Origin of the sequence: Rhizobium sp. HT1-10 (assembly GCF_049472505.1) — a bacterium.
Classification (GTDB): Bacteria; Pseudomonadota; Alphaproteobacteria; order Rhizobiales; family Rhizobiaceae; genus Rhizobium.
In genome coordinates, this window is sequence record NZ_JBCEBQ010000011.1 from 1 (window position 1) to 55550 (window position 55550).

The window sequence follows — 55550 nt, forward strand, 5'->3', positions numbered from 1 at the left end:
GGGGCAGCTGCACCCGTTCCCATTCCGAACACGGCCGTGAAATGCCCCTGCGCCTATGGTACTCCGTCTTAAGACGCGGGAGAGTCGGTCGCTGCCAGGTCTGCTAAACACAACATAATCTCATTCACACATCATAACCGACACGCAGTCGGTACCAAAAGCCGCTCACGCGGCTTTCTTGCTTTTAATGATTTGCCAATTGGCAAACACACGACCGGCAAAAGGCCAGTCATTGGCGCGGGGTGGAGCAGCCCGGTAGCTCGTCAGGCTCATAACCTGAAGGCCGCAGGTTCAAATCCTGCCCCCGCAACCAAATCAATCACACAATCCCGTAGCCAACGCTGCGGGATTTTTGCGTTTATGGGCGGTGGCTGGCCTCTGCGAAGCCGTGCGGTGATGTTGCCAGCTCACCCTTCCTCACCATTGACGAAACTTCTCTTCATTGCGTGGAGAATGATGGCGGCAGAAGCCGCGCCGGGGTCGATATGACCGAGCGATCGCTCGCCAAGCCGCGCCGAGCGACCGCGGGCGGCGATCATGGATGCTGTGGCCTGCGCGCCTGCATCCGCCGCCTCGACAATCTTGCGCCACATCTGATCGGCAGACAGGCCGCAGGCTTCGGCGTTGATGGCCGCTTCCATCGCCGGGATCCAGGCGTCGAGGAAGATGCCCAGCTGACCCGGAGACAACTGACGCGATCATGGTTGGGCCCTATTTGCCACTCGGTGGTCGCGCCGCTGAGCCCTGGCGGCTTACGGCCCGGGATAGAGCGCGGCGGTGCGACCGGTGGCATAGTAGCCGACGAGGCCGATCCATTCGCGGAGCGCTATGCCGAGCAACTCGGTGTTGAGCGAGGGCTGGGTGAGGTCGAGACCGAGCGTCTCATGGCCGCCGGAGCGGTAGTCGACCGGCCATGGCGTGACCGGGATGTCGAGCTTGCGGAAGATGCCCATTGCGCGAGGCATGTGAAAGCCTGAGGTGATCAGCAGGCAATCGCCGAGGCCGTTGTCGGCGAGAATAGGCTTGGTGTTGACGGCGTTCTCGTAGGTCGTCCGGGATGTGCGGTCTTCGAACAGGCGTTTCTTGTCGATGCCGAAACTCAGGAACATCCGTTCGGCGATCAAGGCGTCGCCTTCGAGATTGCCGGCGATTGTGCCGTCGCCACCTGAAATGACGATCCGCGACTGGGGGTATTTGTTAGCCAGGCGCAGAGCCTCGACGAAGCGGTCGCCGGCGGCGTTGAGATCGTAGCCGCCTCGACCGGTGGTCACCTCTGTGGCGAAGCCGCCGCCAAGGACGATCATGCATGTGAGCGCGGTGGGATCTGCGGCCGGCCGTGGAAACCGGTCCTCAAGCTGCTCTATCAGGACCGACCCCAGCGATGTGTAGAGGGAGACAAACAGAATGGCGACGGAGATGCCCGCGGAGACCAGCCCAAGCCGGCGTCTGCGCAACGTCGCTGCGATCAATCCGATCAGCCCGAAAAGGAAGGCCAGCGACAGGGGCTGGAAGAAGATCCAGATGAGTTTTGAAAGTACGAACATGCGGTGGCTCCGGCGGTAATGGGGTCTTGCTGGCGCCGTTCCTGCAAAACCGCGCCAGATGGTACCGATACGCCCTGGAGGGGCGGGCTTTTACCGCGAGGGCTGGGACAGCAGTGCCTGGCGGGCCACGCGCTGGCGGTAGCGGTGTTGCAGGGCCGGCGGGATGAGGAGGGTGAGGAAGGCAGCGGTCAGCGCCAGGACGGCGACGAAAAGCAGCGCCTTGGCGGCAAAGTGGTGCACCAGCAGCGCGCCGACGATGGCGCCGAGCAGCATGCCGACCCAGGGGACGATCTGCATCGTCCAGGCGAAATCGCGGTCGCCGACGATGAGCCGACCGATCCCGCGCCCGAAGCGCGACAGTGCCCCGGTCACGTAGGTCAGCCCGATCGGCAGGCCCTCGATATGCTCGACCGTCGCGTTGACCATGCCCATGGCGAGTGCCACCAGATAGAATTGCACGGTGACGGTGTCTGGCGCGGAGAAGGTCGAGGCAATCGACAAAAGGACGCTGACCCAACCGAGCACGACGAAGGCCGGCCGGCTGGCGGCATGGGCGAGCACGACGCCCAGCGCATTGCCGCAGACGAAAATCAGGATCGCCGCCAGCAGCACCAGGGCGTGATTGTGGTCGCCATTGCCAATGGCGATCGCAGCGCGTGTCGTGTTGCCGGTCATGAACGAGACGAAATCGCCGCTGAGCACGAGGCCAACCGCATCGGTCATGCCGGCAATGAAGGAAATCAGACCGACAAGGGCAAGCCCCGTCGTTTTCCGGCGTATCTTGATTAGGCGGCGGCGATGGTATGTCATGAGGTTTTCTACGGCTGCAGGTCGTCGCATGCTATGCTGGCGACCGGTGCGACGCCAGAAAAAACTGCGGCGCCCGGCGGCGCTTTACCAGCCGGCCCTGTGGGCATCTCCTCCCACAGCGGTCTTCGGCCGCGCCGTCAGTCCTCGACGCGGACGTCGATGCGTTCGCCGACATTGCCGTGGCCATAGATGTCGACGCGGATGTGGGCGTCGCCAGAGAGGATTCGCTCGGCGGCCTCGCCCTCGATCGATCCTTGCGCCAGCATCGCCTCCATGCGCTGCCGGTTGGCGGCGCTGGCGAAGAAGGAATCGCTTTCGTCACCGGCGTCCATCAGGTGGAAACGATGATAGTTGGCACGGTCCTGGCGGATGATCTGCCATGCCTCCGTCAGCGTTTCGCCGTTCGAATTCATGATGTCGACCTGGCTGATATAGGCTCTGTAGCTTTCGATCAGACGACCGCTGTCGCTGGAAATGGAGGACTGGGCCATGGCGGGCAGCGCCAATGCGGTGGCGATCAGCAGCGATGTTGCGAACGACTTCATGAATTTCTCCCTCTGTGGGAGCATGTCTATTGCATCGGTATGCGGAAATCTACTCGGCCTGCGCGGGAAATCTGTCTCTTCCCGTATCCGCAGCAGTACATAAAAAATTCGTATAAAATTTATATTGCTGTAGAAATACGAATATAGCCTCACCGCAAGCTTTGTTTAAGAACGCGGTGGGGGATAGCAATGCTTATAGTCAGGCAGATGGTTCCGAATTATCGATATTTCGGGCTTTTCTTCCTGCTCATTGCTACTTTTTGTTGCTCCTATCTCGCAATGCTCCAGTTGACGGGTAATTTCCATGCCGTCATCCCTGGCCAACTCTACCGCTCGGCCCAGCCCTCCCGCGCACAGTTGGAGGACTACGTTCGGCAATACGGGATAAAGACCATCGTCAATCTGCGCGGCCGCAACGAAGCCCGGTGGTATGCGGAAGAAACGGCCGTTGCGGAGCGTCTTGGCGTTCAGCATATCGATTTCGGCATGTCGGCGACGAAAATCCTGTCCGTGGACAAGGCTATGGACCTGATCGACATCATGAAATCCGCGCCGCGGCCGATCCTGGTGCATTGCATGTCGGGCGCCGACAGAACCGGGTTGTTCTCGCTGATCTATAGCCGGGAGGTTGCCGGTCTGCCTGAGGAGGAAGCCCAGTGGCAGCTGTCCTTCCTGTTCGGTCATATCGGCGTCCCCTACATCTCCGGCGCCTTCGCGATGGAGCGCAGCTGGTGGGATATCGAGCACCATCTTGCCAACAGGGCGCGGGGATGATTTTGTGGCGCCGGGCGGGGGCGCCGTCTGGTTGTAACATTGCGTTGCTAGGAGGAGCCGCAGCCAGGTTCTCGCAGCGGTTTCTCTCAATGTCTTCTCAGCTTATTTCGCCGGCGGGTGACCGCACAGACGCAAGCGCCTTCGCGGAGGACCGCTCCCAGTGGGAAAGCGGTGCGGGGGAAGCGCAGCGGGTCATCCGAAGGTTACGATCGGTCCTGCCGCAAAGGCTTTCGCTGCGGCTGGCTGTTGCGGTCATGGTGGCGTTGACGCTCTGGCGAATCATCACCCTCTCGTTCGACACCACCGATCTTTTCGTCGACGAAGCGCAATACTGGCTTTGGTCGCGCCATCTCGCCTTCGGCTACTACTCCAAGCCGCCGATGATCGCCTGGATCATTCGCGCGATGGCGGAGGTGACCGGTTCGAACGGCATTTTCGCGCTCCGCGTCTGCGGGCCGCTGTTTCACCTGGGCACCGGGCTTGTGCTGACACAGGTCTCGAAACGTCTGTTCGACCGCTCGGTCGCGGCCTGGACAGGCCTTACCTATGTCACCCTTCCCGGCGTCGCACTCTCGTCGGTGTTCTTCTCGACGGACGTTATCCTGCTGTTCTTCCTCTCCGTTGCGCTTTGGGCCTATCTTGTGCTGACCGAGAAGCCATCCGTCCCCGTGGCCATTGTTTTCGGTCTTTCAGTCGGGGCAGCTTTCTTGTCGAAATATGCCATCCTGTTTCTGTTGCCGGGCGCGGTGGTTTGTCTCGTCTGCCTGCCCAAGGCGCGGCTGTCCTGGCGTGACCTTTGCATCGCCATTGCCGTGGCGGCGGTGGCCAGCCTGCCCAATCTGTGGTGGAACCTCAACAACCAGATGATTACCGTGACGCACACGGAGACCATTGCCCACTGGAGCGACTTGAAGCTGCGCCTATTGGGCGGGCTGGAATTCTTCGGCGCCCAGTTCGGCGTCGTCGGCCCGATCGTCTTCGCGGCATTGCTGGTGGCGCTCTATCAGGCCGTGAAGGAGGGTAGCGACTGGCGGACGCAGCTGCTGCTCCTACTGTCGATCCCGGTCATCGGACTGATCTGCCTGCAGGCGACGGTTGCCAAGGCCTATGCGAATTGGGCGGTTGCGGCCTATGTGGCTGGCATGCCACTGGCGGTTCACACGCTGCGGAACGCCTGGCCGCAGGGGCTGCGATGGTCGCTGCTGCTGAATGGGACGGTCTCCGTGCTGGTGGCTTTGTCGCCGGTGTTTGCCCATGAAATCAGCGCGGCCGCCGGGCCGACGGTGATGGACCGCTACATCGGCCGCAGCGAATTGAGCAGGGACGCGGCAAGACTGGCGCAGGGGCTGTCGCTCAAGGATATCGTCAGTAACGACCGGGATATCCTCGCGGACATGTTCTTCACGCTGCGGGGCGAGGGGTTCGGTCTCTATTCGCGTGTCGGCACGGGAGCACCCAAGAGCTACTACGACCAGATGTTCGCGGTGCCGAAAGGCTTGAACGAACCGGTGCTGTTCGTCTCCCTCCGTCCCTTCTCCTGCCCCTCCGGACAGGTATTGCCGGTTGCGACCTGGCGACCCCAGGCGGGGGCCTATCGCGGCAAGACGATCTACGCCTACAAGGCCGACCTGTCCTGCCTTAAGGCGGCGTGAAGACCCCACGCTTGCCAGCAGGGTTGCAGCCTCCCGGGTTGTGGGACATGCCGACCCAGCCACTCGCGGGATCCGATTTCGTTGTGGTATATGTCCAATTTACCCAACGACTTCATTGTAACTTAAGACAAGTTGGTGATTCTGCTTCCCTAGGATGCATGACGCTCCCATTCCAAAAAATGCTTTGTTTGGTGTGAGTTCCAGGGGGTTGCATGTCGTCTATCAAGACGAATCTGTCTGCGATGGCGGCGCTGAAGATGCTGGCCAGCGTCAACAGCAAGCTGACCACAACCCAGCAGCATGTTTCCTCCGGTCTGAAGGTCGCCAAGGCCTCCGACAACGCCACCTATTGGTCGATTGCCACCACGATGCGCTCCGACAAGGGCGCGACATCCGCCGTCTACGATGCGCTCGGGCTGGGGGCGGCGACCGTCGACACGGCTTATGCCGGCATGACCTCGGTGATCGACACGCTGTCCGCCTTCAAGGCCAAGCTGATCGCCGCCAAGGAAGGCAGCGTCGACAGATGGAAAATCCAGGGCGAGCTCGACCAGCTGAAGCAGCAGGTGACGAATATCGCTTCGAGCGCCAGCTTCAACGGCGTCAACATGCTGAGCTACGGGCAGTCGGAAAATCTGAAGACCACCGATGCCGTCACCACGGCGGTGCCATCGGCCTTCGTGCGCTCGGCGAATGGTTCGGTGTCCGTCGAAGACAGCGCCATCGACATGACGAAGACCATTCTCTTCAACACGGGCGGCGGCGGCCTGTTGCAGACCGACAACGATGCGCTCGGCCTCGGCAATCTCGGTGGCTTTACCGGCTCCACTACCTCCGGCCAGGCGGGCCATCAGGACCATGCCTTCACGGGCGCGCAAACCTTCGGCGCCAGCGATTCGATCTCCTTCGACCTGACACTCGATGCCGACAGCCAGTCGTCCGGCAGGTCCTATTCCATCACCATTGATCGCAGCGTCGTCATTTCGGCGCTTGGTGCTGCGTCGAACGGCAGGATCAGCACCAGCCAGAATATGGCCGACGTTCTCAATAGGGCCTTTCAGGCGGCGGGAGCGCCGGCCACGGCCTCTGGTGGCGGTGGCGGCTTTGCGATCGCGACGCAGCAGGGGACGGGGCTCACCGGCTCCAGCGTGGCGACGAGCAACGTGGTATCCACAGTCGGAAGCTCCGCCCTGGGACTGGCGGACGCCCCGACGGCCTCCGTCGCCAATGTCTATGCGGACACATCCTACACCTTCGGCAGTCGTTTCGCGGTGCCGGAGGGCCAATCGTTTTCCTTCGATTTTGCCGTCGGCGGCAGCGCGCAGGCAACCGTGACCGTCGATCGCGGCACGGTCGATGCGGCGCTCGGTGCGGGTGCCAATGGCATCATCGCCTCGGCCGACGACATGGCCAGCGTGCTGAATGCCGCCGGGCAGCGGGTGGGTCTGCAAGCCACGGCGAGCGGCGGTGCAGTGACGCTCACGGCCGACAACAACCGCTATCCCAAGGCGGGCGTCGGCATGAGCCTGTCGGCAGCGACCAAGAACACCGGCGGCGCGGTCGATTTCAATTTCGCCGATATCGATATTACCGCCGCGGGTACCGATATCGACTACTATATCAGCGGGCTCGACCTGATGCAGAGCCGGGTGACCGCCGCCGCCGCGACGCTCGGTTCGCTGCAGTCGCGCATTGGCATGCAGTCGAACTTCGCCAGTTCCCTGATGGACACCATCGACAGGGGTGTCGGCCGCCTGGTCGATGCGGATATGGAAAGCGAATCGTCGAAGCTGGCGGCCCAGCAGACCCAGCAGCAACTGGCCGTGCAATCGCTGTCGATCGCCAATCAGGCGCCGCAAAGGCTGCTGTCGCTGTTCCGCTGACGACGAAGGCGCGCACCCCCGGCCAAGCCGGTTCAAGACAATGTGATATGCTTGGTGACCGTCCGGTCGACTTTTTTCGCCGTCACCTGCCTGCCCGTCAGCTTTGGCTCATTTTCGCGTGGCATTTGCAAATCTCGCCTCTGCCCCACATAGGCGAACAGCGAGAGCCTTATCTCGCTAGAGGCTGACGACACCCCCCGGCTTCGTCAGCCTCCTCCTTCTCCTAGGTTGCTTAGGAGTATGAAGGGCGCTGCATTCGCTGTTAAGTCAGGCGTTAGGGGAGGTTCGTGATGGTACTTACCAAGATGATAGGTAAGCCTGCTCATAGATAGTGCTCAAAACGGAATATCATCGTTTAGTTCAGTCGGGGAACGGTTGTTATTAGTGGCGGATTGGTGAGTTATAGCTTTTGGCCCCGGTGGGCCTTGAAGTCTGAAAACCTCAGCAACCTCATGTTCCTTATCAACGCCTATAAGGTGCGTTATCGTGGCAATTGCGTTTGGTGCATCGGCGAGAAATGAAGTGCCACCTACAAGGCTTGCTCCTAGCGTCGCAAGAACAGCCATTGAAAAACCAAAGCGAAGTCGATCCTTATGAAGCTCCGTACGGAAATCCTCGATTTTGGCTATTAGATTTTTCTTTTTTTCATCGGAAAGTTGACTATCGGCGATAGCATCCCGAAGCTTGTCAGTTCGTGCTCGATGAGGCCCTTCGTCTTGTTGGCTAGCCGTACAGACAATTCGTCAGCCTGGGGGGAGTGTCTGAGCCTTAGCTTTGCCGTAACCCCGCTAACACGTCGCATGAATTCAGCAAGGTCTTGATCTATGCTGTCATAATTATCGATGTAGTTCACGCCTTCCACCCCGAGCTCCTCGGCTGTTGCGCTCACTATAGTCATATATTGCGTGCGGATGAGCGCATTGTAGCTTTGAGATGTCTCGTTGCTGACTATTGCTGTCATATTCCTCCGACACACTTGCTCAATCGCCAGAAAGCGTTTCGTCGCTTCGGGTGGAAGATGATAATAATCTTCGTCGGAGATAAGCTCATATTCCATAGATCAGTTCCACCCCAGCCGGTCTTTGAGCTGACTAAGCTATAGCCTCTTGCGGAGGTAAACAATGCGGCAATCAAGACTCCAACGTACCATATGTCAGACACTTTTCGATCAAGACGACGTGGGGAGGCAGCCCGCGTGCAGAACATAAAGTCCCCAAAGTGTACTCCATATGGATACTGGGGGTACCCGAAGACGGATGTGCAGGCGCTAAGCGCTTGCGCACGTGGAAGATACCGATTTATAAGCAAGATTTGGTGGAGCTAAGCGGGATCGAACCGCTGACCTCTTGCATGCCATGCAAGCGCTCTCCCAGCTGAGCTATAGCCCCATCGAAATGGTCCGGATTGTCCGGCCTGGGTCCCCGTCGAACGCTTCGTTCGTCGGGGTGGCGGCTTATTACGTCTGGTAATTTCAGATAGCAAGCCGAAAAATCAGAGCCCGCGCAATTTTCTTTGCGCGGGCCGAAAAGCGCAGGTCAGACTTCGTCGTCATCGCCGGTGACGCCGATGATGTCGCTCATATCGTCGTCATCGTCGTCTTCATCAGGCGCCAGGAAGGTGTCGTCGTCATCGTCGTCGCCGTCGATTTCGACTTCGTCGTCGCCGATATCCGGGATGTCGTCGCCGGATGCCGCTTCATCGGCTTCTTCCAGCGATACCAGTTCGACTTCGGTGTTTTCTGCGTCGACTTCCGCGACCTCTTCCTCTTCCGGAACTTCCTTCACGGCAGCTGCGGTTTCTTCGAAGAAGGACAGCGGCCAGGACTTGCCGCTATAGGGAGAAACCACGGGATCGCGGTTCAGGTCGTAGAATTTCTTGCCGGTGTCCGGGTCGGTACGCTTCGTTCCAAGTTCCGCTTTCGCCACTGTCATAGCCTCGTGAATGGCCGAAGAAATATCGGCAGTGCCGTGCAAGCCGGCGTTTCATAGGGAATTATTAAGCCGGTCCCCATAGTCGGTATGGCCGTTTCTGTCAAAGCCTAACTTCGCCAGGGGCCTCTCGGCGATGCCCGGAATGCCGGGAAAGGCGTGCAATTCGCGCCGATGGAACGACTGATATCGGTCAGAAAACCGCCTTCGACGACTGGTCGGAAGCGGCCAAGTCGTGATAAATCGCGCCACGCCTGCCGCACATGCCCTGCCGGTCGGGCATGTTCCTCGTCGAAGGTTGCCATGTACCAGCCGCCGCATTTCCGGGAAGACCGCATCGATTTCCAGCATGGGCTGATCCGCGCCCATCCGCTCGGGCTGCTGATCTCCTCGGGCGCCGACGGTCCGGTCGCCAATGCCATACCCTTCCATCTCGATCCGTCGTTGGGCGAGAGGGGCCGGCTTCAGGCGCATGTGGCACGTGCGAATGGCCAGTGGCGGGAGATCCGCGACGGCGCGCCGGTGCTGGTCGTCTTCCAAGGGCCGCACGCCTATGTGACCCCCTCCTGGTATCGGACCAAGCAGGAGACCGGCAAGGTCGTGCCGACCTGGAATTATGCCATCGTGCAGGTGCGCGGCCCGGCACGCATTATCGAGGACGCCGCCTGGATCCGCGCGCAGATCGAGGCGCTGACCCGCGGCCAGGAAGATCGGCGCGCAGAGCCCTGGGCCGTCGGTGACGCGCCAGAAGCCTTCGTCGCGTCGCAGATCAAGGGCATCGTCGGTATCGAAATCGACATTGCCGCGATCGACGGCAAGTGGAAAGTCAGCCAGAACCGCTCCGAAGCCGATCGCAACGGTGTGGTGGAAGGGCTTTTGGCCGGACCAGACGTCACCAGCGACGCGGCGGCCATGGCGGCCCTGGTGCGCGAGCACGACGCGCCGTGAGCAACAGAGAGCAGGAGAACGGCATGATCATCGCCATCGACGGGCCGGCCGCTGCCGGCAAGGGCACGCTGTCGCGCAGGATTGCCGAGACCTACGGCTTTTCTCATCTCGACACCGGCCTCGCCTACCGCGCCACCGCCAAGGCGCTGCTCGATGCCGGCCTGCCGCTTGACGACGAGGCAGTTGCGGAAGGCGTGGCGGCAAAGCTTGATCTTGGCGGGCTCGACCGCGCCGTGTTGTCGCGCCACGAGATCGGCGAAGCGGCCTCGAAGGTTGCCGTCATGCCGTCGGTGCGCCGCGCGCTGGTGGAGGCGCAGCGGCAGTTTTCGCGGATGCTGCCGGGCACCGTGCTCGACGGCCGCGACATCGGCACCGTCGTCTGCCCCGACGCGCCGGTTAAATTCTACGTGACCGCTTCGCCCGAAATCCGCGCCCGGCGCCGCTACGACGAGATCACCGGAAACGGTGGGGCGGCCGATTACCAGGCGATTTTCGACGACGTAAAGCGGCGCGACGAGCGGGACATGGGGAGGGCCGACAGCCCTTTGCGCCCGGCTGCAGACGCGCACTTGCTTGATACCTCGGAAATGAGTATAGAGGCGGCGTTTCAAGCGGCTAAAATCATCATCGATGCCGCCCTGAACCGAAATGCCTAAATAAAGTCGGCGTCGCGTGCCCAGCACGAGGCGCTGTTGCATCAAGCAAAGCCTGAATTCTTGTCCCCGCGCCGGATTGTCCTCTCAGAGAGGGCGGATGAGAACCAGGTTCATCAAAACAACCCACCGGCGCCTAGTGTCCGAGACCATCCGAGACACGCCAGGAGATTTTATGTCTGTAGCCATGCACGAGGATTTCGCCTCTCTGCTCGAAGAGTCTTTTGCCAAGAACGATCTGGCCGAAGGCTACGTTACCAAGGGTATCGTCACCGCCATCGAAAAGGATGTTGCGGTTGTCGACGTCGGCCTGAAGGTCGAAGGTCGCATCGCCCTCAAGGAATTCGGCGCCCGCTCCAAGGGTAGCGAACTCAAGGTCGGCGACGAAGTCGAAGTTTACGTTGAACGCATCGAAAATGCGCTGGGCGAAGCCGTTCTGTCGCGCGAGAAGGCTCGCCGCGAAGAGAGCTGGGTCAAGCTCGAAGCCAAGTTCGAAGCCGGAGAGCGCGTCGAAGGCGTGATCTTCAACCAGGTCAAGGGCGGCTTCACGGTCGATCTCGACGGTGCCATCGCCTTCCTGCCGCGTTCGCAGGTCGACATCCGTCCGATCCGCGACGTCACGCCGCTGATGCACAACCCGCAGCCCTTCGAAATCCTCAAGATGGACAAGCGTCGCGGCAACATCGTTGTCTCGCGTCGTACCGTTCTTGAAGAATCCCGCGCTGAACAGCGTTCGGAAATCGTCCAGAACCTCGAAGAAGGCCAGGTTGTCGACGGCGTCGTCAAGAACATCACCGATTACGGTGCGTTCGTCGACCTCGGCGGTATCGATGGTCTGCTGCACGTGACCGACATGGCATGGCGCCGCGTCAACCATCCGTCGGAAATCCTGTCCATCGGCCAGCAGGTCAAGGTTCAGATCATCCGCATCAACCAGGAAACCCACCGTATCTCGCTCGGCATGAAGCAGCTCGAGTCTGATCCTTGGGATGGCATCCAGGCCAAGTATCCTGAAGGCAAGAAGATCTCCGGTACCGTCACGAACATCACCGACTACGGTGCATTCGTTGAACTGGAACCCGGCATCGAAGGCCTGATCCACATCTCGGAAATGTCCTGGACCAAGAAGAACGTACACCCCGGCAAGATCCTGTCGACGACGCAGGAAGTCGAAGTGGTCGTTCTCGAAGTCGACCCGACCAAGCGTCGTATCTCGCTTGGCCTCAAGCAGACCCTCGAAAACCCATGGCAGGCGTTTGCCCATAGCCATCCGGCCGGCACTGAAGTCGAAGGCGAAGTCAAGAACAAGACCGAATTCGGCCTGTTCATCGGCCTCGAAGGCGACGTCGACGGCATGGTGCACCTCTCCGACCTCGACTGGAACCGTCCAGGCGAACAGGTCATCGAGGAGTACAACAAGGGTGACATGGTCAAGGCCGTGGTTCTCGACGTCGACATCGAGAAGGAGCGTATCTCGCTCGGCATCAAGCAGCTCGGCAAGGACGCAGTCGGCGACGCAGCCACCTCGGGCGAACTCCGCAAGAATGCGGTTGTCTCGTGCGAAGTGACCGCAGTCAACGAAGGCGGCATTGAAGTGAAGCTCGTCGAGCATGAAGACGTTTCGTCGTTCATCCGTCGCGCCGACCTGTCGCGCGATCGTGACGAGCAGCGTCCTGAGCGTTTCTCGGTCGGTCAGATCCTCGACGCCCGCGTCACCAACTTCTCCAAGAAGGACCGCAAGATCATGCTGTCCATCAAGGCGCTCGAAATCGCTGAAGAGAAGGAAGCCGTCGCACAGTTCGGCTCGTCCGACTCTGGCGCGTCGCTCGGCGACATTCTCGGCGCGGCTCTGAAGAACCGCGGCGAATAATCTTCGCAAGCCCCATGAATTGAGAAACCCGCCGGAGCGATCCGGCGGGTTTTTTCGTAGTCGCGGCCCTGGCCGGTTCAGGCGCCCATGCGCCTGTAGAGATCGTAGCCTTGGCTTGCAGGCGGTTCGGCCGGTGCAGGACGTGGCAAAACGGCAAGCTCGGAGCGGTTGAACCGCGTTGCCGTTGCTCCTTGCTGTGCCTCATCGGCATGCGCCTCCAGTATGTCGAGCGCTTCCTCGGCAGGTGTTTCCGGCTCATCTTCGGGCTCGGCATCCTGCTTGGCCTGATGGCCCTGTTCGTCCTGTTGATCGTCATCCACCGCATCGACGCGGTCGATGCGTCCAGCGTCCTTCCTTTTCACCGCATCTATGGCCGGCGCGTAGGGCGCGGTGACGAAGCCGACGGCAACGCCCGGCGGAAGGACTGACGGGAGGACCGGCGCCTGGCGTTCGAGGGATGGGGCTTGCTCCGGCCGGTCTTCCGCCGCCTGGCCGGCAGCCGCCGCCAAAATCGGCGTCTCGGGCCGGTTCGCAATGGGCTGAGCCGCGGGCGCGTTGGGAACGGCGGTGGCTGACGTTGCTGTCCTTGCAAGGTCCGGCGCCGGCAAGCTGCTGAGCTCGGTACCGTCGATCATGTCGGCAATCAGCGCCTGGGCGATGGCCTTGTCGGCCAGAGGCGCGGCTTCGTCCAGCGTCTGCAGAAGCTGGGTGCCGGTTGCCTGGACAAGGCGGTCGAAGACCACCTTCAGTCCCTCCTTGATATCGGCCTGGATCTGCTGGTTTGCACGAGGCGCTGTCGCCGGGTCGGTTGAAGCCTCAATCTGAGCCGGGGTGGCTTCGGGGGGCGCTGGCTGCGGTGTCGGGCCGGCGGCACTCTGCATCCGTGCGGTTGCCGGCTGCGGGGTCGGCGGATAAGTGGCCGCATCGGGCCGGGCTTGCCCTGCTGCCGGAGGTTCGGGGGCATCGACCGGTTCCGGCGCGCGACCGCTCTGCGGAACGGGATCTGTGGGCTGCGTGCGGAGAGCAGACTGGGGCGGCAGCGTTACGGGCGGTGCCGCCAGCATGGCCGCCTGGGCGGGGGCTGATCGCACCGGCGCGGCAGGGGTCTTGGTGCCTGTTTCGGCGTTGCCGTCGTTCTGCCCATAGGAGGCAACGACCGTTCTCGTCGCCAGATCTTTTTCCTTGTAGCGCACCACCTCTAGATAGGCGACGAGTTGCGCGGCTTGGGGGCCAGCGGGATCGTGCAGGGCGGCTGCCACCAATGCCAGCGGCGCAGTCTGCCCGCGCGCCGCCAGACTTTGCTGCAGGGCGGACATCTCCTTTGGCGATAATCCGCTTACGGTGTCGGCGAGCCGCAACGCGTAAGCGGCATTGGTTTCCCCCGCGTCGCGCGGCAAGGCCAGCGATCGGCTCACCGCATCGATGACGGCAAAAAGGCTGTTGATCATTCTTTCCCGCGCATTGATCAGCAGCATGTTGAGCTTGCCTTCGACGCTGGAGTTGACGGCGAGCGACAGGGCGAGAGCGCCGTCGGGTGCGGTCGTTTGGCTTGCCAGCGCTTCCGTCGCTGCAAGAACCTCGCGAGGCGTGACGGCGGAACTGGACGCGGCAATGACTGAAACCGGAGGCAACATGGCATGCTCCTATCGGACAGGCTAAAAAAGACACAGGGCGAATACAGGGCTGGCGCACACAGCCAGCGCATTCCAAAGCCGTAGAGCGGCCGTATGGCGCATCATCGCGCTGGTCGAATGCAGAGAGTCACGGATAAAAATATGCCGACGATCATTAACAAGCCGTTAAGGAAGCGATCGTCATCGCAATCCAACCCGCTTGTCGGCCAGAAAATTTGGGTTTTCTCAGCTATGGGCGAAGATATCGGTCTCGTCCCAGCCAAGCAGGTCGAGCTTTGCACGGGTGGGCAGGAAGGTGAAGCAGGCTTCGGCGTGATCGATTCGCCCGTCACGCACCAGACGCTGGGTGAGCTTGTCGCGCAGCGCATGCAGATAGAGGACGTCGGAGGCGGCATATTCCAGCTGCGCCTGCGAAAGCTTGTCTGCCGCCCAATCGGTCTGCTGCTGGGCCTTTGATACGTCGACCTCCAGCATTTCCTTCAGATTGTCCTTCAAGCCGTGACGGTCGGTATAGGTCCGGCACAGGCGGGAGGCGATCTTGGTGCAGAAGATGGAAACGGTTGTGACGCCGAAGGTGTGAAACAGCACGGCGATGTCGAAGCGGCCATAGTGGAAGATTTTCTGGCGCGCGGGATCGGCCAGCATGGCAACCAGGTTTGGCGCCTGCGTCTGGCCGGCGGCAATACGGATCACATCGGCACTGCCGTCACCCGGCGACAGCTGTACCACACAGAGGCGGTCGCGGCGGGGGACGAGGCCGAGTGTTTCCGTATCGATGGCAATCGCGCCGGTGTAGCGCGCAGCGTCGGCTGCGGGAATGTCACCCTCATGATAACGGATGGTCGCGGCCATGGGAAATCTCCAGTCTCGTCTTCGATGTGCTAGCGGTGAACCGCTATAGCGCAGCGACGCCGCCGACGATACCTTTTAGGTGGTAGCCGGCAGCTGGCACGTGGAGATCGACGCACCATCCAGGGTTAGGTCCGATCCTGATGGCGGCCCATGTGGACGCAAGCATCAGGATCGGTATGGCACTCAATAGCTGCCGCGCGACAGGCAGACGGCCGGGATCGTCTTGGCGATGATCATCATGTCGCTGCGCAGCGACCAGTTCTTGACATAGTGCGTGTCGAGGCCAACGCGTTCTGCATAAGACACGTCGTTGCGACCGCTGACCTGCCAAAGCCCCGTCAGGCCGGGACGGGCCTTGAGGTAGTAGGAAGCCGCGCCTTCATAGAGCATCAGCTCATCTTCCACGACCGGACGAGGGCCAACGATGCTCATCTCACCGCGGATGATGTTGATGAGCTGGGGAAGCTCATCCAGGCTCAGCTTGCGGAGAACCGTGCCGACAGACGTGACACGCGGATCGTCCTGCAGCTTGCGGGTCGCCAGCCACTCCTCGCGCGCCGCCGGGTTCGAATCGAGGTGCTTGCGCAGCACCTGATCGCCATCGACAACCATGGTGCGGAATTTCAGGCAGCGAAAGGTGCGACCGTTGTGGCCGATGCGAGAATGGCCGTAGAGGGCCGGTCCCTTGTTCGTGAATTTCACCAATGCAACCAGCATGAGAAACACAGGGCTGAGAAAAAGCAAAGCGAGAGAGGCCAGGGCGATATCGAATCCCCGCTTCATAGCGCCACCGGTCGGAGGAAACGTGCCGGATTTCGCGGCGTTGAAAAAAGCCGAATTGGCCGATCGCGTCGCATACTTCATAGATTGCTCCACTTTTGTTGGCGATTGGTCGGATGCGTCTGGGGAGGTAGATAGGGCTCCATGAGGGGGAGTATATCGACGAGAATGGTTTTTTTAAGCCAAATTTTTATAACAGGCACGACCTGCGAAAAATCCGCCGCGAGTCAGCGAAGCACAAATATTTTTCAAATCGATTTAGGAATTTTTATACGTCATAAGTTTGCTTAATTTTGTGCTAAAAGCAGCGATATAATAAAAATATACGTAATGCATCGGACAATGCGGTGAGATTTACATCAAATAGACTTTGTAAATTCCGAATGATACAACGAAATACGCCATGCCCGCTACCGACAGCGTTAAAATTTAACGATTTTTGCTGCGCTGCACCGTACTTATTGCGTCGCACTCTTGCTGTAGCGAGGTCGTCACTTGGTAACAATATTTGATCGATGGTTGTGGCGTGAGGCAGTCGCAATCCGTGCCATTTCCTCCGGACGGGGAGGCGAATGGTTTACGACGGGTTAGCTTCGCGATCAATAACAAGGCGCCGTTGTAGAGACTTAATTAATATTGACGCAACTTTTCGTCGTGCTCTTCCAAGCTATGCGATGGGATTAAACAAAAAATTTATCGTTCCCGAGCATCTTCATGGCGAACAGAACGGCCGTATCATTGAATTCTACGGCTTGATCAAATAGAGTCGAATGCCGGCGGAAAGATAACGTTACTGTATTCGATTGGCTCGGAAACGAAACTTATTTCAAGGTGACAATCATGAGTGCGCCACGCGTGTTCGCTGGCATGTTCGTAACGATCATTGTTTTTGCGATCGTTACGTACTGGATGACGGGATCGCTCGTCGTAACCCTTCTCGAATCGATCGCAGCGTTGATACTGCTGCAATTGGGGTATTTTCTATGCGTCGGCTTTCTCGTGTGGAAGCAGGCGAAGCGTAGCGTGTCGATCATGGTCGGCGAACCCGCTGCCAGCGGCGAGGACAAGCACGCTCACATGGCAGGCGCGCCCTTCAACCAGCCGGGTTCGCTGGGCAATTGAAATGGTTCACGTCGATAGGACGTGAACGGTGCCGTTATGAAAACGGGCGGCTGACAAGCTTCCGGAATGATAGGCCCCGGTGTCAAGATTCAGACGCTTGCCCTGCGCCTCTGGCGTCTTCACCTGCGTATGGCCATGGACGATAAGCTTCGGCAACGGCGCGCGACTTTTCAGAAAGCGGTTCCGGATGAAAACCAAATCCTGGTCGCTCTGCTCGGCGATCGAGGCATGCGGGTTGATGCCGGCGTGAACGAAGAGCACGTTCGGAGTGTCCAGCAGGATCGGCATATCCCTTAGAAAGGCGATGTGCTCGGCGGGAAGCGAGCCTCGAATGAATTCATCTAGCCTGCGGGCTGACGGATATTGCCGGACCAGGTGGCTGTAATCCAAGCCGTAGGAAAGCATGGTCGGCTCGGCGCCCATGGCCAGCCATTGCGTCAGCGTGATCTCTCCGTCGACGTAGTCCAGCATCGCTGTCTCGTGATTGCCTGTCAGGCAGATTCTCTCGAAGCCGGCCGGGGCGGGCGCCATCAGGTGGCTGATCACCCTTGCGGAATCCGGACCCCTGTCGACATAGTCGCCGAGCGTGATCAGCAACTTCGGTCCGGAAAATTGGTCTGCGTCGGCAGCGATCGCCGTCTCGAGCGCGACGAGCAGGTCGTAGCGGCCATGGATGTCCCCGATCGCATAGGTGGGAATGCCACCGATATCGCGGTATTCCCGCCGCCGCCTTTCGTCGTATTCCCTGCCTGCCATAAGTGCCTTCATTCTTCGGCGGTGCCGCGCCAGCCTGTTCCTGTCTTGCAGCAGCATTCGCGCATCATCCCGAGAGACGCAATGCCTTGCGGCATAACGTCACCAGGGCATGGCGAGATGCCAAGCGCATGAGGAGAACGCTAGCCGATCCCCGGGGCTTTAGATATAGCTCCTACCTTGATCGGCCAGCATCCGCGCTACATTACGCGGAACCGCCAGTGTGCCGCAGGGAACCGTCATGTTCAATCGCGTCGTAACATCCGCCTTCATCGTCTTGTCCACCGTTGCCATCGCCGGCGATGCCTTTGCTCACGCTCATCTCAAGGCATCGATGCCTGCCGACAAGAGCATGGTCGCTGCGGCTCCAAAGACGCTGAACCTGAGCTTCACCGAAACCCTCAACCTGAAATTTTCGGGCGTGGAAGTTACCGGCCCGGACAAGGCCGTGGTCAAGACCGGTGAGGCAGCGTTGTCGGACAAGGATACCGGCTTGACAGTCCCGGTTCTAGGAGCGCTGCCGGCAGGCGATTACACCGTCAAATGGCATGTGCTGTCGACAGACGGGCACAAGACGAGCGGCTCCTTCGGTTTCGTCGTCAAGCCTTGATCGCGCCGACCACGGCGATCGAGATCTGCCGCTTCCTTCACGACAGCGCCTTGCTGGTGCTGTGGGGGACGGCAGCCTTCATTGGTTTCCTTCTGCCCCGTTCGCTTCAGGCAGAGACAGTAAGCCGGCTAAGATCACTGCCGGTTGGCGCTGCCGTCCTGTCGCTGGCGACCACGGTCGTGACGCTGCCGCTGCAGGCAGCCTCGATCGGCAGCGGCTGGGGCGATGCCGTCGATTGGGAGACGCTTGGCGCGGTGCTGTTCGACAGCAGCGTTGGCGCCGCCTGGCAGGCACAAGCCGCCGCCGGCGTCGCCCTGTTGCTGGCCTTCGCCGTCGGGCGGAAGCATCGGATGGCAGCCGTTGCCGTCTGTGCAGCAATGGCAATTGCGACGCTGTCGCTTACCGGTCATGCCTCGATGGGGGAGGGGTGGCAGCGGATTGCGCAGCGGAGCAACGACATCGTTCATCTGCTCAGCGGTGGAGCCTGGCTGGGGGCCCTGCTGCCCTTTCTCGTCGTCATGAAAATGCTCGATGTCGCCGAACTGCATGGACCGGCACAACTGGCGCTTCGACGCTTTTCAAGTGCGGGTCACGGTGCCGTGGTGCTGGTCGTTGCGACCGGGGTTGTCAATAGCTGGATGGTGCTCGGGCGCTGGCCGACAGACTGGTCAGCACCCTATCAGCTGATGTTGAGCCTCAAGATCGCCGCCGTTATGGTCATGACCGGTCTTGCCGTCGTCAACCGCTATGTCTTCGTGCCAATCATCGCCCGCAATCCTGCGGCCGCCATTCGGGCGATCCGCTTGGCCAGCGTCGTCGAAATCCTGCTCGGCCTTGCGGCTGTCGGGCTGGTGTCGGTGTTCGGGACGCTCGATCCTTTCTAGGGCCACAGCTTCCGATTACCGCTCGCAGCTTTGCGTCAGCAAGTGGCGATCGCTGTCGCACCTGTCGGAGCCGCCAAGCGGTGCCGTGCTGTAACTCGACGAGATAGATCCCGTTATGCGGCCATCGGCCGTCGGGGTCTGGTGCATCATGCTCATGCCGGCAAGCATGACGACCGCCGCGACGACCACGAAGATTTCGCCGAACGAGATCTTCTGGGCGGCAACATGTTCGCGGTAATCCTTTTCGCCTTCGCCGATCGTGTCGTCCCTTTGGGACTGCTCAAAATAATCGCAACATGCCATGTCAATATCTCCGATAGTCAGGCTTCGGTGACAGGCTCCCCGTTACTCGGCGACGAAGCGTGCTTCGCGCGGCGGGGCGCCTGCTGGACGGCATGTATGGATGCGCGCACAGCAGTTGAAGGCCGGATATATAAACGCACTGTTCGAATTTTGCGCCTAATCTCCGATCGTGCCGCAATATGGCTCATATATGTAAACAATCGCAGCATTTCGCAAATATCGCGCAGAAAAAAGGCCACGCAAAACAATCTGCGTGGCCTCTTCAAGACGGAAGCTGAAAGCCTATGACAGCTTCACCGATGGTTCACGGGCCCAGACGCGAAGCTTGCCGATCTCCTCGAAGAAGCTCGCCACGTCCTTGCTGCCGGAGAGGCTGATGGTGCCCTCGTCCAGCGTATCGGCAATTCCAGCCTTCTGCAGGAGAGGCAGAGCGGCCTCTACGTACCCGATATACTTGCAGTGGGAGAAAGCGTCGGCCACGAAATCGCGGGCAGTCGCCTCCTGTACCAGTTCCTCGGTGCCTTCAGGCGAAGTCAACAGCACCACGGCATCGTAGAGAACCGAGGGGCCGCCATCGATCATCTGATGGGCCTGGAGCCACTTGCCGTCGGAGACGGTAACGCCGCCGACCTTCGGGGCGATGACCTCGAAATCGGCCTTGGCAGCAACCACGGCATCGACGACTGCCTTGACCATTGCCGCATCGGCGCCATCGGTCACGAGAATGCCGAGCTTGCGACCTTCGAAACGCATCGGCCCGTTCTTGGCAATGCTGAGTGCCTCCGATTCATCCAGATCCTGGCGGGGAGCGACAGCGGCATCGGCCGGCTTCGGCATTGTCTGCAGCCCGAGCTTGCGCGCAACGGTCGTCGCCAGCGTCTCATCAATATTGAGAAGATGAGAGACCACCCGCTCGCGGATCACCGGGGTCAGCACCTTGCTGAGCTCGAAGGTGATCGCAGCGGCGATGTGGCGCTGCTCCGGCGGCGTCTGGCTGATGTAGAACTGCCGCGCCTGGCTGTAGTGGTCGGCGAAGCTTTCCGGGCGCAGGCGCACCTTCTGGCCCTGTTCCTCGGATGGAAAGTGGCGGTAGCCGGCCGTCGGCGATTCACGCGGACCTTCGCCCCAGGAATTCGGCTGGTAGTTGGCGCGTCCAGTCGGGTTGTGCATGGCCATATGGCCATCCTGCTGGAAATTGTGGAACGGACATTTTGGCGCGTTGATCGGGATATGGGCGAAGTTAGGGCCGCCGAGGCGCTTCAGCTGGGTGTCGAGATAGGAGAAGTTGCGGCCCTGGAGCAGCGGGTCGTTGCTGAAGTCGATGCCGGGGGGAACGTTCTGGGTCATGAAGGCGACCTGCTCGGTTTCCGCAAAGAAATTGTCCGGCATACGGTCAAGCACCAGCCGGCCGACCGGAACGGGCTTCAAGATTTCCTCCGGGATGAGCTTGGTCGCGTCGAGCACGTCGAAATCGAACTTGTCGGCGAAGTCCTGGTCGAAAAGCTGCACCTGGAGTTCCCATTCCGGGAAGTTGCCCGACTGGATCGCCTGATAGAGGTCGCGGCGGTGGAAGTCCGGATCGGCGCCGTTGATCTTGACGGCCTCGTTCCAGGCAACCGACTGCAGGCCGAGTTTTGGCTTCCAGTGGAATTTGACGAAGGTCGATTCGTTCGCCGCGTTGACGAGACGGAAAGTGTGGACGCCGAAGCCTTCCATGAAGCGGAAGGAGCGGGGGAGGGCGCGGTCGGACATCACCCACATGATCATGTGCATGCTTTCCGGCGTCAGGCTGATGAAGTCCCAGAAATTGTCATGGGCGGACTGGGCCTGCGGGAAACCCTTGTCGGGCTCCGGCTTGACCGCATGGATGACGTCAGGGAACTTGATTGCGTCCTGAATGAAGAAGACCGGGATATTGTTGCCCACCAGGTCCCAGTTGCCTTCCTTGGTATAGATCTTGACGGCAAAGCCGCGCACGTCGCGAGCAAGGTCGAAGGAGCCCTTGCTACCAGCAACGGTCGAAAAGCGGACGAAGGCGGGGGTCTTTTCACCAGGCCTCTGGAAGAGATCGGCGCGCGTGTAATCGGCAAGCGATTCATAGGTCTCGAAATAGCCGTGCGCGCCATAGCCACGCGCGTGAACGACGCGTTCCGGGATTCGCTCGTGATCGAAGTGGAACATCTTCTCGCGAAAATGGAAATCGTCGATCAGGGCAGGGCCACGGGCGCCGACCTTCAGCGTGTTCTGGTCGTCGGACACAGGGCCGCCCTGCGAGGTGGTAAGAACAGGCGTATCGCCTTCCGCGATCTGATGCAGCTCACCGCCGTTGCCACGGCTGAGGGTCTGGTCGTGAATGGTCACCTTGTCGGAAACAAAGCTGTTCGTCGGTTTCTTGGCCATCGGGCGCTCCGGTCATGGGGGATACTCCTATCCAAACCAAGACGTCGCGGTTTCGTTCCCGACCATTCCACCGGCAATCAGCCTGATGCAAAAAAAGCCGGCCGCAAAGGGCCGGCTCTCTATTTCACCCGTCGCAGATTAGATGCGAGGATTATTGGTGCCGTAGCGATTGCGCTCGGCGTCGACCTGGGTCGGCGTATAGGGGTCGAGCGTGTCGTCGAACTTGTTCCAGCCGTCAGCGGTATAGGCTGTGCGACGGTCGGTGACGTTGACGCGGCGCGAGCGGTCGAGGATGGCTTCTGCGGAAATGGCCTGATCTTCTTCAACCTGAGCGGTTACCAGGGTGCCGCCACGGCGAACGCCTTCAGCGTAGACATGGGCGTCTTCTTCAGGCACGCCGGAGCTCACCAAAGCTCCCACGACGCCGCCTGCGGCACCGCCGACCACGGCACCGGCCACTGCGCCGGTAAGCGTTGCGACCAGCCAACCGGCGGCCACGACAGGGCCAACGCCCGGGATGGCAAGCATGCCGAGGCCGGTCAGCAGGCCGCCCGCGCCGCCGGCAACGGCGCCGATGCCAACACCGGTTCCTGCGCCTTCGGCTGCGTGGTTGCCATGCTCTTCAACCGTGCGGCCGTTGCCGTTGTTGGAGACGATGCTGATGTCCTTGGAGGCAATGCCGGCAGCTTCGAGCTGTCCAACAGCAGCCTTGGCGTCATCGTAATTGTCAAACAGACCTGTGACGTTTCTCATTGTATTTCCTTCCTAAATTGTTGTTCTTGATGAATTCACTTGGCCTGGACGACATTGCCCTGGTAGTCGAGCGCTACCTGAACAGGCTTGGCATCCTTGTTGGCGGTCGCACGCCAGATGCCCTGGTCATCGAGCTTGAGGTCCATGACGTCGGCGAAGCCTGCGGCTTCAATGCGCGACTTTGCCTGGCTCTCAGTGAAGCTGTTCTTGCCCTGAACAGGCGCGCCGGCATTGGTGGTCGCGGGCGTTGCGACGGCCGGGGTGTCCTGCGATGTCGTCGGCGTCTGGCTCTGTGCGAAGGCCACCGATGTGGTCATCAGGGCTGCGATCGACGTCAGCAAAATCTTCTTCATCTGGTGTTTCCTCGTTTAAAATTTTTGTTGATCGTTGGTGCCACCTTCTAAACCAGTACGCGGATGAGTTGTTCCACGCGCCGTCGCGAAAAGCGCGTCATGAGTGTTCGTGCTCGTTCGATGAGGAGATGCCGGTGGGCAATGGCGGGGCCAGATTTCTTCCGTCCATGGCTCGCTGGGCAAAGAAATGGCGTTGCAGCGTTCTTAAATTCAGATGCTCAGGGAAAACCGCGCGATTGCGGGAAACCTTATGGTTGACACCACGTTAAAGCCATCGATGAGGATGGTGACATAGATGAACCCGACCCAGCAGAGACAGAATTTTCACGCAAGCGCCAATTCACAGGGCGACGCCGAGGTATTGCGGGAGGCCCGCGATCTCGTCGATCAGTTCCTGCGATACCTGAAGCTCGCCCATCTCGGCCTCGACGTGGTCGACATCGGCGATCTGCCATTTCGAAAGCCTCTGCTGGTCAGCGCTATAAGGTTGTTGATCGCCAACGAGAACTCGCAGACGACGCGACAGCAACTGCGCAAGGTTGGCCTGTCGCTGGCGGCCTACCAGGAGAATGTCGGCGAGCGCATGACGATACGGCCGGCAGGCACTGAAGCGTCGATGTCGGAGGAGGCGCTCCAGGCATTGATGCAGAAGCATCGGCACCAGATCGCCCGCATCGATCGCGCTTTTGCCCTGATGGCCGCCGAACGGACCCGTCTCGACGATCTGTTCCAGGAATCCGTGCGGGTGGCCGAGCGACGGGAGAGCAACGCTGCGGCGGCAGCCCGCCGATCCAGCTTCGATTCCGCTGGCACCTACTCGCCCTATCTCTGATATCGGCGTCGGTCGATCGTCCGACCCTATTATGTCAATAAAAATGCCGCCATTACGGCGGCATTTGTTTTGCGATGGGCTGCTGCCAAGGCGCTATTACGCTCCGAGGCTGCTCACGACTTCGCGGCCGGCCCGGGCAACGGCTTCGGCGTTGATGTCGAACTTCCGGTAGACGTCGTCGATCTTGCCGGATGCGCCGAAGTCATGCATGCCGACGAACTTTCCGTCGAGGCCGATGTAGCGGTCCCAGCTGTCCTGAACGGCCGCCTCGACGGCGACGCGGGCGCGCGTTTCGCCCAGCACGGACGCCTTGTAGGCGGCATCCTGCTTCTCGAACAACAGTCTGCAAGGCATGGAGACGACAGCCGTCGGAATGCCTTCGCCCTGCAGCATGTCTCTCGCCTGCACGGCCAGGTGCAGTTCGGAGCCTGTTGCGAGGATCGTCAGCTTGCGGGGGCCGCCTTCCGCCTCGAGCAGCACATAGCCGCCCTTGGCCGAGAGGTTTTCCGTGCCGGGATCACGCCGGAGCAGCGGCATCGGCTGGCGGGAGAGGGCGATCAGCGCCGCCTGGCGGGGTTGATTGAGAATGGATTCCCAGCACTCCGCGGTTTCGATCGAATCGCCGGGGCGGTAGACGGCGAGCTTCGGAATGGCGCGCAATGCGCTGAGATGCTCGACCGGCTGGTGGGTCGGCCCATCTTCGCCGAGGCCGATGGAATCATGGGTCATGACGAAAATGGTGCGCACGTCCATCATGGCAGCCAGGCGGATCGAGGGGCGGCAATAGTCCGAGAAGGTCAGGAAGGTGCCGCCATAGGGAACGAGGCCGCCATGCAAGGCGATGCCGTTCATCGCCGCTGCCATGCCGTGCTCGCGCACGCCGTAGTGGATATAGGAGCCCTCGAACTCTCCGGCCGGGATCTCGATCTGGTTCTTTGCCTTGGTGTTGTTCGACGGGGTGAGGTCGGCCGAGCCGCCGAGCATCTCGGGGATGGCGTCGAACAGATGATTGAGGACGATGCCGCTCGCCTGGCGGGTGGCCAGATCCTTTTCGCTGCCGAGCAATTCGGTCTTTGCCGCCGTCACCGCCTTTTTCCAATCGGCCGGCAATTCGCCCTTCATCCGGCGGTCGAAATCGTCGCCTTGGCCGTTTGGCGCATTCTTCACGCGATCGGCCCAGGCCATGCGGGCGTCGCGTCCCTTGGCGCCGATCGCGCGCCAGGCATCGAGCAGCGGCTGCGGGATTTCAAAAGGCGCGGCGTCCCACTTGAGCAGGCGGCGGGCGCCGGCGATCTCTTCCTCGCCCGGTGCGTCGCTATGCGCCTTCTGGGTGCCGGCCTTGGTCGGGAAGCCGAAGCCGATGACCGTCTTGCAGGAGATCATCGACGGCTTGTCGGTGACTTTCTGGGCCTCGATGATGGCGGCGCGGATGGCGTCGGTGTCGTGACCGTCGATTTCCTGCACATGCCAGTTGGAGGCGCGGAAGCGGGCCACCTGGTCGTCGGATTCGGACAGATTGACGGCGCCGTCGATGGTGATCGAATTGTTGTCGAAGAAGGCGATCAGCCGGCCAAGCTTGCGGTGGCCGGCGAGCGAGACGGCCTCATGGCTGATGCCCTCCATCAGGCAGCCGTCACCCATGAACACATAGGTGAAATGGTCGACGAGCGCGTCGCCGAATTTGGCGTTCATGATGCGCTCGGCAAAGGCAAGGCCGACAGAATTCGCCAGTCCCTGGCCGAGCGGGCCCGTGGTGGTCTCGATGCCGGGGGCATGGTGGTATTCGGGATGGCCCGGCGTACGACTGTCGATCTGGCGAAAGTTCTTGATCTCGTCGATGGTCATTTCCTTGACGCCGGTCAGGTACAACAGGCTGTAGAGCAGCATCGAGCCGTGGCCGTTGGAGATCAGGAATCGGTCGCGGTCGAACCAGTGCGGGTCGGCGGCATCGAACTTCATGAATTCGGAAAACAGGACCGTGGCGATATCGGCCATGCCCATCGGCATGCCGGGATGGCCGCTCTTTGCCTTCTGCACGGCGTCCATCGACAGGAAGCGGATGCAATCGGCCATATCGCGCAGGTGCTGGTCGCGAGGGGCCGGGACTGTTTTTTCAGCCTGAACGGGGGATTGGGTTGCCATGGAGATGCTCCGAATTTCGTGCGTTGACGATTGTTCTGCCGCGCGGCCGGGCCGTGGGCTGGTCCTCAGGAAGATATAGCCAGGCTGCGGATTTCAACCGTCCTCCGTAAAAGGTGAACGGATGAGGCCGCTGCCCTATCGCAGTGATCGACCGGCATTGCCCAATGCCCGGCGGTTTCCGTCCATTTTCCGGCCGGAAACCTCGGTTCGCCGTCAGCGTGGAACGGCCTCCGGTGACGCCCTCATGGTCATGGCCGGCATGGGAATGCCCACTGGCTCGCGAAGGCCGGTCCTCGCCTCTTCGGTCCTCACCATATAGTCGCGCGCCAGCGGCAGGGCGGAGACGTGCTTGGTCAATTGCAGCTGCCAGTTCATATGGCCCATGCGGCGGAAGGCGAGTTCGGAGCCGACGAGGTAGAATTCGAACATCCGGCAAAAGCGCTCGTCGTAGAGCTTGGCAAGGGTTGCCCGATGCCTTGCAAAGCGCTGACGCCAATGCTCCAGCGTCTTGGCATAGTGCAGGCGCAGGACCTCGATGTCGGTTGCCCAGAGGCCGGATTTCTCGACCACCGAGAGGACCTCCGACAGAGCAGGCGAATAGCCGCCGGGAAAGATGTACTTGGCGATCCAGGGATTGGTGCTGCCGGGACCATCGGCGCGTCCGATCGCATGGATCAGCGCGACGCCATCCTCTTTCAGCATGCCGCGCACGGTGTCGAAAAAGGTCTTGAAGTGGTTGATGCCGACATGTTCGAACATGCCGACCGAAACGACGCGATCCACCGGCCTGGTCCAGTTGCGATAGTCCATCAGCTCGAAGCGGACCCGGTCCTCGAGGCCTGCCTCCCTGGCGCGAGCCCGGGCTGCCTGCAGCTGCTCGGTGGAGAGCGTGAGGCCCGTGACCTTGGCGCCGAACTCGCGGGCGAGATAGAGCGCCATGCCTCCCCAGCCGCAGCCGATGTCGACGATCTCGAGGCCTGGCCGATCGAGCCGGAGCTTGGCGGCGATATGCAGCTTCTTCTTCAGCTGCGCTTCTTCCAGCGTCTCGTTGCCCTCCGGGAAATAGGCGCAGGAATATTGCCGGTCTTCGTCGAGCATCAACGAATAGAGCCGGGCATCGAGATCATAGTGATGGGCGACGTTTCGGCGGGAGCGGCTGGCGAAGTTCCACTGGTCGAAGTGGCGGCGCAGCCAGCGGACCTTTTCCATCAGCTTGTCGAGCGGATGGTTGCCGCCCTGCATCGTATTCATCACCAGGAAATCGAGCGTGGCGAAGAGACTGCCTTCAGCCGGCTCGAGGTCGCCGTCCATATAAGCCTCACCCAGCGCCAGAGCCGGGTTCAGGAACAGGCGGCGCGCGGCGCGCCGGGTTCGTATTGTCATGGCCGCCTTGGGTTCGCCGCCGGTGCCGAAGGCGCGAACGCTGCCGTTTGGAAAGGTCACGGTTAACGTGCCGACCTTGATGAGATGTGTGAGTGCTGCCTCTAAAAGCATGAGCCTGACCTATCTTTTTGAATATGGTCCGCCGCTATTTCCCACCTCGAAAATTATGAGGGCTGGAGGTGCCGTCGAAATGCGACGCAAGAAAAATATGGGAATTTGCGAAAGGCTGCGGGCGCTGCGTCCGCAGGAAGGCGGCTAGCCGGTGAGGAAAGAGAGGGTGATCGAAAGTCCGGCATCGTTCGAGCCGGGTCGGGGACAATATGAGCTTGATGTCATGGGGAAACTCCATTTGTCAGGGCGACATATGAGGTCGTCGGGGATGAACGTCGGGCGGGGCGGCGCCAAGGTCATTGGCACCTCCCGACGGTAGGCATGGCGGCAAAGGGGTGGGCGGTAAGGGCGATTTCAACGACCCGCCTGAGGTCGGCGCGGCTGCGACCGGATTTTGCCTGGCAGGCGGTGCCGAGCGCCAGCGTTACTACGAAACGTGCGGCATCGGCGGCGTCGGCATCCTTAGGAAAATCGCCGGCCTCCTGGGCAACCAGCAGGCGCGCGCAAAGGGCGATCTCGATGCCGATGCGCCGATCGACCAACGTCTTGCGAATCGGCTCGGCTTCGTCCGAGCAGGCCACTGCACCGTTAAGAGCAAGGCAGCCGGTCGGCGTTTCGCCGTGGGTCTGGGCGTCTACATAGCCGAGCAGCAATTTCTCGACGGCCAGTCTGGCCGAGGGCTCGGCCAGCGAATCGGAGATGAAGCCCATATATTCCGCATCGTAAAAATGCAGAGCGCGGCGGAAAAGCTCTTCCTTGTTGCCGAAGGTACCGTAAAGGCTGGGCCGTGTTATGCCCATCGCCTCGGTCAGCTCAGTGACCGAGGTGCCATCATAGCCCTTTTCCCAGAACAGACGAACTGCGCGGGACAGGGCCTCGTCGGCATCGAATTCCTTGGGACGTGCCATGATAGCTGTCGATCTCCGTCGGAGTTACGTACCGATAGGTATGTAACGTTCTGGGTGGCTCGTCTAGTGGCCTTGGCGCGTAAACAGCGCTGGATCGCCACGGGTCAGTTTGACACGGTCAGTCGACACAGCATTGAATCCCGGCCCATTCCCATTATTTCCGGCAGGTGACGGACGCGATGTTCGACCAATTGGCGCATCCCCCTTGCCCTTGATCAGCCAGGCGGCTGTTGATAGGGGGCGTTGCCGGGGTAGGTCGCCTGCGGTACGCAATAGCCAAGACGTCTCGAATCGGAGCCAAGATGGACAACGTCGAAATCAATAGCCGTAGCGAATTCGCGCTCTGGGCCATCCAACGCGCGCAAGAAATCGTTCGCAACGAGGGCTCCGCCCTGGCCTTGTCGGCCCGCGACATGGATGAGGCTGGGCTGCAGCAGAACGGCGCCGCACTCGGCAAGGCTATCGCTGATGCCATGCTGGAAGTGTTCGATGGGCTGCTCGTCGAGTAGCGACTGACGTCAGAGGCTTCTCACTCTTCACCTACCATTGCAGGTTGGCAGTGACAGCCCTATTTCCATCCGGGTGCAGGGTTCTACGGGTGCGGTGGCGAGTTAATGTCGCCCACGGTTAGATGTCGAACTGGCTGCGTGTGGAATAAATTAGGGAAGTTGTCATGCACGTTACGTATCATGTTGCCGAACACGACGAAGGCTGGGGCTATCGGCTGGGCGACGTCTGGTCGGAAACCTTTCCGGATCATGCCCAGGCGCTGAACGCCGCTAAGGACGCGGCCAAGCGTCAGCAGATCGGCGGCCAGGACGCGGAGATCAGCTACCAGACCGCCGATGGCAGCTGGAAGACCGAATCGGCCAGCGGTGGCGACCGTCCGGAAGCCGACGTCGAAGACGACGGCTGACCACAAGGGCGCAGCAGATAGCAGCGCCAGGGCGCAGCAGATGGCTGCCGCGCCGATATCGAAGGGCATGGGTGCAACATGGCTGTCGGGATGCGGTTTGCTTTGAGAAACAGGACGAGGGGTGCCGCGCACGCCGGCGATGAACATCGCCGCGGCGCGACACCGATTGCAATGGCGGCTCTTGCCGTGGGTCTAGCCTGCGCGGCCCCGACGGTATCCCGGGCAGCGGATTGCGGGACTTCGCCCGAGGCAGGGCTCGACTGGAGCGAGTGCAGCAAGAACAACCTCATGCTGGAGCACAGCGATCTCAAGGGTGCCAATCTGGCGGGGACTAACCTGTCCGTTACGGGGCTCTCCGATTCCAATCTAGACGGCGCGCATCTGGAAAAGGCAAACCTCACCCGCGCCTGGTTTACAGGGTCGAGCATGAAAAAGGCCGATCTCGACCGTGTGCTCGCCTACCGCAGCGGCTTTGCCAAGGTGACGGCTGATGGCTCCACCTTTGCCAGCGCCGAATTGCAACGCGCCAATTTTGCCGGCGCTCACCTGACGGGCGTGGACTTCCAGAAGGCCGAGCTGGGGCGGGCGAATTTCGAAAAGGCGGTGGTAACGGGCGCGAACTTCAAGCTCGCCAATCTTTCCCGTGCCAATTTTAGCGGTGTGACCTTCGAGGCGCCGATGAATTTCGATCGCGCCTTCATGTTTCTCACCAATATCGCCGGGCTGGACCTTTCCAATGCGAAAGGGTTGCTACAGCCGCAGATCGACCTTGCCTGCGGCGACGACAAGACCAAGCTGCCCCAGGGGCTGAACAAGCCTTCCGACTGGCCTTGCGGCGCGGATTAAGAAGCGCGGCCGTCTCTATTTCTTGGAGATGGTCGTGAATTTCGTGCCGCGCACCCGGACGGTGATCAGGCAGGGTTCGCTGTCGGTGCGGTCGCAGAACCGGGGGTGCATCTTCATGACCAGCACCATGTTTCCAAAACGCATGATGAAATCGTAGCTGTAGATCTGCGCCGTGGCGATCATCAGATAGCCGCCGGTATCGACCTGGATGTAGAAATTGTGCGGGCATCCATCGTCGGTGCAGTCGGGGCCTTTTTCACCCTTGCAGGTGATCTCGCCCTCGTTGATGACGATATCGCCACGCTTGTCGTTGTTGATGTCCTGCTGGGTCACGAAACCCTCGCCGAAGCTGACGTCGGGTCCGCAACGCTTGGTGAAGTGTTCCTTCTCGAAGGCAACGGGATCTGTCAGCAAGGCCTGCTGGGCATTGGCGATAGCGGGCGCGACGATGAAAGCCACGATGTTCAAAAGCACAGTAAAAAGCAATTTCACCGAATAGACCTCGCAAAAACGGCCGCCGACGTCACTCCGTCGCGGCGCATGCGCTACAGTTAGGCCTCCCCGCTTGCGCCGCCCTTGCCTCCATGATCCATTGCGGCTTTGCAGCCGATCTTTTCGTGGGGCCATTCATGTCGCTACTGTCGTTCCTCGATTATGCCGGCGTTGCCGTCTTTGCCGCCACCGGCGCGCTGTCCGCCTCCCGCAAGCAGCTTGACATCATTGGCTTCCTGTTCCTGGCAGCCGTCACCGGGATCGGCGGCGGAACGCTTCGCGACATCGTGCTCGGCCGGCTGCCGGTGTTCTGGGTGCTCAACCCGACCTACATCCTGGTTTGCTGCGTGATCGGCGTCATCGTCTATTTTACCGCGCATCTGTTCGAATCGCGCTACCGGCTGCTGATCTGGCTCGATGCGGTGGGGCTGGCTGCCTATTGTGTCATGGGGGCTGCCAAGGGCCTGGCGGCCACGGGCTCGCCAACGGTTGCCATCGTGACCGGCACGCTGACCGCCACTTTCGGCGGCATCCTGCGCGATATGATCAGCAATGAACCATCGGTGCTGCTGCGGCCGGAAATCTATGTGACAGCGGCGCTGATCGGTGCCTGCGTCTTCGTCGCCGCCAATGCCACGGCGATGCCGCTATTTTTGGCTTCGGCGCTTGGGGTAACGGCCGCCTTCGTGGTGCGTGGCGGTGCGCTCTGGTTCGGCTGGACCATTCCTGGATACCGGCCGAGGCCGGGTCGCCATCCGGATGACGTCATGTGATTGGTTGCCCAGCGCCTAGCGCTGCATGGGCCGCAGGCGGATGACGACGTCGACATGGGCAATTTCCATGCCTTCAGGCGGTTCCGGCAGATTGTCGATCAGCAGATTGTTGATCGGTATATCCAGCACTTCGTTATGGCCTTCGACGAAGAAGTGGTGGTGATCGGAGACGTTGGTGTCGAAATAGGTGCGAGCGCTCTCGACTGCCAGCACGCGGATCAGGCCGGCTTCGGTAAACTGATGCAGGGTGTTGTACACTGTGGCCAGAGACACCGGCACCTTGGCGGCGACGGCTTCCTCGTGCAGTTCCTCGACCGTCAGATGGCGGTCGCCCTTGGCAAACAGCAGGTCGCCCAAGGCTACGCGCTGCCGTGTCGGCCTGAGGCCCGCCATGCGCAGTCTGGTCTCTATCGCCAACTCGGCTGTATCAGCCATTCAAAACTCCAAAGCCGTTCTTCCGACTATTCTTGACTGTATCATATATCTTTTGCGTTGCGCGCTTTCAATAGTTTCGGTGGGGACAATGACGGGCAAAAAGCCGCATTGTCGGGCTTTTACGCCATTTGCCTCTTTCAGCGGCCTTGGGGTTCCTGTATGCGACCACCACATAAAGGTGAAACGTGCCCTATCGGTGGCCGGAATGCAGTAGGCAATGCTAACGCTTCATTTTCCGCCGATCTTACACTAACCTCACTCTCCATCGGCATTCATGCGGGGGAAACGGATTTTTATGACGACGAAACCATCCAGCTTCAACTACGAGGAAATCCTGAGCTGCGCGCGCGGCGAGCTGTTCGGTCCGGGCAATGCGCAATTGCCGCTGCCGCCGATGCTGATGGTGCATCGCATAACCGACATCTCAGAGACAGGCGGCGCCTTCGACAAGGGTTATGTGCGCGCCGAATATGACGTGCGCCCGGATGACTGGTATTTCCCGTGCCACTTCGCCGGCAATCCGATCATGCCCGGCTGCCTCGGCCTTGATGGCATGTGGCAGTTGACGGGCTTCTTCCTCGGCTGGCTCGGCGAGCCCGGACGCGGCATGGCGCTGTCCACGGGAGAAGTAAAATTCAAGGGAATGGTTCGGCCGACCACCAAGCTGCTGGAGTATGGCATCGATTTCAAGCGCGTCATGCGCGGGCGGATGGTGCTCGGCACAGCCGATGGCTGGATGAAGGCCGACGGCGAGGAAATTTACAGGGCAAGCGACCTTCGGGTCGGCCTTTCCAAGGACAAAGCTGAGTGATTGGCGTTTAGGCGCAGATCCTCTATGCATCCACGCAATTCGACATCAACGAAAAGGTCCAACACATGAGACGGGTCGTAGTCACAGGTCTTGGTATTGTCTCTTCCATCGGAAACGATGCCGCCGAAGTCACCGCCTCGCTGCGCGAGACCAAGTCCGGCATTTCGTTTTCGCCGGACTTTGCCGAACATGGCTTCAAATGCCATGTCTGGGGCAAGCCGTCGCTCGATCCGACCGAGCTGGTCGATCGCCGCGCCATGCGCTTCCTCAGCCAGGGCGGTGCGTGGAATCATGTCGCGATGAAGCAGGCGATCGCCGATTCAGGCCTCGAGGAGTCCGATATCGGCGGCAACGAGCGCACCGGCATCATCATGGGTTCGGGCGGACCATCGACCCGCACGCTGATCGAGGCTGCCGACATCACCATCAAGAACAACAGCCCGAAGCGCATCGGCCCATTTGCCGTTCCGAAGGCCATGTCGTCGACGGCGTCGGCGACGCTTGCCACCTGGTTCAAGATCCACGGCGTCAACTACTCGATCTCGTCCGCCTGCTCGACCTCGGCCCATTGCATCGGCAATGCCATGGAAATGATCCAGTGGGGCAAGCAGGACGTGATGTTCGCCGGTGGCCATGAGGATCTCGACTGGACGATGTCGAACCTGTTCGATGCTATGGGCGCCATGTCATCGAAGTACAACGACACCCCGTCGACCGCCTCGCGCGCCTACGACGTCAGCCGCGACGGCTTCGTCATTGCCGGCGGTGCTGGTGTGCTGGTGCTCGAAGAGCTGGAGCATGCCAAGGCGCGCGGCGCCAAGATCTATTGCGAAATCACCGGCTATGGTGCCACTTCTGACGGCTACGACATGGTCGCACCGTCGGGCGAGGGCGCTATCCGCTGCATGCGCCAGGCGTTGAAGACGGTTGACGGCGACGTCGACTACATCAATACCCACGGCACATCGACACCGGTCGGCGACAGCAAGGAAATCGGCGCCATCCGCGAAGTGTTCGGCGACAAGATCCCGCCGATCCAGTCCACCAAGTCGCAGACCGGCCATTCGCTGGGCGCTGCCGGCGTCCAGGAATCGATCTATTCGATCCTGATGATGCAGGAGCGCTTCATCGGCGAGAGTGCCCATATCACTGAACTCGACCCGGAATTTGCCGGTGTGCCGATCGTGCGCAAGCGCATCGACAACGCCCGGATGGATACGGTGCTTTCCAACTCCTTCGGCTTCGGCGGGACCAACGCTACGCTCGTGTTCCAGCGCCATAACGGATAAATCAATGACCGGAATTATGCAGGGTAAGCGCGGCCTCATCATGGGTGTCGCAAACAATCACTCCATCGCCTGGGGTATTTCCAAGGCGCTGGCGGCCCAAGGCGCGGAACTGGCCTTCACCTACCAGGGAGATGCGCTGGGCAAGCGGGTCAAGCCGCTGGCCGCCGAACTGGGGTCCGATTTCGTTCTGCCCTGCGATGTTGAGGATGTCGCATCGGTCGATGGTGTCATCGATGCCCTCAAGAGCCGCTGGGGCAGCGTCGACTTCGTCGTCCACGCCATCGGCTTTTCCGACAAGAACGAGCTCAAGGGTCTCTACGCCAACACCACGCGCGAAAATTTCTCGCGCACCATGGTGATCTCCTGCTTCTCCTTCACGGAAATCGCCAAGCGCATTGCCGGGCTGATGACCGAAGGCGGCAGCATGCTGACGCTAACCTATAACGGCTCCTCGCGCGTTATTCCGAACTACAACGTCATGGGCGTCGCCAAGGCCGCGCTTGAGGCTTCGGTGCGCTATTTGGCTGCTGATTACGGTCCACGCGGCATTCGCGTCAACGCCATCTCGGCGGGCCCGATCCGCACGCTTGCCGGTGCCGGCATTGCAGACGCCCGGGCTATCCTGTCGTGGAACCAGCACAACTCACCGCTGCGCAAGACCGTCACCATCGACAATGTCGGTAGTTCGGCACTCTATCTGCTGTCCGATCTTTCGGCTGGCGTCACGGGTGAAATCCACCACGTCGATTCCGGCTACAACATTACCTCGATGCCGACGCTCGAAACGCTGACACGTGCGGAAATCGACTGACATCCTCCAAGGGGCCGGCGCGGTTTTGCATCGGCCCCGATTTTTTCAGAGCCTTATCTTCTTTCCAGAGCTGCCGCAGCTTTCATGGACGAGGTCACCCGTAAACAGGGTTCTCTGGCCCGATCGTTATGTGGCCGTTGAGGACCGCGATCGTGACGGCGTGAAGCCGGTTTTTCGCCCCCAGCCTCTCTTCGACGTCCTTCATGAGCTTGTCGACTTCCCTATGGGACAGCCCAAGCGTTTCGCAAATGTCCTCGCCGCGGCAACCTTCCGAGATCAACTGAAGCACATCTTTTTCCAGGGAAGACAACTCTATCGCCGGACGTTTGCCGTCCGTCGATATCTTAAGCTTGTGCATGGCGGATCGCTAATCAAGGGTGCAGGAAGACAGGCTGTTCAGATGCCGCTAGAAAAGGTGCACGTGACAACCAATGCTGAGACCGTTGCCTACTACGGTCGTCGGTAGCTGTCTTTAACGCTGCACGCCATAAATTTATCTTCAGGCGCGGCGTGCCGTTCCTCGCCAGCCCCTTAGCGGCCTATCATTTGCCGTTTTACAGAAAAGCGTCAAGATTTCTCATTGAGACGTTGCGCAGAGCGCTCCGCGTCACCCTGCGGGCCCTGGCGAACGGCCTTGGGCGCGGCGCCATACCAGCGGTAAACCGATCGGGTGAAAGCACTCGGCGCCGAATAGCCCAGACGATAGGCGATGGCGGCGATCGACAGGCTGCTATCGCGAAGCAATGCCAGTCCAAGCCGCCGTCGTTCCTCGTCTCGCAGTTCGTTGAGCGTCGTCCCGTGGTCGGCAAGTCGGCGTTGGAAGGTCCGTTCGGACAGCCCGAAATAGGCGGAGATTCGATCAAGCGCCAGCGTCGGCTCGGCGATCCGCTGCCGGATGTACCGGCGCACCTGGTCGACGAATGCCTCCTCATCGATCGCCATGTCGGACTGGAGGGCGCGAAGCTGAATGTCCATCAGCTTGAACAGCGTCTCGTCTCCCTGCGGATTGGGGTGGTCAAGCAGCCGCGCTGGCACGTGCAGGCTGTTGACGGGCATGCCAAACGAAATCTGGCGGCTGATCTGCTGGCGGAAGAGGGCTGTATGCCGCGGGCGTGGTCGCTGCAGGCCGACAGCCACCGTTGCCTCTACCGTGCCGATTATGGCGCGCAGGTGGCGCAGGTGGAGCGCGACGATGAGGTCGACATACTGGTCACGCTTGGCCACCAGCGGAGACAGGGTCCAGGACAGGACCGCGTCAATCTCGCCGATGTCGAGCCGGACGCTGCGGGCCTGCGACGCGAAGGCCAGATGGTCCGCGAGAAACTGCAAGAAATGGCGCACCGTCGGCGCGGTCATCATCCCATAGCCGAACGGGCCGCTTGAGCCGAGGGTGAATGTCGCCGCGTATTTGAGGGCTAAGCTTTCGTCATCGGCCATCAAGGCACAGGTCTCGAACAGCCGGCACATTCGATCGAGGCTGATGCGGGCTGTGAGGCTCTGCAGGTCGTCCGGGTGGATGTGGAGCGCCCTGCAGATCGGAATTATATCGATACCATAGCCCTCGGCGAAAGATGCCAGTGTGGAGCCCACACCGGCAACGGTCATCAACTCATCGTTGATTCTTTCATTAGACATTTATCTTCTGGCGTTAGGCGTTAAATTTTTGTCGCCAAAAGATAGTCTTCGGTATCAACAGTTGTCGAGCTTATAATTAGCTACTTCAACTTTAGTAACAGATTGTGCGCTAACGAAGCCTATTTGCTTGCCCACAAAACCTTGAAGCGCGCATTGCGGCAGGTCTCGCCGCTGTGCTTGAACAATCCCGCCAAGACCGGTTCATAGGGCAGGCCGCGGTTGGCGACCAGCAGCAGCCGTCCACCACTGCGGATGGCGGTCGCCGCCGTCTTGATCAGGGCCTGTCCGAGCGAAGGTTCGGCGGCGTGGCCCTCGTGGAAGGGCGGGTTCATGATGACCAGGTCGTATTTGTCGCGAACGGATTCTCCGACAAGATCGTGCCAGAAGAAGCGAGCGGCGATGTTCGGGATGTTGGCGGCGAGATTGGCTTTGGCCGCTTCGAGGGCGGCGTGGTCGGCCTCGTAGAGGTCGATCCGGCCGAGACGGGGCGAGCGGGTTCCCATTTCGACGGCAAGATATCCCCAGCCCGCGCCGAAATCTGCGACATCGCCGGTGAAGTCGGTGGGCAGGCGGGAAGCCAGGAGCTCTGAGCCGGCGTCGATGCGCTCATGCGAGAACATCCCCGGCGCGGTGGTGAAGCGTCCGTCGATGCGCGTGGCGGGCTTTTGCAGCTTGGCAAGCATCGGGGCAGTCTCTTCCGGGCGGCCGAACCAGAAGGCGACGCCATGATATTTCGGCATGTGGTCGAGCGCGAGGCCGAGGCCCTCGATGCGCTTGCGCAGCGAGGCGATGCCGTCTTCCTTGCCGCCGGCAACCAGGATCAGGCCGCCGAGCTTCACGCGGGCCAGCGCTTCGGCGATGTTGGCCTCGTTCTCGCCCTTGTGCTTGGTGCAGAGGACGAGCGCGCCGTCGTAATCGGTGCCTTCGATGTCGGGCGTCGCTTCGATGCGGGCCGCCTGCAGCTGGCGATAGAGCGGGCGGAAGCCCTGGACTGCGGTCAGCGTTGCCAGAAACTCGGGCGGTAGCGCGAAGCCGGCCTCGGCGCCGAGAAACAATAAGCGTTCGCCTTCGCCGGGTGCTGCCACGGTGGCGAATGCAAAGGGATGGAACAGGGTCTTCAGGGCGTCGCGGCTCATGGCTTATCTCGTGTCAAAGGCGGATAGAAAAGGGGCGCGGAACTTGTCCCGCGCCCCGGAGATGCATGCGAAGGCGCAGCTTATTCGGCTGCTGCATCCTTCTTTTCGCCAACGATTTCCTGGCCGGTGGCCTGGTCGACGACCTTCATCGACAGGCGGACCTTGCCGCGCTCGTCGAAGCCGAGCAGCTTGACCCAGACCTTCTGGCCTTCCTTGACGACGTCGGTCGTCTTGGCAACGCGGTCGCCGGCGAGCTGCGAAATATGCACCAGGCCGTCGCGTGCGCCGAAGAAGTTGACGAAAGCGCCGAAGTCGGCGGTCTTGACGACCGTGCCTTCGTAGATCTGGTTGATTTCAGGCTCGGCAACGATCGAGTGGATCCACTTGCGGGCCGCTTCGATTTCCTTGCCGGAAGAAGACGCGATCTTGATCGTGCCATCGTCTTCGATGTTGATCTTGGCGCCGGTCTTTTCGACGATTTCGCGGATGACCTTGCCGCCGGAGCCGATGACTTCACGGATCTTGTCGACCGGGATCTGCATGACTTCGATGCGCGGAGCGAATTCGCCGAGCTGGCCGCGGCCTTCGGAGATGGCGTTGGACATTTCGCCGAGGATGTGGAGACGACCGTCCTTCGCCTGGTTCAGCGCGACGTTCATGATCTCTTCGGTGATGCCTTCGATCTTGATGTCCATCTGCAGGGCGGTGATGCCACCTTCCGTGCCGGCTACCTTGAAGTCCATGTCGCCGAGATGATCTTCGTCGCCGAGGATGTCGGAGAGGACGGCAAAGCGGTCATCTTCCTTGATCAGGCCCATGGCGATACCGGCAACGGGGCGGCCGAGCGGAACGCCGGCATCCATCAGCGCCAGCGAAGTGCCGCAGACGGTTGCCATCGAGGACGAGCCGTTGGACTCGGTGATCTCGGAGACGACGCGCAGCGTGTAGGGGAACTGCTCAGCCGTCGGCAGCATCGGACGAATGGCGCGCCATGCAAGCTTGCCGTGGCCGATTTCGCGGCGGCCAGGCGAACCCATGCGGCCGGTTTCGCCAACCGAGTAGGGAGGGAAGTTGTAATGCAGAAGGAAGCGTTCCTTGTACATGCCGGTCAGGCTGTCGACATACTGTTCGTCTTCACCGGTGCCGAGCGTGGCAACGACGATCGCCTGGGTTTCGCCGCGGGTGAACAGGGCAGAACCGTGGGTGCGCGGCAGCAGGCCGACTTCCGAGACGATCGGACGAACGGTCGACAGATCGCGGCCGTCGATGCGGCTCTTGGTGTCGAGGATGTTCCAACGGACGATCTTCGCCTGCAGGTGCTTGAAGACGGCGCCGATGACTTCGGCGGAATACTTCGGCTCAACGCCCTCAGGGAAGTAGTGAGCCTTGACCTTGGCCTTGACGGCGTCGACGGCGGCGTAGCGATCAGCCTTCTGGGTGATCTTGTAGCCTTCGCGAAGCTCGGCTTCGAAATGCTTCAGCATTTCGGCTTCGAGTTCCGAATGGTCTTCCGGGTGGAAATCGCGGGCTTCCTTGGCGGCGACTTCAGCGAGCTTGATGATCGCGTCGATGACCGGCTGGAAACCGCGGTGGCCGAACATGACGGCGCCGAGCATGATTTCTTCGGAGAGTTCCTTGGCTTCCGATTCGACCATCAGCACGGCTTCCTGGGTGCCGGCAACGACGAGGTCGAGAACCGACTCGTCCATCTCGTCGAGATGCGGGTTCAGAACGTATTCGCCGTTGATGTAGCCGACGCGCGCGCCGCCGATCGGGCCCATGAAGGGAACGCCGGACAGCGTCAGGGCAGCGGAGGTGGCGACCATGGCGAGGATATCGGGATCGTTCTCGAGGTCGTGCTGGACGACGGTTACGACGACCTGGGTGTCGTTCTTGTAGCCTTCAGGAAACAGCGGGCGGATCGGGCGGTCGATGAGGCGGGAAACCAGCGTTTCCTTCTCGGACGGACGACCTTCGCGTTTGAAATAGCCGCCGGGGATCTTGCCGGCTGCGTAGGTCTTTTCCTGGTAGTTGACGGTCAGCGGGAAGAAGTCCTGGCCCGGCTTCGGCGACTTGGCCGAAACGACGGTGGCGAGAACCACTGTTTCGCCGTAGGTGGCGAGAACTGCGCCGTCAGCCTGACGGGCGATCTTGCCGGTTTCGAGCTTCAGCGGGCGGCCTGCCCACTCGATTTCCACTGTGTGCGTATCGAACATATTATAGTCCTTGCCTGATGCGGGAAAACGCGCCGTCGCCGGTTTCGGCAAGGCGCATCGTCGACCGCATTGTGTGACAGATCACGGGCAAGACAGCGGGAGGCTTTTTCCGGCGTTCCGTTCCGCCTTGCGGCGACTGAAACGATCATGTCCGGCATTGCGTCTTCAGGCCTTGGGCCTTGAAGACGGCCGGGACCAAGGGTCCTGGCGAAAGCGTCCGGCAATCCTGCCCCATGACAGGTCAACGGTTTATGTCTTGGCGAAGCCGGCCCATCCGGTTCGCCGCCCTAGCCTGTCGCACGGATCGTATCGTGGCGCGGCAGGAGAGGGATGTGGGTCAGTGCGACCCGGTCATAAAAGTCCGGCGGGCGTCCCGTCAGGAACGCCCGCCGTGCAATGTTAACGACGGATGCCGAGAGCAGCAATCAGCTTGCTGTAGCGGGATACGTCCTTCTTCTTCAGATAGTCGAGCAGCGAACGGCGGCTCGAAACCATCGTCAGCAGACCACGGCGGGAATGGTTATCCTTCTTGTGGTCCTTGAAATGGCCGGTCAGATTGTTGATCCGTTCGGTCAGGATCGCAACCTGGACTTCCGGAGAACCGGTGTCGCCTTCAACAGTTGCGTATTCCTTGATGAGAGCGGCTTTGCGCTCAGCAGTAATCGACATCGGATGGTCCTTTCGATGAAGAGGAAGAAGTCGCCAAAAGCCGGGATGTCGTCCAGCTTTGGCCGCGAAAGCAAATGGGCAAGCCCAATGCTGCCGGTGCCTATAGACTATTTGGGGGGGGAAGGGAAGAGGGAGGTGGATGCTGGCTCGATGGGTATCTGGCGTCTCGCCGCTGGCATGCGTTACCGGCTGGCTCGACCGTAAAACCCGATGTCGCCGCCGGCACCCGGAAGCGATGGCGACATGTCATTGCCATCGGTATCGTCGCCAAACACGCCAGCCTTCTTCTTCAGGGCTTTCGTCAGCTTGTCGTTGGCTTCGGGATCCCTGGCGCTGTCGATGACGTCCTGCAGCGAAACGCCGAGCTTGTCGAGACCGAGTTCTTTCTCCAGGCCATGGACGGCGGCGTCTCCCCCATCGATCTTTAGCCGTCCGAATGCTTTTTGCAAGGCATCAACGAAGTCTTCTCTTGAGGCGTAATCGTCCTGGTTGACGCCTAGCGCCTTGGCTGTCTTGTCGATGATATCCAGCTTCTGCTTGGTGATACTGGGATGGTTGACGCCGAACATCGCCTCGGCGACTTTTGACTCGCCAGGACTTGGCTGGCGGTTGACGGTGACCTTGCCAATCTGAGCGTGACCGCTCGCAAGAGAGGCGATCGTGTCAGCTGCGCGCTGCACCGCAATTGTCGTCGCGGTTACTGGTGTTCCTGCTGCCAGTTGAAGAAGAGACAGCGCCGTTGAACTGCTTGAAATGGTTGCCAAGGCGACGCTCTCCCCCGAGAACTGCGTGACCGGCCAACCGAAGGACGTGGGTGACCTGAAATCCAAGGAGGCGTCATGCCCGTCGGCACTCTACCTTTGCGACAGTTAACGGGAGGTTGACAAGTGCGATCTTGGGTAGCATGCGCCTGAAAAGGCACGCAGATGCCGAGCAATGACCTTAGCCGTCAATAGGGTGCGCTAGGCGGCGAGCACCTTAAGTCTGAGCCCCCGAATGATGTCTAGCGAGGGCAGGGAAGAACTGCCTCAAAAAGCTGCTGAGCGAGGCGGACGGACTTCAACTACCGCCCTGCGATCAAGCCGTCGCCCCAAAGGCCGGGTCCGCCGGCTGTCGCCAACGGACGCCGGGATTTTCGCTATCAGGAGTCGTCGTCGCACGAGGTGATTTCGCAGGTGGATTCCGTGGTCGTGTGCTTGGCGCATTCGTTGAGCGCCTTTTCACGAGCCGAGGATTCGTTGTTGTAGCTATAGCTGTATCCATAGCTGCCTTCCTCGGAGACAGCGATGCAGCCCCATGCAAAGGCCGCGCTGTTCGATGCGATGAACGCCGCCGAGAAGATCACGGCTGCAATGCCCGTCCGTACAATAGTCTTCATGTTTTTCCCCAAAATTGGCCCTCTGCCGGCCAACAGGTAAACTGATGCACAGAGTATTTGCAATGCAATTTGGCCCAGCCTGGCGGCACCGGGCGCGCTCATTTCTGGACATGTTTTGGGGTAAGACTTGCGTCGGCACAGTCAAGGGCCCTCATGGGCGAAACAGGGTCTGATTTAGTGCTCCGCCAGCCTGCGGAGAATTGCTCTCGGCGGGCTGGCTCTTAAAAATTGCTTGTCGCAGGGTAGAATGCGGCTTTGCCGGCGGGCCCTTGGAGCCCGGCGACGACGTGGTCACAGCCGTTTATGGCAATGGCTATACAAAGACCCGCTTCGGCCGGAATTCGCCTTCGCCGATCTCGCCGATGGCGATGAGTTTCCCGCGCGCGGTGGCATAGGCCTCGCTCTCGGCAACTGGTGCATCGCGACCGCGGACGAGGATGGGATTGCCCATCTTCAGGCGGTGGGCCTGGTCGTCGGTGATGGCTAGATGCGGCAGCGAGGAGAGGGCCTCGGCGGTGTCGATCATGAAGGCATCCAGTGCGGCCAGCCGCTCGTCCTGGTCCTCGATCGCTTCCAGCGCCACCAGCTCTGCCAGCGGCACCATCGTTTCTTCGGCAAAAGGCGCCACGAAGGTGCGGCGCAGGCCGGAGACGTGGCCGTAGCAGCCGAGATCGCGGCCGAAGTCGCGGGCAAGCGCCCGGACATAGGTGCCCTTGCCGCATTCGACTTCGAAATGGGCGGTGTCGGCGTCCGAGCAGTCGAGCAGCGTCAGCCGGAAGATCTCGACTTCGCGCGACGGAATGTCGACGGTTTCGCCTTCGCGGGCAAGATCGTAGGCGCGTTCGCCTGATATCTTGATGGCCGAGAACTGTGGCGGGATCTGGTTGATGACGCCGGTGTAGTTCGGCAGCAGGGCGCGGATGGCCTCCTCGGTGGGACGGCTGTCCGAGCTCTGGGTGACTTCGCCCTCGAGATCGTCGGTGGCTCGCTCTTCGCCCCAGGTGACCGTGAACTCATAGATCTTGCGGCCGTCCATGACGTAGGGCACGGTCTTGGTGGCGTCGCCGAGCGCGATCGGCAGCATGCCCGAGGCCAGTGGATCCAAGGTTCCGGCGTGTCCGGCCTTCTGGGCGTTGAACAGCCACTTGATCTTCGAGACAGCCTCGGTCGAACCGAAGTCGATCGGCTTGTCGAGGATCAGCCAGCCGGAAACCGGGCGGCCCTTGGGTTTTCTAGGTCTGGACATCGGTCTCTACTATGATTGGGTGTCGTCAGAATCGGGGCCGAGGTCGCGCTGGACTTCCGGCGACTTCAAGAGATCGTCGATCTTCTTGTAATTGTCGAAGCTGGTATCGTCCTTGAAGCGGATTTCCGGCATGTACTTCAGCTGGCGCAGCAAAGGTCCGACGCGGCCGCGTATATATTTGGCATGCTTGTTGAGCAGTTCGATGATCGTGTCGTGGTCGGCGACGCCGAGCGGCGACACATAGGCGGTGGCCACCTTCAGGTCCGGCGACATGCGCACTTCCGAAATGGCAATCACGGTACGCTCGAGAACGGGCTCGCGCACTTCGCCGCGCTGCAGCACCTGGGTGATGGCGCCGCGGACCTGTTCGCCAACGCGAAGCATGCGCTGCGAGGGCGCGGATGTAGTGGGTCTGGTCATGGTGTTTCCATCAGCGCGTCCAAAGGGACGCTATAAAGCGGTTCCAATGCCCTGATATCAGCAAAAGGTCAAGGCTTGGCTGGGGCAGGCGGCTGCCAGAGGTTGCGAATGCGACCAAGCACGGCCGCCTGTTCCTGCTTATTGTGGAAGGCGTGGGCCGGGATGTAGTGGACCGTGGCATCGCTGTCGAACTCGATGCGGCCTTCGTGCTCCGCGATATCGGTCACCTCCGACCAAGCAAGTCGCGTGACGGCACCCGGCCGCTCCCAGGCAATCGCCTCGGGCGAAACGGTGACCGTCACTGTGGCATCTGGTCGGACGCGCCGGGCCATGGCGACGCGCTGGGCATAGGCCTCGCGACGAAGCGAAAGGCTCACCATCACATAGACCCCGAGGCAGGGGATGGAGCAGATGAGCATCAGGTTGGAGACATCGATCAGCGGCGTCAGGCCGAAGGTCGGCACCAGGATGAGGCTGCGGTAGATGTTGAGAAAAAGCGAAAGTGCGGCGCCGCCGAGGATGCCGATCATCAGGTACCAGCCGGCCATGCCGCCGGTTCTGTCCAGCGGCCGACCCAGTCTTGCGACCGAGCCATGGATGACTTCGGCCTCTTCAACGGGCTGGCGGATGTAGGACAGGGTGAAACGGTCGTCCTGCGACAGCGGTGATGCGAGCATATCAGAAGCCTTGAAGACGATGTCGCGCAGCTTTCGACTGTTCGCCGTTTAATATCAACAAAAAACCGCCGGATTGCTCCGGCGGTTTGGATATCGTGATGTGATCCGGCGAAGGATCAGAGCGTGCGCGTGATGTGCTCGACGCGGAAGCACTCGATGACGTCGCCGGCACGCATGTCTTCGTAGTTCTCGAAGGCCATGCCGCACTCCTGGCCCATCGGCACGTCGGAGACTTCGTCCTTGAAGCGCTTGAGCGTCTTGAGCTTGCCTTCGTGGACAACGACGTTGTCGCGGATAAGGCGGACGCCAGCTCCACGCTCGACCTTGCCTTCGGTGACGCGGCAACCCGCGACCTTGCCCGTCTTGGTGATGTTGAACACCTCGAGGATCTCGGCGTTGCCGATGAAGGTTTCGCGGCGTTCCGGCGACAGGAGGCCGGACATCGCCTGCTTCACGTCGTCGACGAGATCGTAGATGATGCTGTAGTAGCGGATCTCGATGCCTTCGCGCTCGGCGAACGCACGGGCCTGGGCATTGGCACGGACATTGAAGCCGATGATCGCAGCACCCGAGGCTTCAGCCAGCGAGACATCCGATTCCGTGATGGCACCAGCGCCCGAATGGACGATGCGAGCCCTGACTTCCTCGGTGCCGAGCTTGTCGAGCGCGCCGTTGATGGCTTCGATCGAACCCTGCACGTCGCCCTTGATGACCAGCGGGAATTCCTTGAGTACGTTGTTCTGAAGCAACGTCATCATCTGTTCCAGCGAGCCGCGCTGACCGGACTGACGGGCAGCGGCCTTGTCGCGGGTGAGGCGCTGACGGTATTCGGAGATCTCGCGGGCACGGCTTTCGCTGTCGACGATCGCGAAGCGATCACCGGCAGACGGCGTACCGGAGAGGCCGAGGACTTCGACCGGGGTTGCCGGACCGGCTTCCTTGACCTGCTCGCCCTTGTCGTTGACGAGCGCGCGGACGCGGCCCCACTGATCGCCGGCAACGATGATCTGGCCGGGGCGCAGCGTGCCCTTCTGGACGAGAACGGTCGCAACTGAGCCGCGACCACGGTCGAGCTGGGCTTCGATGACCGTACCTTCGGCGGGACGCGACGGGTTTGCCTTGAGGTCGAGAATTTCCGACTGCAGCAGCACGGCTTCGAGCAGCTTGTCGAGGTTGAGGCCGGTCTTGGCCGAAACTTCGACGTCGAGCACTTCACCGCCCATGGTTTCCACGAACACGTCATGCTGCAGCAGCTGGTTGCGAACCTTCTGCGGATCGGCCTCGTGCTTGTCGACCTTGTTGATGGCAACGATGATCGGCACGCCGGCAGCTTTCGCATGGGCGATGGATTCGATCGTCTGCGGCATGACGCTGTCGTCGGCCGCGACCACCAGGATGGCGATGTCGGTGGCCTGGGCGCCACGGGCACGCATGGCGGTGAACGCCGCGTGGCCCGGGGTGTCGATGAAGGTGATCTTCTGGCCATTCTGTTCGACCTGGTAGGCACCGATATGCTGAGTGATGCCGCCAGCTTCGCCAGACACAACGCTGGTCTTTCTGATAGCATCGAGCAGCGAGGTCTTGCCGTGGTCGACGTGACCCATGATGGTGACGACCGGCGGACGCGAGACCATCTCTTCGTCTTCCTGGGCGCCGTTGAACAGGCCTAGTTCGACGTCGGACTCCGACACGCGCTTGACGGTGTGGCCGAATTCGACCGCGATCAGTTCAGCCAGATCGGCGTCGATGACGTCGCCCGGCTTCATCATCTGGCCTTCCTTCATCAGGAACTTGATGACGTCGACGGCGCGCTCAGACATGCGCTGTGCGAGTTCCTGGATTGTGATGGTTTCCGGCAGGATCACTTCGCGCAGGACCTTTTCACGGGTTTCCTGCATCTGGCCGCGACGGAATTTTTCCTGGCGGCGGCGCATGGCCGACAGCGAACGACCGCGACCCGTGCCATCGTCGTCGACATTGGCGGTCGTGACCGTCAGCTTGCCGCGACGGCGTTCTTCCTCGGTCTTCGGACGAGCCGGTGTCTTCGGCGGCTCGACGCGAACGACCTTGCCGCGGATAACGGCAGTGCGCGGCGGTCCGCGGTTCTCTTCTTCTTCGCCAAGCGGCTTGCGGCGGCCGGCAACGTCGCCGGCAGCAGGACGGGCAGCCGGTGCACCGGCATCGGCGCGGCGAACCAGCGGTGCTGCGACAGGCTGCGGCTTGGCAGCCTCGACGCGAGCAGCTTCCTCAGCAGCAGCAGCAGCTGCGGCTTCGGCGGCTGCAATTTCCGGACCGCGTGCGGCGAGGTCTGCAGCGCGGCGAACGGCTTCCGCTTCGTCTTCGATGCGGCGCTTTTCGTCTTCGATCTTGCGGCGTGCTTCTTCTTCGGCACGGCGGATGGCGTCTGCGGCGTCACGGGCCTGCGCATCGGCAAGCGCACGACGACGAGCATCCATTTCATCCGGCGACAGGTGGTTGAGCACGACCGGGCGCGAAGGGCGATCCTGCTGCGGACGCGGCTGGTAAGCCGGGGCTGCGGGCTGGGCGCGCGGTGCGATGCCGCTCGGCTGGTTGACGCGAGTCTGTATCTGCGGCTGGGCAGGACGAGCTGCAGGCTGCGGGGCAGCCTCGACGCGCGCGGCGGCGGCCGGGGCAGGGGCCGTAACTGGCGTGATCACCTGCTTGTCGTCTTCCGGGCGAAGCGGGCGGCGTTTGCGGGTTTCGACCACAACCGCTTTGGTGCGACCTCGACCCATATCCTGACGCACGGTACCCTGGTTCACGCCCGATGGTTTCAGCGTGAGGGTCTTCTTAGCCGATGCGTTCAGTGTCTTGTCGTCGTTGTTGTCAGTCATTCCGGTCCTGTTCCTTCGGACAGGGCGGATGACTACCATCAGACCCTGTCTTTAATTCGATGTACCTTAACGATGCGTCCGGCGTTCACCGATGTCCGCGTCATTGTTTTAGCTGGCCAGCGGCGCCCGTTGCCCGGGACTGACCGCCGTTGCGGTACCGTTCGAGCAGGTTTGCGCGTTTCACTACACCTTCACCCGCCTGCCCTGCAAGCGCGCAGGCATGGATAAAAGCGTTCTGGCCCATCAGTTCGTCCATTTCCGCCTCCGTAAAGGGACGGGAAGATGGTATTTCACTCTCGGTTTCCATTCCGAGGTGCCAGGCCTTGCGGGCCTGGTCGATTTTCCGGACGCCATCATCGGCTGCGTCCGCGGCGTGGTAGACGGCAATTGCGCCGCCTGATCTGATCGCCCCGTCGACCTTCGACGAGCCGTTGATAAACTGGCTGGCCTTGCGGGCCATGTGCATCATGCCGGCAAGCTGCATTTTCAGCAGCCGCTCGACCGTTGCGCCGAGATCGTCCGACGCCTTTACGTCTGCCTTCAGGGCGCGGGCAAAGAGCTTCTTTGCCACCGCCTTGTCGACCGTCGCCCGGTCAAGCTTGACCCAGCAGCCGCGTCCCGGCAATTGCCGCTTCAGATCCGGTACGACCGTGCCGTCAGGCGCGGCGACGAACCGGATCAGGTCGTCCAAGTCACCGCTTTCGCGGGTGACGATGCACATCCGGCCGTTTTTTTCTTCGGTCGGTACATCGTCGTCGTCCAGCGCAACATCCTGTTGGACTGCGGAGGTCATGCTCCCTGCTCGGCGTCGGCTTCTGCCTCTGCTTCAGGCTCGGCTTCAGCGACTTCTGCAAGCTGGACAGTTGCTTCGTCTTCGGTGATCCAGCCGACGGCGAGGCGTGCCTGGATGACCATATGTTCTGCTTCGACGCGCGACACTTCCAGCTTGGAGAACAGGCCTTCGAATTTCTTGGTCTCGCCGTTCTTGCGTTCCGTCCAGCCGACCAGATCGTCCGATGCGCAGCCGGCGAAGTCTTCCAGCGTCTTGATGCCGTCTTCGCCCAGAGCCACCATCATCGGCGCGGTCATGCCGTTGATCTGCAGCAGTTCGTCGGCAACGCCGAGCGTCTTGCGCTTCTCGTCCATCTCGGCTTCGTTGCGCTCGATGAATTCGCGCGCACGCTGCTGGATTTCCTGGGCCGTTTCTTCGTCGAAGCCGTCGATCGAGGCGATTTCCTCGAGGTCGACGAAAGCAAGTTCCTCGACCTGGGCAAAGCCTTCGGAGGCAAGCACCTGGCCGACCATCTCGTCGACGTCGAGCGCATCCATGAACAGGGTGGTGCGCTCGTTGAATTCCTTCTGGCGGCGCTCCGATTCCTCGGCTTCCGTCATGATGTCGATGTCCCAGCCGGTCAGCTGCGAGGCAAGGCGAACGTTCTGGCCGCGGCGGCCGATGGCCAGCGACAGCTGTTCGTCCGGCACCACGACTTCGATGCGCTCGGCATCTTCATCGAGCACGACCTTGGTGACTTCGGCTGGCTGCAGGGCGTTGACGACGAAGGTCGCAGGCTCCTGGCTCCACGGAATGATGTCGATCTTTTCGCCCTGAAGTTCGGCAACCACCGCCTGGACGCGCGAACCGCGCATACCGACGCAAGCGCCGACCGGATCGATCGACGAATCGTTCGAGATGACGGCGATCTTGGCGCGCGAGCCCGGATCGCGGGCAACCGACTTCACCTGGATGATGCCGTCGTAGATTTCCGGCACTTCCATGGTGAACAGCTTCACCATGAACTGCGGATGGGTACGCGACAGGAAGATCTGCGGACCGCGCTGTTCGCGGCGCACATCGTAGACGAAGGCGCGGACGCGGTCGCCGTAGCGGAAGTTTTCGCGCGGGATCATCTCGTCGCGACGGATGATGCCTTCGCCACGGCCGAGATCGACGATGACGTTGCCATACTCGACACGCTTGACGGTGCCGTTGATGATTTCGCCGACGCGTTCCTTGAACTCGTCGTACTGGCGATCACGCTCGGCTTCGCGGACCTTCTGGACGATGACCTGCTTGGCAGACTGGGCTGCGATACGGCCGAAATCCATCGGTGGCAGCGGATCGGCAATGAAGTCGCCGAGGGCTGCATCCGGGTTGCGGTCGCGGGCGAGTTCCAGCGGGATGTGGATCGCGTAGTCTTCGGCCACTTCGACCACTTCGAGCAGGCGCTGCAGACGGATCTCGCCGGTCTTCGGGTTGATGTCTGCGCGAATGTTCGATTCCGAACCGTAACGGGAGCGCGCGGCCTTCTGGATCGCGTCTGCCATTGCGGCAAGAACGATCTCGCGATCGATGACCTTTTCGCGCGCCACGGCATCTGCGATCTGCAGAAGTTCCAGGCGGTTCGCACTGACTGCCATATTAATTTCTCCGTCTTCCTGCCCGGGTTCCCGTCCCGTGGGCGGTTAGTCTATCGGTGAAGTATCTTCGTCTTCTTCTTGTTCGTTCTGGTTCGCTGCCTTGGCCATCTTGTCGGCCTTCAGCGCATCACGAATGAGATCGTCCGTCAGAATAAGCTTTGCTTCGGCCAGCGTGGTGAACGGAATGACGACCTTGGGATCTTCGCCATAGGCCGGCTGGTCACGTTCGATGGTAAAGCCATCGGCATCCACAGCAATGATCTTGCCGCGGAAGCGCTTGCGGTTGTCGACCAGGATCGAGGTTTCCACCTTGACGAGGTTGCCCTGCCAGCGGCTGAAATCCGACTTGCGCACCATGGGGCGATCGATACCCGGCGACGACACTTCCAGATGATACGCCTTATCGATCGGATCATCCACATCCAAAGCGGGAGAAACGGCCTGGGATACGGCTTCGCAATCCTGAACGTTCATCGTGCCATCAGGCCGCTCGGCCATGATCTGCAGCGTCGCGCCGTTCTGGTTCATCAGCCGGACGCGCACGAGGCGGTAGCCGAGGTCGACGATAACAGGTTCAATGATCGCGGCGACGCGCTGGTCCAAACCGGTTTCGACGATCAGGCGGGGTTCGTTGGGGTCTTCTGCTGGTGTCAGGTCCGACAAGCATGCGCTCCTGGAAAATTTGGTATTCCATGCTCGAGCTAATAAAAAAGAGCGGGTCCTCGCGGCCCACCCTTCATCAGACGATCAAGAATTTGAATGCGATATAGCCCCGTTTTTACCAAATTGCAAGGTCTGCAATCATCGCCGGCTATTTAAGCACACCCATCATTCTTGCCTCGGGATAGCAGGTGGGTTGCTCGCCCGCTTTTGCCTGCCACTGGCCGATCGAGCGCCTGGTCTTGTAGCCGGGCAACCCGTCGGTGCCGCCGACGTCGTAGCCCTTGTGCTGCAGCGCCTTCTGCATGGCGGCGACATCCGAGCGCAGCATCTTGCCGACATCGCCCCACGGCCCCTTGAACGGACCCGCGTTGTCGGCGATGCGGTCGGCGAGATCGCCGATGTACAGCGCATAGAGATCGGAGTTGTTGTACTCCTTGATGACGTAGAAATTAGGGGTGACGATGAAGGCCGGGCCATCGCGGCCGGCCGGAACCAGCATCATGCCCGACGCCTTCAGCTCGGCTGACGGGAAGGCGCTGCCGTTCACGCGGGTGATGCCATCGGCGGCCCACTTCGAGATCGGGCGTGCGAGATCGGGGCCTTCCTGGGCGCAGGAGACCGCTGCGGGAATGCTCGCCTCGTAACCCCAGCCACGGCCGCGCTGCCAGCCCTTCTGCACGAGATAGTTGGCAATCGAGGCGAGGGTGTCCGGCACCGACGTCCAGATGTTGCGACGGCCGTCGCCGTCGAAATCGACGGCGTATTTGATGTAGCTCGACGGCATGAACTGCGGTTGTCCGAGCGCGCCGGCGTAGGAGCCCTTGAATTGGTCGGGGCCGATGTCGCCATGCTCGAGAATGCCGAGCGCGGTGATGAGCTCGCTACGGAACATCTCCTTGCGGGTCGACATGAAGGCGTCGGTGGCAAGAATGGCAATCGCCGAATTCTTCAGGGTCGCAGCGCCGAAGCCGGTCTCGCGGCCCCAGATGGCGAGCACGATTGAACCAGGCACGCCGTAGGTCTTCTCGATGCGCTTCAGGGTCGACGCATATTGCGAGGCAAAGCCACGGCCCGTGACGGCCAGCCGCTGCAGGCGGTCATTGTTGAAATAGGGAGCGGGCGAGGAGAACTCCGCCTGGCTCTGCGGCCGCTGCTTGACCGGCGGGAAGCCGGGGGGCGTGAGATCGGGCAGGTTCCAGTTCAACTGGACGCCGGCGAAGGCGGCATTCAGCGTCTTCTCGGACACGCCTGCCTTCTTCGCCTCGGGGAAGATCTGTGTCTTCACCCAGGTCTGGAATTGCGCTTCGACATCGGCCTTCGATGGTGCGGCGAAGGCGGGAAGGGGGACGAGGGTGAGGAGGAGGGCGGCAAGGCTCAGAAGCTGCCGGGAGTACCCCCCTCTGTCACCTCCGGTGACATCTCCCCCACAAGGGGGGAGATTGGCGGCGGGCTCTTTGCCAAACCAATAGCGGATGGATCTCGCCAAGCCTGAAACAGTGCCCAAAGATTGGAAGGGGTCGCCCAGGGCTCCCGATCTCCCCCCTTGTGGGGGAGATGTCACGCAGTGACAGAGGGGGGTATGCATCCGCATCGTCGATCTATCCATCATATCAGCGTCCTCGCCCTCAATGCTGCCGTCAGCGTGCCTTCGTCGAGATAGTCGAGCTCGCCACCCACCGGCACACCATGGGCCAGCCGGGTTATCCGCACCTCGAGGCCGGAGAGCTGGTCGGTGATGTAGTGGGCTGTCGTCTGGCCCTCGACCGTGGCGTTGACGGCGATGATGATCTCGCGGATGCCGCCTTCGGCGACGCGCGCCACCAGGCCACGAATGTTGAGATCGTCCGGCCCGACGCCATCGAGCGGCGAGAGCGTGCCGCCGAGGACATGGTAGGCTGTGTTCATTGCGGCGGCCCGCTCCAGCGCCCAGAGATCGGCAACATCCTCGACGACGATGATCACCGCCTGGTCGCGGCGGTCGTCGGTGCAGACGGTGCAGGGATCGACGGTGTCGACATTGCCGCAATGGGAGCAGATCTTGACCTTGTCATAGGCCTCGCCCATCGCGTTCGACAGCGGGCCCAGCAGTTGGTCCTTCTTCTTGATCAGGTGCAGCGCCGCGCGGCGCGCCGAGCGCGGCCCGAGACCCGGCACCTTGGCCAGAAGCTGGATCAGTTTTTCGATTTCCGGGCCGGTGACTCGCTTTGCCATGGGGCGTTCTTAGACCATATGTAAGAGAAACGGAATCGCGTCAGGAGCCACCATCCCATGAAAATTCTCGCTGTTTGCGTCGGCAACCCCGAAAAATTGCCGGGCAAGAGCTACAAGACCGGCATCAACAAGCACGCGGTGTCGGGGACTGTCATGGTCGATGCCAACGGCTTAGTTGGGGATGCCGTCTGCAATCTCAAGCACCATGGCGGCCTCGACCAGGCCGTTTATGTCGAGGGATCGGTGACGCTCGACTGGTGGGCCCGCGAACTCGGCCAGGAACTGGCGCCGGGCGCGTTCGGCGAAAACATCGTCATCGAAGGTCTAGACAATGCCACCGTGGCCGTCGGCGACCGGTTTGTTGTCGGCGACCTGCTGCTCGAAGTCACCTCGGCGCGCATTCCCTGCGCCACCTTCGCGGCCAAGATGGGGGATCCGAAATTCGTCAAGCGCTACACCAAGTCGGGGCTGCCCGGCATCTATTGCCGGGTGCTGCAGGCGGCCACATTGTCGGCCGGAGCAGAGGTGGAGTACCAGCCGTTTGCAGGTGCGCGGGTCACCATGCCCGAGATGATGAAGACCTACGGCCGCAAACTGTCACCGGAGGACCGCGAGCGCTATCTGGCGACGCCGCTGCATTTCCAGCTCAAGGCGGCGCTAGAAGCGCAAGCGTAAAGCGCAGCGCCAGGCGCGTGTGAACGGCAGCTTATTAGCCGGCAAAACAACATTCCAGGCTGCCTGCAACCCGCTTGCCTCAATCAACCGTCTTACTGGACGGTTTCTCGTCTCAGAAAGGCATCTTGAAGCCGGGAGGGATCGGCAGGCCGGCGGTCAGTTCCTTGGTCTTTTCGGCGACGATGGCTTCGGCCTTGCCCTTGGCATCGGTGTGGGCGGCGACAACGAGGTCTTCGAGGATCTCGACGTCGTCTTCCTCGAACAGCGAAGGATCGATCTTCAGCGAGACCATTTCGCCCTTGCCGTTCAGCGTCACGGTCACGAGACCGCCGCCAGACTTGCCTTCCGCATGGATGTCAGACATTTCCGCCTGCATCTTCTCCATCTTGGACTGCATTTCCTTGACCTTGCCCATCATACCCATGATGTCGCGCATCGTCGTGGCTCCTTTTCTGCTGCTGTCGTCTTGAAATCGATCAGAATTCTATGTCGTCGCCCGGCAAGATATCGCCTTCGTCGGATTCGGCAACGGCCGGCGCCGGAAGCGTTTCGTCGCCGGCATCATCGTCCGCATCGGCGCGGACCCTGACGTCGATGATCTTGGCGCCGGGAAACTGTGCAAGTATGGCAGCGACATCGGGGTCCAGGCTGGCATCGACCATGCGCTGCGCCTGCGCCTTTGTCTCGGCCTCGACCTCGGTCGGCGCGCCGCCGTCGCGGCTGAGGCTGACGACCCAGTGAATGCCGGTCCATTCCTTGAGCTTCAGCGCCAGCTCGTTGAGCAGCGTATTTGGGGCGCCGGGGGCCAGGCTGACGTCGAGATGGCCAGGTTCCAGCTTCACCAGGCGCAGGAAGGTGCGCGACATGGCCTTGAGCTTGGGATCGCGCTTGGCGCCGCAGAGGTCGACGATATCGGCAATCGATCGGATCGCGACAGTCGGTTTTGGCGCGTCCGCAGGCTTTGTCTCCGTACGGCCGGCGGCAAGCGGCTGTGGTGCGGCATCCGGAACGGCGCGCAGCATGGTGGCGCCGCCGCTGGTCGGACGCGGCGCCATATCGGCAGTGCGGCTGGTGATGGCTGGCTGGTAGGCAACGGGGGCGCCAGCGCCGTTGCCGTTACCGTTTCCCGATGGAACCGGCCGCGCATTGCCGCCGCCATCGCTGCCGAGTTCGGCCAGTCGCCGTGCGGCGTCTTCCGGAGATGGCAGAGATCCGGCGTGCGCCAGACGAATCAGCACCATTTCGGCGGCACCGGCCGTGCGCGAGGAGTTTTCCGTTTCCGGAATGCCCTTCAGCAGCATCTGCCAGATCCGCGACAGGGTGGTGACGGCGATGGTCTTCGAGAATTCGAGGCCACGGATCCGCTCGATCTCGCTCAGGGACGGATCATTGGCCGAATCGGGCACATATTTCAGCCGCGTCACCAGATGGGTGAAATCGGCAAGATCTGTCAGCACGACCACCGGGTTGGCGCCGGCTTCGTACTGGCCGTTGAATTCGGCAAGGGCGGCTGCGACATCGCCTTTGACGACATGCTCGAACAGGTCGACGATGCGGGCGCGATCGGCAAGGCCGAGCATCGAACGCACAGTGTTGGCCTCGACCACGCCGCCGCCATGGGCAATCGCCTGGTCGAGCAGCGACAGGCCGTCACGGGCGGAGCCCTCGGCAGCACGGGCGATCATTGCCAGGGCTTCCGCTTCGGCCTCGATGCCTTCCTTGGCTGATATGGTGGTGAACAGGCCGACGAGATCGGAGGCGCTGATGCGGCGGAGGTCAAAACGCTGGCAGCGCGACAGGACGGTGATCGGCACCTTGCGGATTTCCGTCGTCGCGAAGATGAACTTCACATGCTCCGGCGGCTCTTCCAGCGTCTTCAGCAGGCCGTTGAAGGCGGCCGTCGACAGCATGTGCACTTCGTCGATGATATAGACCTTGTAGCGCGCCGAAACCGGGCGGTAGCGGACCTGCTCGATGATCTCCCGGATATCGTCGATGCCGGTGTGCGAGGCGGCGTCCATCTCGATCACGTCGACATGGCGGCCGTCCATGATGGCCTGGCAGTTTTCGCCGAGCATCCTGAGGTCGATTGTGGGCGTGTCGATTTCGGCGGTCTTGTAGTTCAAGGCACGGGCAAGGATACGCGCCGTCGTCGTCTTGCCGACGCCGCGCACGCCGGTCAGCATGTAGGCCTGGGCGATGCGGCCGGTCTCGAAGGCGTTGGTGAGGGTGCGGACCATCGGCTCCTGGCCGACCATCAGGTCCGAAAAATCCTTGGGGCGATACTTGCGGGCCAGCACCCGGTAGCCTGTGCCTGCCGAAACGGCTGAATTTGCTGGTCGCTCGATTTCGCTCATCGCCCTGCTTGTCGCCGGGCAAGCCGGACATCGCTATGAGAAAAGGGTGGGAGGCTGGCACGATGACCCGTGCCTGGCTCGTTGGGGCTGCTTCCTTCCGGACCTGACCCGGTTGGCGAGTGGCTCGTCCACCACCAACCTCCCGGAGCGACATATCGGCAATCTGGTCATCAAATGCAAGCACACCCACAAAA

54 protein-coding genes, 2 tRNA genes, 1 rRNA gene, 1 other RNA gene and 1 pseudogene are annotated in these 55550 nt (G+C 61.2%); 20 read left to right on the forward strand and 39 right to left on the reverse strand.

Features of this window, described 5'->3' with window-relative positions; genetic code table 11:
• Positions 1-100, forward strand: a 5S ribosomal RNA gene (rrf, locus tag VH564_RS22045); the annotation flags it as partial.
• A 136-nt stretch (positions 101-236) separates the two neighbouring features.
• Positions 237-313 (forward strand) — tRNA-Met (locus tag VH564_RS22050).
• 94 nt (positions 314-407) lie between these two features.
• On the opposite strand, the pseudogene VH564_RS22055 reads toward VH564_RS22050, so the two are convergent.
• The 4 genes and pseudogenes from VH564_RS22055 to VH564_RS22070 form a co-directional block, all read right to left on the reverse strand.
• Positions 408-680 (reverse strand): annotated as a pseudogene (locus VH564_RS22055) (DAK2 domain-containing protein); the annotation flags it as partial.
• 72 nt (positions 681-752) lie between these two features.
• Complete coding sequence (locus tag VH564_RS22060) at positions 753-1544, reverse strand: YdcF family protein (protein WP_423342006.1); 792 nt, start codon at positions 1542-1544, stop codon at positions 753-755.
• Between the two features lie 90 nt (positions 1545-1634).
• Positions 1635-2354, reverse strand: coding sequence for a YoaK family protein (locus VH564_RS22065; protein WP_423342007.1), 720 nt, complete (start codon positions 2352-2354; stop codon positions 1635-1637).
• Positions 2355-2491: 137 nt separating this feature from the next.
• A complete protein-coding gene (locus tag VH564_RS22070) occupies positions 2492-2899 on the reverse strand; it encodes a hypothetical protein (RefSeq protein WP_423342008.1) in 408 nt (135 codons plus the stop codon).
• A 189-nt stretch (positions 2900-3088) separates the two neighbouring features.
• Between VH564_RS22070 and VH564_RS22075 the strand changes: the two genes are divergently transcribed.
• From VH564_RS22075 to VH564_RS22085, 3 genes are all read left to right on the forward strand, one after another.
• The gene (locus tag VH564_RS22075; protein WP_423342009.1) at positions 3089-3673 is read left to right on the forward strand and encodes a dual specificity protein phosphatase family protein; all 585 of its coding nucleotides are present in this window, start codon (positions 3089-3091) and stop codon (positions 3671-3673) included.
• Positions 3674-3927: 254 nt separating this feature from the next.
• A complete protein-coding gene (locus tag VH564_RS22080; RefSeq protein ID WP_423342098.1) occupies positions 3928-5325 on the forward strand; it encodes an ArnT family glycosyltransferase in 1398 nt (465 codons plus the stop codon).
• A gap of 212 nt (positions 5326-5537) precedes the next feature.
• Entirely contained in the window at positions 5538-7208 is a 1671-nt protein-coding gene (locus VH564_RS22085; protein WP_423342010.1) for a flagellin, read from the forward strand.
• A 628-nt stretch (positions 7209-7836) separates the two neighbouring features.
• On the opposite strand, the gene VH564_RS22090 is transcribed toward VH564_RS22085, so the two are convergent.
• From VH564_RS22090 to VH564_RS22100, 3 genes are all read right to left on the reverse strand, one after another.
• Positions 7837-8265 carry a hypothetical protein gene (locus tag VH564_RS22090; RefSeq protein WP_423342011.1) on the reverse strand — a complete coding sequence of 143 codons (429 nt, stop codon included), beginning with the start codon at positions 8263-8265 and terminating at the stop codon, positions 7837-7839.
• A 255-nt stretch (positions 8266-8520) separates the two neighbouring features.
• Positions 8521-8596, reverse strand: a tRNA-Ala gene (locus tag VH564_RS22095).
• A gap of 147 nt (positions 8597-8743) precedes the next feature.
• Positions 8744-9133 (reverse strand): TIGR02300 family protein, encoded by a 390-nt coding sequence (locus tag VH564_RS22100; RefSeq protein WP_423342012.1) that lies wholly within the window; start codon positions 9131-9133, stop codon positions 8744-8746.
• 306 nt (positions 9134-9439) lie between these two features.
• Here VH564_RS22100 and VH564_RS22105 point away from each other — a divergent pair, with 306 nt between their 5' ends.
• The 3 genes from VH564_RS22105 (at position 9440) to rpsA (ending at position 12607) form a co-directional block, all read left to right on the forward strand.
• Positions 9440-10084, forward strand: a complete 645-nt coding sequence (locus VH564_RS22105; protein WP_423342013.1) for an FMN-binding negative transcriptional regulator — start codon at positions 9440-9442, stop codon at positions 10082-10084.
• A gap of 23 nt (positions 10085-10107) precedes the next feature.
• On the forward strand, positions 10108-10740 hold the full coding sequence (gene cmk / locus VH564_RS22110; protein WP_423342014.1) for a (d)CMP kinase: 633 nt from the start codon (positions 10108-10110) through the stop codon (positions 10738-10740).
• A 172-nt stretch (positions 10741-10912) separates the two neighbouring features.
• On the forward strand, positions 10913-12607 hold the full coding sequence (rpsA, locus tag VH564_RS22115) for a 30S ribosomal protein S1 (RefSeq protein ID WP_423342015.1): 1695 nt from the start codon (positions 10913-10915) through the stop codon (positions 12605-12607).
• A gap of 77 nt (positions 12608-12684) precedes the next feature.
• Here rpsA and VH564_RS22120 read toward each other — a convergent pair whose 3' ends face one another.
• The 3 genes from VH564_RS22120 to VH564_RS22130 all read right to left on the reverse strand — a co-directional run bounded on the left by VH564_RS22120 (position 12685) and on the right by VH564_RS22130 (position 15957).
• Positions 12685-14241: a hypothetical protein gene (locus VH564_RS22120; protein ID WP_423342016.1), complete on the reverse strand. Its 1557-nt coding sequence runs from the start codon at positions 14239-14241 to the stop codon at positions 12685-12687.
• A gap of 225 nt (positions 14242-14466) precedes the next feature.
• Positions 14467-15093 (reverse strand): ribonuclease D, encoded by a 627-nt coding sequence (locus VH564_RS22125; protein WP_423342017.1) that lies wholly within the window; start codon positions 15091-15093, stop codon positions 14467-14469.
• Positions 15094-15276: 183 nt separating this feature from the next.
• Entirely contained in the window at positions 15277-15957 is a 681-nt protein-coding gene (locus VH564_RS22130; protein WP_423342018.1) for a sugar transferase, read from the reverse strand.
• Between the two features lie 756 nt (positions 15958-16713).
• Here VH564_RS22130 and VH564_RS22135 point away from each other — a divergent pair.
• A complete protein-coding gene (locus tag VH564_RS22135; RefSeq protein WP_423342019.1) occupies positions 16714-16995 on the forward strand; it encodes an exopolysaccharide production repressor protein in 282 nt (93 codons plus the stop codon).
• A gap of 6 nt (positions 16996-17001) precedes the next feature.
• Here the strand turns inward: VH564_RS22135 and VH564_RS22140 are convergent, their stop codons facing one another.
• The gene (locus VH564_RS22140) at positions 17002-17751 is read right to left on the reverse strand and encodes a metallophosphoesterase family protein (protein WP_423342020.1); all 750 of its coding nucleotides are present in this window, start codon (positions 17749-17751) and stop codon (positions 17002-17004) included.
• 238 nt (positions 17752-17989) lie between these two features.
• Here VH564_RS22140 and copC point away from each other — a divergent pair, with 238 nt between their 5' ends.
• Positions 17990-18358: a copper homeostasis periplasmic binding protein CopC gene (gene copC, locus VH564_RS22145; RefSeq protein WP_423342021.1), complete on the forward strand. Its 369-nt coding sequence runs from the start codon at positions 17990-17992 to the stop codon at positions 18356-18358.
• Complete coding sequence (gene copD / locus VH564_RS22150; protein WP_423342022.1) at positions 18355-19242, forward strand: copper homeostasis membrane protein CopD; 888 nt, start codon at positions 18355-18357, stop codon at positions 19240-19242. Before copC ends, copD begins: the two co-directional genes overlap by 4 nt.
• A 15-nt stretch (positions 19243-19257) precedes the next feature.
• Here the strand turns inward: copD and VH564_RS22155 are convergent, their stop codons facing one another.
• The 4 genes from VH564_RS22155 to VH564_RS22170 form a co-directional block, all read right to left on the reverse strand.
• Positions 19258-19545: a hypothetical protein gene (locus VH564_RS22155; protein ID WP_423342023.1), complete on the reverse strand. Its 288-nt coding sequence runs from the start codon at positions 19543-19545 to the stop codon at positions 19258-19260.
• A 282-nt stretch (positions 19546-19827) separates the two neighbouring features.
• Complete coding sequence (locus VH564_RS22160) at positions 19828-21945, reverse strand: catalase (protein WP_423342024.1); 2118 nt, start codon at positions 21943-21945, stop codon at positions 19828-19830.
• A 138-nt stretch (positions 21946-22083) separates the two neighbouring features.
• Positions 22084-22698, reverse strand: coding sequence for a general stress protein (locus tag VH564_RS22165; protein WP_423342025.1), 615 nt, complete (start codon positions 22696-22698; stop codon positions 22084-22086).
• A gap of 35 nt (positions 22699-22733) precedes the next feature.
• The gene (locus tag VH564_RS22170; protein WP_423342026.1) at positions 22734-23051 is read right to left on the reverse strand and encodes a PepSY domain-containing protein; all 318 of its coding nucleotides are present in this window, start codon (positions 23049-23051) and stop codon (positions 22734-22736) included.
• A gap of 295 nt (positions 23052-23346) precedes the next feature.
• On the opposite strand from VH564_RS22170, the gene VH564_RS22175 reads away from it, so the two are divergent.
• Entirely contained in the window at positions 23347-23883 is a 537-nt protein-coding gene (locus VH564_RS22175) for a hypothetical protein (protein ID WP_423342027.1), read from the forward strand.
• Positions 23884-23979: 96 nt separating this feature from the next.
• Here VH564_RS22175 and tkt read toward each other — a convergent pair whose 3' ends face one another.
• The 3 genes from tkt to VH564_RS22190 all read right to left on the reverse strand — a co-directional run bounded on the left by tkt (position 23980) and on the right by VH564_RS22190 (position 28427).
• The gene (gene tkt / locus VH564_RS22180) at positions 23980-26025 is read right to left on the reverse strand and encodes a transketolase (protein ID WP_423342028.1); all 2046 of its coding nucleotides are present in this window, start codon (positions 26023-26025) and stop codon (positions 23980-23982) included.
• A gap of 213 nt (positions 26026-26238) precedes the next feature.
• The gene (locus VH564_RS22185) at positions 26239-27519 is read right to left on the reverse strand and encodes a class I SAM-dependent methyltransferase (protein WP_423342029.1); all 1281 of its coding nucleotides are present in this window, start codon (positions 27517-27519) and stop codon (positions 26239-26241) included.
• 296 nt (positions 27520-27815) lie between these two features.
• Positions 27816-28427 carry a TetR/AcrR family transcriptional regulator gene (locus VH564_RS22190; protein ID WP_423342030.1) on the reverse strand — a complete coding sequence of 204 codons (612 nt, stop codon included), beginning with the start codon at positions 28425-28427 and terminating at the stop codon, positions 27816-27818.
• A 302-nt stretch (positions 28428-28729) separates the two neighbouring features.
• Between VH564_RS22190 and VH564_RS22195 the strand changes: the two genes are divergently transcribed.
• The 3 genes from VH564_RS22195 to VH564_RS22205 all read left to right on the forward strand — a co-directional run bounded on the left by VH564_RS22195 (position 28730) and on the right by VH564_RS22205 (position 30189).
• Positions 28730-28936, forward strand: a complete 207-nt coding sequence (locus tag VH564_RS22195; protein ID WP_423342031.1) for a hypothetical protein — start codon at positions 28730-28732, stop codon at positions 28934-28936.
• 164 nt (positions 28937-29100) lie between these two features.
• Positions 29101-29343 (forward strand): DUF2188 domain-containing protein, encoded by a 243-nt coding sequence (locus tag VH564_RS22200; RefSeq protein WP_423342032.1) that lies wholly within the window; start codon positions 29101-29103, stop codon positions 29341-29343.
• A gap of 171 nt (positions 29344-29514) precedes the next feature.
• Positions 29515-30189: a pentapeptide repeat-containing protein gene (locus tag VH564_RS22205; RefSeq protein ID WP_423342033.1), complete on the forward strand. Its 675-nt coding sequence runs from the start codon at positions 29515-29517 to the stop codon at positions 30187-30189.
• A gap of 15 nt (positions 30190-30204) precedes the next feature.
• On the opposite strand, the gene VH564_RS22210 is transcribed toward VH564_RS22205, so the two are convergent.
• Positions 30205-30681, reverse strand: a complete 477-nt coding sequence (locus VH564_RS22210; protein WP_423342034.1) for a hypothetical protein — start codon at positions 30679-30681, stop codon at positions 30205-30207.
• A 137-nt stretch (positions 30682-30818) separates the two neighbouring features.
• On the opposite strand from VH564_RS22210, the gene VH564_RS22215 reads away from it, so the two are divergent.
• Complete coding sequence (locus VH564_RS22215; protein WP_423342035.1) at positions 30819-31454, forward strand: trimeric intracellular cation channel family protein; 636 nt, start codon at positions 30819-30821, stop codon at positions 31452-31454.
• 15 nt (positions 31455-31469) lie between these two features.
• Here the strand turns inward: VH564_RS22215 and irrA are convergent, their stop codons facing one another.
• The gene (gene irrA / locus VH564_RS22220; RefSeq protein WP_423342036.1) at positions 31470-31889 is read right to left on the reverse strand and encodes an iron response transcriptional regulator IrrA; all 420 of its coding nucleotides are present in this window, start codon (positions 31887-31889) and stop codon (positions 31470-31472) included.
• A 295-nt stretch (positions 31890-32184) separates the two neighbouring features.
• On the opposite strand from irrA, the gene fabA reads away from it, so the two are divergent.
• From fabA to fabI, 3 genes are all read left to right on the forward strand, one after another.
• Entirely contained in the window at positions 32185-32700 is a 516-nt protein-coding gene (gene fabA / locus VH564_RS22225) for a 3-hydroxyacyl-[acyl-carrier-protein] dehydratase FabA (RefSeq protein WP_423342037.1), read from the forward strand.
• A 65-nt stretch (positions 32701-32765) separates the two neighbouring features.
• Positions 32766-33989, forward strand: a complete 1224-nt coding sequence (fabB, locus tag VH564_RS22230; protein ID WP_423342038.1) for a beta-ketoacyl-ACP synthase I — start codon at positions 32766-32768, stop codon at positions 33987-33989.
• A gap of 4 nt (positions 33990-33993) precedes the next feature.
• Positions 33994-34800: an enoyl-ACP reductase FabI gene (gene fabI / locus VH564_RS22235; RefSeq protein WP_423342039.1), complete on the forward strand. Its 807-nt coding sequence runs from the start codon at positions 33994-33996 to the stop codon at positions 34798-34800.
• Between the two features lie 94 nt (positions 34801-34894).
• Here fabI and VH564_RS22240 read toward each other — a convergent pair whose 3' ends face one another.
• The 16 genes from VH564_RS22240 to recR form a co-directional block, all read right to left on the reverse strand.
• On the reverse strand, positions 34895-35158 hold the full coding sequence (locus tag VH564_RS22240) for a LuxR C-terminal-related transcriptional regulator (RefSeq protein WP_423342040.1): 264 nt from the start codon (positions 35156-35158) through the stop codon (positions 34895-34897).
• Positions 35159-35367: 209 nt separating this feature from the next.
• On the reverse strand, positions 35368-36435 hold the full coding sequence (locus VH564_RS22245; protein WP_423342041.1) for an AraC family transcriptional regulator ligand-binding domain-containing protein: 1068 nt from the start codon (positions 36433-36435) through the stop codon (positions 35368-35370).
• A 119-nt stretch (positions 36436-36554) separates the two neighbouring features.
• Positions 36555-37571 carry a class I SAM-dependent methyltransferase gene (locus VH564_RS22250; protein WP_423342042.1) on the reverse strand — a complete coding sequence of 339 codons (1017 nt, stop codon included), beginning with the start codon at positions 37569-37571 and terminating at the stop codon, positions 36555-36557.
• An 80-nt stretch (positions 37572-37651) separates the two neighbouring features.
• Entirely contained in the window at positions 37652-39787 is a 2136-nt protein-coding gene (pnp, locus tag VH564_RS22255) for a polyribonucleotide nucleotidyltransferase (RefSeq protein ID WP_423342043.1), read from the reverse strand.
• A 399-nt stretch (positions 39788-40186) separates the two neighbouring features.
• Positions 40187-40456, reverse strand: a complete 270-nt coding sequence (rpsO, locus tag VH564_RS22260; protein ID WP_423342044.1) for a 30S ribosomal protein S15 — start codon at positions 40454-40456, stop codon at positions 40187-40189.
• Positions 40457-40638: 182 nt separating this feature from the next.
• Positions 40639-41220: a hypothetical protein gene (locus VH564_RS22265; protein WP_423342045.1), complete on the reverse strand. Its 582-nt coding sequence runs from the start codon at positions 41218-41220 to the stop codon at positions 40639-40641.
• 377 nt (positions 41221-41597) lie between these two features.
• Positions 41598-41834: a DUF4189 domain-containing protein gene (locus VH564_RS22270; RefSeq protein ID WP_423342046.1), complete on the reverse strand. Its 237-nt coding sequence runs from the start codon at positions 41832-41834 to the stop codon at positions 41598-41600.
• Positions 41835-42147: 313 nt separating this feature from the next.
• A complete protein-coding gene (truB, locus tag VH564_RS22275) occupies positions 42148-43080 on the reverse strand; it encodes a tRNA pseudouridine(55) synthase TruB (protein ID WP_423342047.1) in 933 nt (310 codons plus the stop codon).
• Between the two features lie 9 nt (positions 43081-43089).
• Positions 43090-43500 carry a 30S ribosome-binding factor RbfA gene (rbfA, locus tag VH564_RS22280; protein ID WP_423342048.1) on the reverse strand — a complete coding sequence of 137 codons (411 nt, stop codon included), beginning with the start codon at positions 43498-43500 and terminating at the stop codon, positions 43090-43092.
• 68 nt (positions 43501-43568) lie between these two features.
• Complete coding sequence (locus VH564_RS22285) at positions 43569-44177, reverse strand: hypothetical protein (RefSeq protein WP_423342049.1); 609 nt, start codon at positions 44175-44177, stop codon at positions 43569-43571.
• A gap of 116 nt (positions 44178-44293) precedes the next feature.
• On the reverse strand, positions 44294-47032 hold the full coding sequence (gene infB / locus VH564_RS22290; protein ID WP_423342050.1) for a translation initiation factor IF-2: 2739 nt from the start codon (positions 47030-47032) through the stop codon (positions 44294-44296).
• 100 nt (positions 47033-47132) lie between these two features.
• On the reverse strand, positions 47133-47825 hold the full coding sequence (locus VH564_RS22295) for an RNA-binding protein (RefSeq protein WP_423342051.1): 693 nt from the start codon (positions 47823-47825) through the stop codon (positions 47133-47135).
• On the reverse strand, positions 47822-49450 hold the full coding sequence (gene nusA, locus VH564_RS22300) for a transcription termination factor NusA (RefSeq protein WP_423342052.1): 1629 nt from the start codon (positions 49448-49450) through the stop codon (positions 47822-47824). The genes VH564_RS22295 and nusA overlap by 4 nt, the downstream gene beginning before the upstream one ends.
• Before the next feature lie 45 nt (positions 49451-49495).
• Positions 49496-50113, reverse strand: coding sequence for a ribosome maturation factor RimP (gene rimP / locus VH564_RS22305; RefSeq protein WP_423342053.1), 618 nt, complete (start codon positions 50111-50113; stop codon positions 49496-49498).
• Between the two features lie 148 nt (positions 50114-50261).
• Positions 50262-51491 (reverse strand): lytic murein transglycosylase, encoded by a 1230-nt coding sequence (locus tag VH564_RS22310; RefSeq protein WP_423342099.1) that lies wholly within the window; start codon positions 51489-51491, stop codon positions 50262-50264.
• Positions 51492-51718: 227 nt separating this feature from the next.
• Positions 51719-52324 carry a recombination mediator RecR gene (recR, locus tag VH564_RS22315; protein ID WP_423342054.1) on the reverse strand — a complete coding sequence of 202 codons (606 nt, stop codon included), beginning with the start codon at positions 52322-52324 and terminating at the stop codon, positions 51719-51721.
• A 57-nt stretch (positions 52325-52381) separates the two neighbouring features.
• Here recR and VH564_RS22320 point away from each other — a divergent pair, with 57 nt between their 5' ends.
• Complete coding sequence (locus tag VH564_RS22320; protein ID WP_423342055.1) at positions 52382-52999, forward strand: MOSC domain-containing protein; 618 nt, start codon at positions 52382-52384, stop codon at positions 52997-52999.
• A 112-nt stretch (positions 53000-53111) separates the two neighbouring features.
• Here VH564_RS22320 and VH564_RS22325 read toward each other — a convergent pair whose 3' ends face one another.
• From VH564_RS22325 to ffs, 3 genes are all read right to left on the reverse strand, one after another.
• Entirely contained in the window at positions 53112-53435 is a 324-nt protein-coding gene (locus VH564_RS22325) for a YbaB/EbfC family nucleoid-associated protein (protein WP_423342056.1), read from the reverse strand.
• Between the two features lie 40 nt (positions 53436-53475).
• A complete protein-coding gene (locus tag VH564_RS22330) occupies positions 53476-55356 on the reverse strand; it encodes a DNA polymerase III subunit gamma/tau (RefSeq protein WP_423342057.1) in 1881 nt (626 codons plus the stop codon).
• A gap of 46 nt (positions 55357-55402) precedes the next feature.
• An RNA gene (ffs, locus tag VH564_RS22335) (signal recognition particle sRNA small type) lies at positions 55403-55499 on the reverse strand.
• Positions 55500-55550 lie beyond the last annotated feature (51 nt).

Excerpts from the sequence above, each read along its gene's own strand:
- VH564_RS22060 (WP_423342006.1), bottom strand. The coding sequence starts at position 1,544 with ATGTTCGTACTTTCAAAACTCATCTGGATCTTCTTCCAGCCCCTGTCG.
- VH564_RS22065 (WP_423342007.1), bottom strand. The coding sequence starts at position 2,354 with ATGACATACCATCGCCGCCGCCTAATCAAGATACGCCGGAAAACGACG.
- VH564_RS22070 (WP_423342008.1), bottom strand. The coding sequence starts at position 2,899 with ATGAAGTCGTTCGCAACATCGCTGCTGATCGCCACCGCATTGGCGCTG.
- VH564_RS22075 (WP_423342009.1), top strand. The coding sequence starts at position 3,089 with ATGCTTATAGTCAGGCAGATGGTTCCGAATTATCGATATTTCGGGCTT.
- VH564_RS22080 (WP_423342098.1), top strand. The coding sequence starts at position 3,928 with ATGGTGGCGTTGACGCTCTGGCGAATCATCACCCTCTCGTTCGACACC.
- VH564_RS22085 (WP_423342010.1), top strand. The coding sequence starts at position 5,538 with ATGTCGTCTATCAAGACGAATCTGTCTGCGATGGCGGCGCTGAAGATG.
- VH564_RS22090 (WP_423342011.1), bottom strand. The coding sequence starts at position 8,265 with ATGGAATATGAGCTTATCTCCGACGAAGATTATTATCATCTTCCACCC.
- VH564_RS22105 (WP_423342013.1), top strand. The coding sequence starts at position 9,440 with ATGTACCAGCCGCCGCATTTCCGGGAAGACCGCATCGATTTCCAGCAT.
- cmk (WP_423342014.1), top strand. The coding sequence starts at position 10,108 with ATGATCATCGCCATCGACGGGCCGGCCGCTGCCGGCAAGGGCACGCTG.
- rpsA (WP_423342015.1), top strand. The coding sequence starts at position 10,913 with ATGTCTGTAGCCATGCACGAGGATTTCGCCTCTCTGCTCGAAGAGTCT.
- VH564_RS22120 (WP_423342016.1), bottom strand. The coding sequence starts at position 14,241 with ATGTTGCCTCCGGTTTCAGTCATTGCCGCGTCCAGTTCCGCCGTCACG.
- VH564_RS22125 (WP_423342017.1), bottom strand. The coding sequence starts at position 15,093 with ATGGCCGCGACCATCCGTTATCATGAGGGTGACATTCCCGCAGCCGAC.
- VH564_RS22130 (WP_423342018.1), bottom strand. The coding sequence starts at position 15,957 with ATGAAGTATGCGACGCGATCGGCCAATTCGGCTTTTTTCAACGCCGCG.
- VH564_RS22135 (WP_423342019.1), top strand. The coding sequence starts at position 16,714 with ATGAGTGCGCCACGCGTGTTCGCTGGCATGTTCGTAACGATCATTGTT.
- VH564_RS22140 (WP_423342020.1), bottom strand. The coding sequence starts at position 17,751 with ATGGCAGGCAGGGAATACGACGAAAGGCGGCGGCGGGAATACCGCGAT.
- copC (WP_423342021.1), top strand. The coding sequence starts at position 17,990 with ATGTTCAATCGCGTCGTAACATCCGCCTTCATCGTCTTGTCCACCGTT.
- VH564_RS22155 (WP_423342023.1), bottom strand. The coding sequence starts at position 19,545 with ATGGCATGTTGCGATTATTTTGAGCAGTCCCAAAGGGACGACACGATC.
- VH564_RS22160 (WP_423342024.1), bottom strand. The coding sequence starts at position 21,945 with ATGGCCAAGAAACCGACGAACAGCTTTGTTTCCGACAAGGTGACCATT.
- VH564_RS22165 (WP_423342025.1), bottom strand. The coding sequence starts at position 22,698 with ATGAGAAACGTCACAGGTCTGTTTGACAATTACGATGACGCCAAGGCT.
- VH564_RS22170 (WP_423342026.1), bottom strand. The coding sequence starts at position 23,051 with ATGAAGAAGATTTTGCTGACGTCGATCGCAGCCCTGATGACCACATCG.
- VH564_RS22175 (WP_423342027.1), top strand. The coding sequence starts at position 23,347 with ATGAACCCGACCCAGCAGAGACAGAATTTTCACGCAAGCGCCAATTCA.
- tkt (WP_423342028.1), bottom strand. The coding sequence starts at position 26,025 with ATGGCAACCCAATCCCCCGTTCAGGCTGAAAAAACAGTCCCGGCCCCT.
- VH564_RS22185 (WP_423342029.1), bottom strand. The coding sequence starts at position 27,519 with ATGCTTTTAGAGGCAGCACTCACACATCTCATCAAGGTCGGCACGTTA.
- VH564_RS22190 (WP_423342030.1), bottom strand. The coding sequence starts at position 28,427 with ATGGCACGTCCCAAGGAATTCGATGCCGACGAGGCCCTGTCCCGCGCA.
- VH564_RS22195 (WP_423342031.1), top strand. The coding sequence starts at position 28,730 with ATGGACAACGTCGAAATCAATAGCCGTAGCGAATTCGCGCTCTGGGCC.
- VH564_RS22200 (WP_423342032.1), top strand. The coding sequence starts at position 29,101 with ATGCACGTTACGTATCATGTTGCCGAACACGACGAAGGCTGGGGCTAT.
- VH564_RS22205 (WP_423342033.1), top strand. The coding sequence starts at position 29,515 with ATGGCGGCTCTTGCCGTGGGTCTAGCCTGCGCGGCCCCGACGGTATCC.
- VH564_RS22215 (WP_423342035.1), top strand. The coding sequence starts at position 30,819 with ATGTCGCTACTGTCGTTCCTCGATTATGCCGGCGTTGCCGTCTTTGCC.
- irrA (WP_423342036.1), bottom strand. The coding sequence starts at position 31,889 with ATGGCTGATACAGCCGAGTTGGCGATAGAGACCAGACTGCGCATGGCG.
- fabA (WP_423342037.1), top strand. The coding sequence starts at position 32,185 with ATGACGACGAAACCATCCAGCTTCAACTACGAGGAAATCCTGAGCTGC.
- fabB (WP_423342038.1), top strand. The coding sequence starts at position 32,766 with ATGAGACGGGTCGTAGTCACAGGTCTTGGTATTGTCTCTTCCATCGGA.
- fabI (WP_423342039.1), top strand. The coding sequence starts at position 33,994 with ATGACCGGAATTATGCAGGGTAAGCGCGGCCTCATCATGGGTGTCGCA.
- VH564_RS22240 (WP_423342040.1), bottom strand. The coding sequence starts at position 35,158 with ATGCACAAGCTTAAGATATCGACGGACGGCAAACGTCCGGCGATAGAG.
- VH564_RS22245 (WP_423342041.1), bottom strand. The coding sequence starts at position 36,435 with ATGTCTAATGAAAGAATCAACGATGAGTTGATGACCGTTGCCGGTGTG.
- VH564_RS22250 (WP_423342042.1), bottom strand. The coding sequence starts at position 37,571 with ATGAGCCGCGACGCCCTGAAGACCCTGTTCCATCCCTTTGCATTCGCC.
- pnp (WP_423342043.1), bottom strand. The coding sequence starts at position 39,787 with ATGTTCGATACGCACACAGTGGAAATCGAGTGGGCAGGCCGCCCGCTG.
- rpsO (WP_423342044.1), bottom strand. The coding sequence starts at position 40,456 with ATGTCGATTACTGCTGAGCGCAAAGCCGCTCTCATCAAGGAATACGCA.
- VH564_RS22270 (WP_423342046.1), bottom strand. The coding sequence starts at position 41,834 with ATGAAGACTATTGTACGGACGGGCATTGCAGCCGTGATCTTCTCGGCG.
- truB (WP_423342047.1), bottom strand. The coding sequence starts at position 43,080 with ATGTCCAGACCTAGAAAACCCAAGGGCCGCCCGGTTTCCGGCTGGCTG.
- rbfA (WP_423342048.1), bottom strand. The coding sequence starts at position 43,500 with ATGACCAGACCCACTACATCCGCGCCCTCGCAGCGCATGCTTCGCGTT.
- VH564_RS22285 (WP_423342049.1), bottom strand. The coding sequence starts at position 44,177 with ATGCTCGCATCACCGCTGTCGCAGGACGACCGTTTCACCCTGTCCTAC.
- infB (WP_423342050.1), bottom strand. The coding sequence starts at position 47,032 with ATGACTGACAACAACGACGACAAGACACTGAACGCATCGGCTAAGAAG.
- VH564_RS22295 (WP_423342051.1), bottom strand. The coding sequence starts at position 47,825 with ATGACCTCCGCAGTCCAACAGGATGTTGCGCTGGACGACGACGATGTA.
- nusA (WP_423342052.1), bottom strand. The coding sequence starts at position 49,450 with ATGGCAGTCAGTGCGAACCGCCTGGAACTTCTGCAGATCGCAGATGCC.
- recR (WP_423342054.1), bottom strand. The coding sequence starts at position 52,324 with ATGGCAAAGCGAGTCACCGGCCCGGAAATCGAAAAACTGATCCAGCTT.
- VH564_RS22320 (WP_423342055.1), top strand. The coding sequence starts at position 52,382 with ATGAAAATTCTCGCTGTTTGCGTCGGCAACCCCGAAAAATTGCCGGGC.
- VH564_RS22325 (WP_423342056.1), bottom strand. The coding sequence starts at position 53,435 with ATGCGCGACATCATGGGTATGATGGGCAAGGTCAAGGAAATGCAGTCC.
- VH564_RS22330 (WP_423342057.1), bottom strand. The coding sequence starts at position 55,356 with ATGAGCGAAATCGAGCGACCAGCAAATTCAGCCGTTTCGGCAGGCACA.